Raw genomic sequence first — 57,671 nt, forward strand, 5'->3', positions numbered from 1 at the left:
TTGCAGTACTTGCCTGCGCCCGTATCGGAGCAATCCACTCGGTAGTATTTGGCGGTTTTTCTGCTCAATCTATTGCCGACAGAATTAATGACGCGCAGTGTAATCTGGTTATTACTGCTGATGGTGGTTTCAGAGGGAATAAGGATATTCCATTGAAGAATATCATAGATGATGCACTTGTACAGTGCCAGTCTGTTAAAAAGATCATCGTTTTAACCCGTACCCGTACTCCTGTTTCAATGATTAAGGGACGTGATGTATGGTGGGAAGATGAAATTAAGAAAGTAGAAACTCAGGGAAACCCGGCATGTCCTGCCGAACCGATGGATGCGGAAGATCCCTTGTTTATATTATATACATCCGGTTCAACCGGTAAGCCTAAAGGTGTGGTTCATACCTGCGGTGGTTATATGGTTTATACTGGCTATACTTTCAGAACTGTATTCCAGTACCAGCCGGGCGAAGTACATTTCTGTACTGCAGATATTGGCTGGATTACAGGTCACTCTTACATAGTTTATGGTCCCCTATCTCAGGGTGCAACAACTTTGATGTTTGAAGGCGTTCCAACCTGGCCGGATGCAGGCCGTTTCTGGGAAATTGTAGATAAGTATAAAGTAAATATTCTCTATACTGCTCCAACTGCTATCCGTTCGTTAATGAGCTTTGGTGATGAACCCCTGAAAGGTAAAGATCTTAGTTCACTGAAAAAGCTGGGTTCTGTTGGCGAGCCGATCAATGAAGAAGCATGGCACTGGTACAATGAGAAAATAGGTAAAGGGAAATGCCCGATTGTGGATACCTGGTGGCAAACCGAGAACAGTGGCATTCTGATCTCTCCAATTGCAGGTGTTACACCTACCAAACCCGGGTACGCTACCTTACCTCTTCCCGGTGTTCAGCCTTGCCTTGTAGATGAAGCAGGAAATGAATTAACCGGCAATGATGTGAGCGGAAACCTGTGTATTAAATTTCCATGGCCGGGGATCATTCGGACTACTTACGGGGATCATGAGCGTTGCCGCCTGACTTATTTCTCTACCTATAAAAATATGTACTTCACCGGCGACGGTTGTTTGAGAGATGAGGATGGATACTATAGAATCACCGGCAGGGTTGATGATGTGATCAATGTTTCTGGTCACCGTATCGGTACTGCAGAGGTTGAAAATGCAATCAATATGCATGCTGACGTAGTTGAAAGTGCTGTTGTGGGTTATCCTCATGATATTAAGGGACAGGGAATCTACGCTTATGTGATTCTTGGCTCATCTACACATGATCATGACCTGACCAGAAAAGATATCCTTCAGACTGTAGCTCGTATTATTGGTGCTATTGCTAAACCTGATAAGATCCAGTTTGTTAGCGGACTTCCAAAAACAAGATCAGGTAAGATTATGAGAAGGATTCTGAGGAAAATAGCTGAAGGTGAAACTTCAAGCCTTGGAGATACTTCTACACTTCTTGATCCTGCAGTTGTTGAAGAGATCAAAAATGGTGCATTATAATTTGTACTGAATTAAATATAGAGGAAGCCCTGCAGATTTCTGCAGGGTTTTTTTATGTAATTCTGCAGGGCTTTTCTTGCCAAAAAATTAGTGAGTTTTAGTTCTGGCCATTAAAGGATATACACAAGTTCTGCGCAGAACTCAAAGATTTCGTAATTTCGTTGCAATGAAAAATGCAAAACCAACCATACTGGTCGTTAATGACGACGGAATTACCGCTCCGGGGATAAAAGTTCTGATCGAAGTGATGCAAAGTATTGGAAATGTTGTTGTTGTAGCACCTGATGGTCCGCAATCGGGTACAGGGCATGCCATAACAATTGCAAAACCTTTACGTCTCGACAGAGTGCAGCTTTATGAAGGTGTAGAAATGTATAAATGTTCGGGTACTCCGGTAGATTGTGTAAAGCTGGCAGTCAACAAAGTCTTTAAAGGCAAAAAACCTGATCTCTGTGTTTCCGGAATCAATCATGGACTGAATAATTCAATTAATGTTCTTTATTCCGGAACCATGTCGGCAGCTGTTGAGGGAGCAATTGAAAGTATTCCATCTATAGGATTTTCGCTCGATGATTTTTCTCAGGAGGCCGATTTTAGCTATTGCAGGGAATTGATTCTGAAGATCACTAACCAGGTTTTAAAAAATGGCCTGCCTCAGGGTACTCTGTTAAACGTGAACTTCCCGAGAGGGGCAGGTATTAAGGGAATCAAGATCTGCCGGCAGGCCAATGCGAAATGGGCGGAAGAGTTTGACGAGCGTACTGATCCGAACCGCCGCAGCTATTACTGGCTTACAGGAGTGTTCCAGAATAATGATCATGGCGAAGATACAGACGTTTGGGCGTTGGATAATGGTTATGCATCAGTGGTGCCGGTACAATTTGACCTGACTGCACATCATGCTATTCCTTTACTGAATACCTGGGATTTTTAATCATTTATCAGACTGAAATCAATGAAGTACTATTTAATTGCCGGGGAAGCATCGGGTGATCTGCATGGGTCTAATCTGATGAAGGCGCTCAGACAAAGAGATGCAGAAGCGGAATTCAGGTATTTCGGAGGTGATCTGATGAAGGCTGAAGGAGGACATCTTGAAAAGCATTATGCAGAAATGGCCTTTATGGGATTTATTGAAGTGATTGCTAATCTCAGCACCGTACTCAGAAATATTAAAGCAGCAAAGCAGGACGTTTTGAAGTTTAATCCTGACGTGCTGATCCTGATCGATTTTCCCGGTTTTAATATGAAGATTGCTGAGTATGCCAAAGAGCAGGGGATCCGGGTATTTTATTATATCTCTCCCAAGGTCTGGGCATGGAATCAGAAACGTGTATTGAAGATCAAAAAGTTTGTCGACCGGATGTTTTGTATTCTCCCTTTTGAGGTCGATTTTTATAAATCATGGGGTATGGAGGTCGATTATGTCGGTAATCCTATCCTGGATGCGATAGCCCAGAATACGCCTGATGATCAGTTCAGGCAAAGGCATGGTTTGGATCAAAGACCGATCATTGCATTACTTCCCGGCAGCAGAAGGCAGGAGCTGGATCGTGTACTTCCGGAAATGATAGATTCAACTTCCCGTTTTAAGGATTGCCAGTTTGTAATTGCGGGTGCCCCTTCATTTTCTCCTGCCGATTACAGGAAATATATCGGAGAAATCGGGATCCCTGTTGTTTTTGATGAAACCTATAATTTATTGCTTCATGCCGCCGCCGCAGTAGTAACATCCGGAACAGCCACTCTGGAAACAGCACTATTAAAAACACCGCAGGTAGTAGTATACAAAGGAAATGCTATTTCCATAGGAATTGCCCGATTATTGGTCAGTATTAAATTTATTTCTCTGGTTAATCTGGTTATGGATTCAGGTATAGTAAAAGAACTTATTCAGGAAGATTGTTCAGGCAGAAAGATTGGGGATGAACTTGATCTGATCCTGAATGATCCGCCTTACCGCAGTCAGATGCTTCATAATTATGAATTGCTTGCACAGCGAATGGGAGAGGCAGGAGCCTCAGGACGGGCGGCTGAATTGATGTTTTCCTATCTGAAGAATAAGAACCAGGCTTGATACTCTTCATATTAGTAATTACCAAACCCCCATTTGTTCTGATTTGCGTTCTTGCCGGATTGTGCTAAAAAGCTGTGCTGCAGTTTTGTGTTTTTCTTCCTGAATAAATTCATAGAATAAAATCGTAAATTAAATTGTTCTTTCAGGTGTTGATTTATAGCGCTTTACGATTTTTCGAGACTGTTTTCTCATTCTATGATACGAAGGCTTCTCATATGGTTAATATTGATCAGCCCTTTGACCGGACTGGCTCAGGTTGTAACCGAGTGTCCGCAGAATATTGGCTTTGAGCTGGCCTCATTAAACAATTGGGAATGTTATATAGGCGAAATATCGGGTACTGGTGAGCGTTTTCCTAACGGCAACCGACCTGCTGCAATCTCATTAATACAATCGGGTACAGTTCCGGGGCAGCATACCCTGATTCGTCGTTCTACCGGAGAAGAGTACTCAAATGCCGGCAGGAGTTTATTACTGGGTATTTGAGGGGGTAAAAAATTTGAAACAATATACCCGGTCGGGATATATTACATTAATCAGGTAAAAAAAGCCCTGATCCATTTCCTGATTTGATACAGGCCGGGATCAGGGCTTTTTATGATTATACTAAATTTATTTCACGTTGAAATTAACCTGATGATCACCCCAGATTAATGATACCACGCCGGTTTTAGCGATTTTGAATGTCATACGCTCAGTGAAACTTGCAGATTTGACAGGCTTAACAACTGCACGAAGTGCATCTTTTTCCTGATCATAAACAGTACCCGACTGATCCCATGATTTATTGATGATAATTGTCCATTCTTTTTCTCCGGGAATAGTATAAAGACTGTATTTGCCCGCAGGAAGTGGTTTTCCTTCCACTTTTACTGCTTTACTGATCTCGAAAACGGTTGCTTCATTAGCACCTGTACGCCATACTTTTCCGTAAGTAGCAATTTCTTTTCCGATAGTACGTCCTTTTACTGCCGGCTGACTGTAATCAATACTGATTTTTACTCCCGTAGCAGTGGTTTCAGAAACTTTTGCAGGTGGGCTGGGTCTTTGTGCGCATGCTGTAAATCCGCTGAAAAGGCCTGTAATCATTAATAAAGTAAATAATTTTTTCATGTTTAGTTTTTGGTTTTCACAAATATATATAAGGCAAATAATATTAATGAAATTCATCGAGATTATTACAAGGAAGAAAATTTTTAATTCATAATTCCCCCAAATTTTTAAATGTAAAACTTCCCGGGTTAAATTTTTGGTACCTGCCAGCCATTATAATAACGTGCTTTTGTCAATTGATTGGCTTCAGCATCGGTAAATTCATTTTTTTCGGCATTCCAGTATATTTTTTTACCCGTTTTATAAGCAATATTTCCCATTTGCGCATTGATTGCTGCGATACTTCCTGTTTGAATCCCGCATTTTAAGCGTGAAGGGTCATTATTCGTAATGGCATCTATAAAATTAATGGCATGAGCTTCATGGGCATTTCTTTCAGGTTTTCGATGGGTAACTTCTTCTATCTTATTGATGCGCTGGCCATCCTTGTTTTCGGTTTCCGGAATTACTTTCCATCCGCCCCTGTTAACTACCAGACTTGCATTGTTCCCAATGAATGCAATGCCTTCGGTTGAGCCGTAGTTGCCGCCATCTATGCCTGTAGCATGCTCCCAAAGCATATTAAAACCATCATATTCGTATACGGTTTGAAGAGTGTCGGGGGTTTCTGAAGCATCGTCAGGGTATGCAAATTTTCCGCCTGAGGCCATTACCGATTTCGGTGCTTGCACACCCATGGCAAATAATGCAATATCAATTTCATGTACGCCCCAGTCGGTCATTAAACCGCCGGCATAGTCCCAGAACCATCTGAAGTTAAAGTGAAAGCGATTCTGATTAAAGTCGCGTTTGGGCGCCGGACCTAACCACATCGCATAATCTACCCCTGCCGGAACCGGACTGTTTGCCAATTTGGGTACCGGCTTCATCCAGCCCTGATAGGCCCAGCATTTTACCAGTCTGATTTGACCTAATTTTCCTGATTTCACATAGTCAATGGCTTCGGCATACTGAGATCCTGAACGCTGCCATTGTCCCACCTGTACAATTTTCCCGTATCGCTGTTGTGCTTTCACCATAATCTGACATTCTTCAATGGTATTGGCTATAGGTTTCTCAACATAAACATGCTTGCCGGCTGAAACTGCATCAACCATATTGAGGCAGTGCCAGTGATCCGGAGTACCAATGATTACTACGTCAATGTCAGGGTCTTCCAGTAATTTGCGGTAATCCCCGTATTGTTTTGGCCGCTTTCCGCGAAGCTTAAATACGTCTTCCGTACGCTGGTTAAGTACGTTTTGATCAACATCTGCCAGAGCAACACAATTTACCTGGGGAAGTTTCAGGTGTGCATTCATGTTAGACCAGCCCATGCCTTTGCAACCAATAAGTCCGAAATTGATCTGGTCAGATGCCTTTACACTGCGGGTAAAAGCACTGAAATCTGAAGCGCTCAAAATTTGCGGCATACTCATCCCTGCGCCCAGTACCATGGTGTTTTGAATAAATTTTCTTCTGGAATTGTGCATAATTGCTGTTTTTAATCAATTAAGGAGCTTGTTTTGAACGATTGTTCAAAATGTCCGATAATTAAATCTAAAAAAAAGCGATAAGAAATATACTGATTGTGAATAAATTATGAACTCAGGAAATTTTAATTTTGTATTTCAGGCGCGTCTTGCACGCTTCTAATGATCAAATGGATACACATTGCCCAGCTGCCTGCTGCGGTCGGCAGTGATAAATGCCAGGTAACCTGATAGGGACTATCCGGCGGATTTACCTGTACAAATGTTTCGCCGGAGCTTTTTTCATTGCCGTAGACCCCTCCCTTTAAATTGCAAGCCAATACCATTCCCTTCCTCACTGTTTCTTATTTATTTAACCAGAGTCATAAGATTTCTGATCATTTGATAATCCTTAGTCACGCTTCGCTTAAGACTAAGGACAGCAGGTTAACTGATTGGAAAAGTATAATTAACAAAAAAGGCTATCGTTTTCGATAGCCTTCGTGGAGAATACCGGAGTCGAACCGGTGACCTCTTGCATGCCATGCAAGCGCTCTAGCCAGCTGAGCTAATCCCCCAAAGAGTTGCCAAAATTAGCAAAAAGGGGAGAAGTTGCAAATAAATACAAAGAATTGCTTTGCTGCATTTTAAAGGTGGTGCTTAGTTGAAGGGATAGTAAAGACGACCTTAATAAACTTCGACAGTTCTCATTGGCGCTTTTCTCTCTTAATTCTTAACAAGTACATGCAAGGTTATCTCAATAAATACAATTAACTAATAATTAAATAAAGTTTTCTGTAAATTTTAATATTTAATCCTTCAAGGCGAAGATTTGATATGCAGATACTCCCCTGAATTTGGGTAAATATTCTGAATTGTGGAATTTTTTACTCAGATAGAATCCAAAATGGGGAATTTTTTACTCGTTTTTTGTAATTTTCGGATTCCGTCAGACTTGAAGGTGTAATTGGCGCATTGGCATAAGAATTGACTAAAGGTTAATACTTAAATTAAACCTGAAAAAAAATGAACTTCAAATTTACCTCGATTCTGGCAATTACTGCCATCATTACCTTCTCTGCTGGATGCCAGAAGGACGAAACTATTTCTTCTGTGAATGAGCTTTCAGCTGTTGCAGAAGTTTCTGCTACTGGCGGAGCTTATACCAATATCTTTGAAGGTAAAACAGATAACGGGAATGGAACATATACCTATACATGGTCTATGCAAAATAATACAGGTTCTCAAAATCTTAGCCACTGGGTAATGGATCTTGGAACATGTGTTACCATTGATGATGTAGTAAGTGCAGCTCAGGGTGCTGATTTAAATAACATGTCGGCAGTTGAGGTACTTTGGCAAGCAGATCCTTCTTTGTCAAATGCAAATCTTACAGGATGCAACATCACTGTACCTGTGTTTAAATTCGGACAGGGAACACCTAATGCTACTACCAAGGTTTATTATTCAATTACTATTTCTAAGAATGTAGGTACTGCTGATGTAACCGGTTATTACAAATCCGGAAAGATCACCGGTTGCGGATCATTCATTTTTACCGGTCTTGGTTGCGAGATTGTTGAAGAAGTAAGTTATTCTTATTCTCAGGGATTCTGGTTTGCAAAACCACAAACCGTATGGCCTGGAGACGGAACAATCACTTTAGGAAATAAGGTTTATACTCAGGCTGAAGGAAAAGCAATCTGGGATTCTTCAAACAAAAAAGGATTGGCTGATTCAAAAGCTGCATTTACTCAGGCTGCTGCAATTAAGTTAAGTGCAGGATTAGGTCTTGTAAAACCTTCTGCAAGTGTTTGGGCTGATGTTGCAATTGTTGATGCATATCTTGCAACACTAAATAAATTAACTCCAACTTATTTACCTACAGGAAATGCAGCTGCTAAAGCTGCTGCCGGAAGAATCTCAACATGGATTCAGGCTAACCATGTAGATACTACTTTTGGTAATTAATTAATAATTAATCGTTCTCGAGAGGCTGCCCCATGGGCGGCCTTTTTTGGTTTTTAGTCTCTGCAAAGCTGGATCTGAAGATGCTTCTGAAAGCCGGGCTATAACCTGCAACAAGAATTTTTCCTGCATATCAACAGCAATTTCTTCAATTCCTTTACATTTCCTTATTTTGCTGCATGATTGTATATAATCCCAAAGACTGGTTTCATTCTACTTTTTATTTTCATCGTTCTGATACCGCCAGAAAACTTTTCCCGTTACTGCTGGCATTAGCAATTTATTCAGGAGGTATTGCTTATCTGGAACTTGAGTATGTAAAGCTGTCGGATACCAGTTGGGTGAAAAATATTACCATCGTACATAATCTTTTGGGTTTTGTGATGTCAATTCTCCTGGTGTTTCGTACAAACACTGCCTACGATCGCTGGTGGGAAGCCCGAAAGCAGTGGGGCACACTGACCAACATTAGCCGCATGCTTGCTATTAAGCTCAACGCTTTTCTGGGCAACGATGATCAGGTAAACCGTAGCTTTTATAAAAAATCAATCCCTCTTTTTGCAGATACTTTATTTACACATTTACGCTCCAATCAAACCCTGTTTATGCTGGATGAAGCTGAACATCCTGAGTTTGGATCGCTGGATGCCCGGAAGCATGGCCCCAATCAGGTTGCATCGATGATTTTTACCCGTACCAATCATCTTTACAAAGACGGGACAATCAGTGGCGATCAGTTTATCCTGATTAATAATGAACTGAATTCCTTTACAGATGTTTGCGGTGCCTGTGAACGAATTAAGAATACACCAATTCCGATGTCTTACAGCTCATTTATCAAGAAGTTCATATTTATTTATGTACTTACCCTGCCGATTGGCTTTGTGTTTTCTATGGGTTATTTCGTGATTGCAGCAGTACCATTTATATTTTATGTTATGGCTTCACTGGAGCTGATTGCAGAATCAATTGAGGATCCTTTTGGTATTGATGCTGATGATCTTCCGATTGATAAGATCGGCGAAAATATCAGAAAGCATGTTTCAGAAATTATTAGCTGATTGTTTGGTTTGATGGTTTGAATTGGCTCTTTATCTCAATGGTAAAGTCCTTTTTTACCTACAGAGATATTGATCTGAGCTCATCTTGCATCATCTTCATTGATTAAGAAAAAACTATTTAATCATTCTGATTTTCTTCCTCACCAAGCTTTTACATAAATATTCTTTCAATTTTACTATTTTAACAGCCTGATGAGAAGGCTCTCATCTGTCTAATCATTCGCAGTTTTGAGATATTTTTTACTTCTGATTTTCCTGATTCCCGGTTCACCGATTTTTGCCCAAAAAATAAATAGTGCTTATCAGCTTCGTATTGCCAAATCGAAAAGTGCAATACGAATAGATGGTAATACAGACGATGCCGCCTGGGCAGATGCCGAGCCCGCAAAGGATTTTTATATGGTCAGTCCGATGGATACCAGTTATGCTAAAGTCCTGACTGAAGTGCGAATGACTTATGATGATCAAAATCTTTATATCTCTGCAATCTGCTATCAGCCAAAAGCAAAATCATATGCAGTCGAATCATTGAGGCGCGACTTTGCCTATACCAAAAACGATAATTTTCTGCTTATTGTTGACCCTTTCGACGACCAGACCAATGGCTTTACATTCGGTGTGAATGCTGCCGGGGCACAATGGGACGGACTTATATTTAACAGTAATGGCTATGATCTGAGCTGGGATAATAAATGGTATTCTGAGGTTAAGCATTATGAAGACAGATGGGTGTTTGAGGCGGCTATACCGTTTAAATCCATCAGGTATAAAAAAGGAATCAAAACATGGGGTATAAATTTCAGCCGACTGGACATTAAAGTCCCTGAGAAATCAGCCTGGGCAAAGATCCCAAGACAATTTAATGTGGCTTCGCTGGCTTATACCGGAAATCTTTTATGGGATCAGGCTCCGCCCGATGCAGGCACAAATGTTTCTGTAATTCCTTATGTACTTGGCGGATTCACCAAAGATTATGACAATAATGTAAGCACTAAGTTTAAAAAGGAGATAGGCGCTGATGCCAAGATCGGAATTACCTCTTCATTAAATCTGGATCTCACCGTAAATCCTGATTTTTCGCAGATTGAAGTGGATAAGCAGGTAACCAATCTTGACCGCTTCGAATTGTTTTTCCCCGAGCGCAGGCAATTCTTTCTTGAGAATGCGGATCTCTTCGCAAATTTTGGATATTCTACCATCAGACCCTTCTTTTCACGCCGTATCGGTCTGGGTGTTCCGATTGAATTTGGTGCCCGTCTGAGCGGAAGTCTGGATAAACACTGGCGCATCGGTGCAATGGATATGCAGACAAAAAGTATTGGAAAGACCGGGCTGCCTGCACAAAATTTTGCTGTTCTTGCCTTGCAGAGAAGGGTTTTTTCCCGTTCCAATATCCGTTTTATGTTTGTGAACAAGCAATCTGTTAACTATACCCCTGCCGATCATCCCGGCAAACCGGTTTTTAGTTTGTTTAACCGGAATGTTGGTGTGGAATATAACCTGGTCTCTAAAAATAATCTGTGGGTAGGAAAAACCATGATGCTGAAATCATTCAGTCCGCAGAAAAACAGCGATGATCTGGTTCATGCAGCCAACCTGCAGTACACCAGTAAGAAATGGGTTTTAAGCTGGCAGCATGAAGTAGTGGGCCAGAATTATAATGCAGAGGTTGGATATGTTCCCCGAACAGATTTTGTCCGGTTAAATCCGAAGGCAGGTTATTTGTTTTTCCCGAAGGGGGGTAAAATACTGAATCATGGTCCGGTTCTAAATTCATCTTACTATTTTACCAAATCATTCAACAATACGGATCATGAAACTACCCTCAGCTATAAACTCACTCACCGCAATCAGAGTACATTTGAAGCATGGGCATCTGATAACTATATCAGGTTACTGAAATCATTTGATCCGGTTAATACAGGTAAGGGTAGCTTAGGTGTTGGTTCAGAACATTTCTGGACAACATGGGGACTAACTTATGCATCGAAACCACAGAAGGAATACACCTATAATTTTTCCGGACAGTATGGTGGCTATTTTGCTGACGGAACCCGTTTGAATATGGCTGCTGATCTTGGTTATCGCTTTCAGCCTTATGTTAATATTGCTCTTAGTACCAGTTATAATCATATTGTACTGCCTCAACCCTGGGGGACAACTAATTTCTGGCTTGTTGGGCCAAGAACCGATTTTACATTCAGTAATAAACTGTTCTTTACCACTTTTGTGCAATATAATAATCAGCAAAAGAACATTAATTTAAATACCCGTTTCCAATGGAGGTATAAGCCCGCCAGTGATCTTTTCCTCGTCTTTACGGATAATTATTATCCTTCGCCATTTGCAGTACGTAACCGTGCGCTGGTATTGAAATTTACGTACTGGTGGAATTAAATTATACAGGGAGTTTAGAGTTTCTGATTGGTACCTGTTCGTTATTGCAAGACCTGCGATTGAAGAAATGATCAGATGTCATGATCATATATTTTGTTTTCCGGGCGAAAGTATGACTGTTATTTGGATGAATGTACTATAGATCCAAAGGAATCCGGCGTGAGTATTCGGGTCTTTTTTAATTTATGCCCGCTCATGTTAAATTTTTTATGGGGTTTAAATATTATAGGTATATTTAATTATAACCTGTAAAAGCCATGAATCTGTCAAAACTCCTGATGATCTTACTGATCAGCTCATTCACACTTAGTGTAAGTGCTCAAAAAGCTCCCAAAGCGCAAAAGGCTCCTAAACCCGAAAAACCATTTCGAATCAATGAGAGGGGGATGCTTATGACTAAAGTAGATGTGCGTCAGGAGGAGAGGGGAGCCGAAAATATTATTCAGATTGAAGCATTAAATGTTAGTGGCGGAACGCCATTGGTTACAGGGCCGATATTGCCCGGAGCCGAGATCAATGATGTGTTGGCCACACAGGGTTCATACAATACGATCAGGCAAATTTCCAAAACAGGAAGGGGTGAAACCATTCAGATTCTGAATGTAGTTTACCCGATCAGATTAAGGGTTACTATTTCCCAGCAAATTCTCGATGTAGAGATCAAAGAAGAAGGATTCTGGAAGATAATGGTCGGGATTAGCAAATAGCGTATTCCTTCTTTCAATGCTGTGAATTTTAAATAGTATGCCGGGGAAATTGTATTTATCCTGCGTAAAATTTATTATTGCAGGATATGGAAATGGAGCAACAATCAGCAAATATATTTCAGGGAATAAGCGAAGATTTACAAAAACAGGGCTTTCGTGTTGTTAGTCAGGATTTTAGCAGGCCCTGGGGTGGGTTTTTTGTGATTGATGAAGATCAGGCACAGAAATTTGCTGATGCCTACTTTCAGGGATTATCTGCTGAACAGTTAAAAATATCCGGTAAGCTTAGTCCCAAGATTCTTGTAGTAGCACCTCATAAAAGACTTTCATGGCAATATCATTTTCGCAGGGCTGAAATATGGCAGGTTGTACGCGGCGAAGTGGGAGTGATTACCAGTCAGACAGATCAGGAAGGTGAAATTAAAACTTATTTACCCGGTAACAGGATTGTTTTGCAACAGGGAGAACGTCATAGACTGATTGGACTGAACAACTGGGGTGTACTTGCAGAAATATGGCAGCATACCGATGCAAATGCCCCTTCTGATGAATCAGATATCGTTCGTCTGCAGGATGATTTCGGACGTTAAGCCCTGATTCTGAGATTCATGATTTTTAACGGTTTAATTTATGTAACTTTGCAGGCTCTCAAATCGGAGTCTTAATATTTTATGATTATTTTAATTTTCTTTCTCTGCCACTGGTTTTTATCTCTGTTTTTTCAAACATTTTTTCTTCACCGGTACTCTTCTCACAAAATGTTCAAAATGAACCCTTTCTGGGAAAAGTTTTTCTATTTGTCAACATTTCTTGCTCAGGGTGCTTCCTTTCTGAACCCGCGTGCATATGCTATTATGCACCGTATGCACCATGCTTACAGCGATACCGAGAAGGATCCTCATTCGCCTCATTTCTTTAAAGATGTAATCGGGATGATGATCCAGACAAAAAATATTTACCTGAATTATGTACGATTCAAGGTTGAGCCTGAACCCGCTTTCCGCGATAACTATCCAACATGGCCCCTGATTGATAAAATCGGAGATCTTTGGATTACCCGTTTATCATTTGCGGCACTTTATGTGGCCTTCTATGTTTACTTTGCTGAATACTGGTGGATGTTCCTTCTGCTTCCGATTCATTTTCTGATGGGACCAATTCATGGAGCAGTGGTTAACTGGTGCGGCCATAAATATGGGTATTCAAATTATGATAATAACGATCACAGTAAGAATTCACTTCCGCTTGATTTTCTTATGCTGGGCGAATTATTCCAGAATAATCATCATAAAAAACCAAATAATGTGAATTTTGCATTAAAATGGTATGAGTTTGATCCATCCTATCCGATCATTAAGCTGATGCATCATTTGCATATAATCAGGCTAAGAAAGGGTTAAACAGAAGAAATTGATATTTAAAGGGTCTCCATTCAGAGACCCTTTTTTATTGTTCTGTATTTTGGTCGGGCGGGTGTTTAAATGTGGAAATCTAAGCAGGCAGGATGCGGATCTAAATTTTAAATTTGTATCTGCATTAAATACACCCTTTACTTTTTTGAACGATGGCTGAAATAGATTACAGTGATGATAGTATACGATCGCTCGACTGGAAAGAGCATATCCGTTTGCGTCCGGGGATGTATATCGGTAAGCTCGGAGATGGTTCTGCATACGACGACGGGATTTATGTCCTCCTGAAAGAGATCCTTGATAACTCGATCGATGAGTTCGTGATGGGCTCGGGCAAAACGATAGAAGTTACGGTTAGTGAGAAAAAGGTTTCTGTAAGGGATTACGGCCGCGGTATTCCATTGGGAAAGGTGATTGATTGCGTTTCGAAGATCAATACCGGGGGTAAATATGATTCCAAAGCTTTCCAGAAATCAGTAGGTTTGAATGGAGTGGGAACAAAGGCTGTGAATGCACTTTCGGCAAGTTTTGTTGTACAATCGTACCGCGACGGACGTACAAAAAAGGCTGAATTTGAAAAAGGTGTTCTGATCAATGATCTTCCAGAGATCGAAACTACACAGAGAAATGGTACAGCTGTAACATTCTACGCTGATGATACCATTTTCAGGAATTATCGTTTTATCCCTGAATTTGTAGAGAGTATGATATGGAACTATGTGTTCCTGAACTCCGGACTGACAATAAATTTTAACGGCACCAAATTTTTCTCAGAAAGAGGACTTTATGATTTGCTGACCAGGAATACGGATGCAGAGACCCTTCGTTATCCGGTAATTCATCTGAAGGGTGAAGATATTGAGGTTGCGATGACCCATGGTCAGCAATATGGCGAGGAGTATTATTCATTTGTTAACGGACAGCATACCACCCAGGGAGGAACGCATCAGGCCGCATTCCGTGAAGCGGTGGTAAAGACTATCCGTGAGTTCTATAAAAAGGAGTTTGATGCTTCGGATATTCGTGCTTCCATTGTTGCTGCTATCTCCATCAGGGTGCAGGAGCCGGTATTCGAATCACAAACCAAAACCAAGTTAGGTTCACAAAATATTGCAGAAGACGGGCCTTCGGTTCGTACGTTCATCAATGATTTCGTTAAGAAAGAACTCGATGATTATCTGCATAAACATCCGGCTGATGCAGATGCCATGTTGAAAAGAATTCTTCAGTCGGAGCGTGAGCGTAAGGATATTGCAGGGATCAAGAAGCTGGCCAATGAACGGGCTAAAAAGGCATCCCTGCACAATAAAAAATTAAGAGATTGCAAGATTCATTTTGATGATACCCATGAACGTAAGCAGGATACTACTCTTTTTATTACTGAGGGAGATTCTGCAAGTGGATCAATTACCAAGTCGCGCGATGTGATGACTCAGGCGGTATTCAGTCTGAAAGGAAAGCCTTTAAACTGTTATGGCCTGACCAAGAAGGTGGTTTATGAAAATGAAGAGTTTAACCTTCTGCAACATGCACTGAATATTGAAGACGGACTGGATAACCTTCGTTATAATAATATTGTGATTGCTACTGATGCGGATGTGGACGGTATGCACATCAGATTGCTCCTGATGACCTTTTTCCTTCAGTTTTTCCCTGATCTGGTTAAAGCCGGACATGTTTCCATTCTGCAGACTCCGCTTTTCAGGGTTCGTAATAAAAAGGAAACCATTTACTGTTACAGCGATGAGGAACGTCAGCGTGCCATACATAAATTAGGTAATAAGCCTGAAATTACCCGCTTCAAGGGTCTGGGAGAGATCTCGCCTGACGAATTTGGCTTATTTATTGGTGAAGATATCAGACTGGATCCGGTAATCCTTTCCAAAGAGCACGGTATTAAAAGTGTATTGGAGTACTACATGGGTAAGAATACCCCCGACAGGCAGCAACATATTATCCGGAATCTGCGTGTGGAAGTAGATTTTATAGGAGAGGAGCAGGCCGCTCCTGTTACTGAAGATCATATTGAAGCAGAGGTAGCTTAAAAGATATGCAGAAAAAGAACCTTGCGATAAGTTATGAGCTATATTCTTCTCTTGATGAATTGGACAGCATTGCACAGAACTTATGCAGGGAATCAGTGAAGGCCATGAAAACCTCGCATTCTCCTTATTCAGAGTTCAGGGTGGGAGTTGCTGTTTTACTGGAAAGTGGAAGGATTATTTATGGCAGCAATCAGGAGAATGTGGCTTACCCCTCAGGATTATGCGCTGAACGGGTAGCTCTTTTTGCTATCGGATCAACTTATCCTGATGATAGAATAATGAGTATGGCTATTACTGCCCAGACTGATCGCTTTGAGATCAGAGAGCCGGTAACATCATGCGGAGCTTGTTTGCAGGTAATGGCAGAATATGAAAAGAAACAGGTTCATCCTATTGATGTGATATTTTATTGTCTGAATGGTTCCATCATTCGTATTTCAGGGATTAAAAGTTTACTTCCATTTGCATTTACAGAAACGCGACTTAAGAAATAATCGTAAATTGTATATATGTTATTGGTCAGAGGGAATGCCTGAAGATTAACTAATTCAATTTGCGATGAAGAAACTTTTATTCCTCGTATTTTTAATGCTGTTTCTTGTGCAAAGCAGCTTCGCACAGATCAGATTGTCGGCAATTAAAGTAGATGACTGGGTCAGGAAAAATTTTAGCGGACAAGGTGTTGTAATAGGAAATATTAAGTTTAAAGGCTATCCACTCTCAACCCTATCGTATACCGGTAGCGGCAATGTTCTTCAGGTTCAGAAAGGGCTGATTCTTTCTACCGGAAATTCATTTAATGTTGCCGGATACAACAATTCACATAATCAGAGTTCCACTTTTGCCGATGTTATGAAGCCTGAATCGGATGCCGATCTGACGAAAATCATCAGGGATAAGTTATATGATATCTGCTATATAGAATTCGACTTCGTGCCGATGGATAATAGTATTCAGTTCAATTATCAGTTTGGCTCTGATGAATATCCTGAATATGTTGATTCTCCCTATAATGATGTCTTTGCTTTTATCGTTTCGGATGAAAGCACTTCAAAAAACATCGCTCTGATTCCCGGTAGCGAAGTGCCGGTGAGTATTAATACTGTAAACCATAAACTGAACCAGGATCATTTTAGGGACAATAATATTTACAAACAGGTTGTCATCAAAAGGGATGAGCCTTTGAAATTGAAGAAGTACGGTACATTTACCGGAAAAGTCCTGAGAGGGATTGCATCAGTATTTACGACAACAGCACCTCTTCCCGGAGATCGTACCGTTATTCAGCCTGATGCGGAGCTGATGAAGAAGCTTGATGCAAATTTATACCGTAACCTGAGATATGACGGGATCACAAAGAAACTTACTGCTCAGACTTATGTTACACCATATAAAAAGTATCATCTGAAAATTGTGATTGCCGATGTTTCGGATAATATTTATGATTCAGGAGTATTTATAGAAGACAGAAGTCTTACCGCAAAGAAAGATGTTCAGCAGCCCGGATTTACAGATTATCCTGATCTGAGCAAGGTGATTGATCCGAATCTGATACTTCAGGGCAAAAAACTGGAAGATATATTGCCTGCAGAGTATCAAAAGCAAATTCCTGAACCGGTGGTTCAGGCACAGGTAACAGCACCTGTAAATATCCGTGAAACACCTCAGGCAGTCAGGGAGGTTCCCCAGACTCTGAATGTCACTGCTTCCTCTGTATCTGTAGAATCCCCATCTGTAGCAGCTATTCCTAATCTGGTTATACTCTTCGGTTTCGATAAATCAGAGATTGATGAAAATGAGATGGATAAGTTGAAAGCTGCGATGGAGCAGTTTAAAAAGATGAGACAATATTATTCACTTAAGATCTCGGGTCATACCGACAGTAAGGGAGGTCTGCAGTATAATTATGCATTATCCGACCGAAGAAATAAAGCAGTTATCGATGCAGTAAGTCAAATTCTGGGCGAAAAGATCAGGATTCCTGCGGTAGGTAAATCTTATACACAGCCTGTAGCTGATAATGGTACGGATGATGGCCGTCAGGCAAACAGGAGAGTTGAGCTGGTCTTTGAGAAAAAGTGATTATTCAGATTTTCTATTGAAGAATTTCTCTTTTTTCTTCATTGAATAATTGAGCTGAAAACCAAGTCCGAAAGATTTCAATTCGGTTTGACCTTGTCCGATTCCTTCCAAAGGTAATTTCGCATAAGGCTGAATTACAATACTATTTTGTTTACCAAGCGGTTTTTCTATTCCGATAGCCAGGTTAACAACACTCATAATATGTTCATTTTGATTTTTAATTGTGTATTGTCTTCCTGAAGAGGGATAGGCCGGACTTGACTTATAGATGAAATTATATTTTTCAGAAAGCATGATATAAGACGAAAGTCCTGCGCTGGCAATGATGCCTGTTTTCTCAGTTTTCTTCAATTGCAAGTTCAGATTTAAGGGAATATCAATCACCTTGCAGTCTGCATCAATCTGTTTCGAATAGCTGGCCCAGGTAGCGAACGGCTTTTCTGTTGTCTTATAGGAATACCTGTCGGAGGTATATTTCTTTTGTGAATAGTAAATACCTGTACCTACAGAAAGCTTTTTCAAAATTGTATAGTTCAGCCCCATGCCATAGCTTAGTCCGGCTTTACTGTTCCCAATTCCATTAACAGAATTCATATCACCGGTTAATGCCAGGCTTAAGACTAATTTTCCATCCTTTTTTTCCGCCGGGCTTTTCTGAGTATGATGCGCATTTTCTGCGGTTGCTTGTTTTTCGGATATTAATAATGTTTCTGTTGTTATTACCGGTGTCTGGCCCGGATTTAATTCATGGATTGTTCTGGGATCCAGATTGATTGCATAATCAATTAAAGGGAGCTGTTCACGTTTTTTCGGGAATATCATTTCAGAATTTTCATTCTCTGCATTTTCAGATGGAATAATGCTGCTGCCGGATCCTGTAAAAGCTTTATTTATTTCAGAAGGCTTTACCCGGGCCGAATTATTTGAGACTATTGATTCTGTATTGGAATTAACAGACCCATTTTTGTTTTCTATTTTAACATGATCAGTTTTTATGCTTTCCTTTTTCTGTACTAATTGTTTTGCGGGCTCTTTTAAAAACCAGATTGAAAAGAATACCAACAGGCCTGCAGCAATTCCGGCCGGCCAGTAAAACCAGACGATTGCAGGCCTGCGCCTCTTTCCTGTTTCAAGAAGACGCTCCATCTTTTCCCAATCAGCCTCAGAAGGAGAAAGGTCGGGGACTGTATTAAGTGCCTGCCTGAAAAAATTGTCTGTCTTGTTTTGGTTCAAATTGTTCATTGATAACGATTACACTATTGTGTTCTGTACTTGTGTTTGATCTCTCATAGCTTGTTTCAAGCAGGGATCTTAATTTTTGTCTGGCTTTAAATAAGTTCGATTTGGATGTGCCAACTGATATTCCAAGTTCTTCGGCTATTTCTTCATGCGAATAGCCATCGATGGCAAACAGGTTAAAAACAGTTCGGTAGCCTGGTGGCAGAGTTTGAATGATTTTAATCAGATCATCGTAATTTAATTTGCTTTGTATATCAGTATCTTCATTTTCAATTTCAATCTCAGTAATATCAGTACTAACCTTATGTTTCAGCTCTGTACGGAAATGATCGATAGAGGTATTCGTCATAATTCGTGCAAGCCATGGTAAAAATGGCTTGGCAGGATCGTATTGCCCGAGTCTTGTCAGAACCTTGTAGAAGCCATCATTCAGTATTTCTACAGCTTCATCCCTGTCTTTGGCATACCGTAAACAGATACCCATAGCAAAGCCATAAAAATTGTAATACAATTTTTTCTGACTACCTGCTTCACCGCGAATACAATCCAGGCGAAGCTGTTCAGGTAACTGCTGAGTTGAATGATTCAAACTAATAGCTATTTAAGATATACACGTTGAGATTTTTCAAATGGTTGCCTCTGATTTTGAAATTATTTTAAGTTACTGAATATCAGTGAAATAATTTCAATATTCTTTCGGTAATTATTTTATCTGATTCTTTTCTGATTTTAAGATATATGGCTGAATTACCTGTTGAACTGCGTTTAATTAAGATCTGTGTAAAACTTCCTCACCACAATTTCATGCGATAACTTATATTTACGAATCGATAGAATTTCAGAAAAAGGATGAGTGAAGAAATAGAAAACACAGAGAACGAAGATATTAAGGAAGAAGCTTTACATAATGTAACCTCACTTTCCGGTTTATACGAGAACTGGTTTTTGGATTACGCATCTTATGTTATTCTTGATCGTGCAGTACCACATATTCACGATGGATTAAAACCGGTTCAGCGACGCATTTTGCACTCTCTGAAGGAAATGGACGATGGCCGTTTTAATAAGGCGGCAAATGTTATCGGGAATACCATGAAGTATCACCCTCATGGTGATGCATCTATCGGCGATGCCATGGTGCAGATTGGTCAGAAGAATTTGCTGATCGATACACAGGGAAACTGGGGTGATCCGATTACCGGAGACTCTGCGGCTGCACCCAGATATATTGAAGCAAGACTTTCCAAATTCGCTAATGAAGTTGTTTTCAATCCGGATACAACCGAGTGGCAGAGCAGCTATGACGGCAGAAATAAAGAGCCTGTTACTCTGCCTGTAAAATTTCCGTTATTACTTGCTCAGGGTGCTGATGGTATTGCTGTTGGTTTGGCTACCAAGATTATGCCTCATAATTTCGTGGAGCTTATTGATGCCTCAATAGAGGTATTAAGGGGGAATCGCCCCGATCTTCTTCCCGATTTCCAGATGGGAGGTATGGCCGACTTCAGTAATTACAATGAAGGCATGCGCGGCGGAAAGATCAGAGTCAGGGCCAAGATTGTAGAACGTGATAAGAAGACCCTTGCAATTACTGAAATTCCTTATACAACAACTACCGGCGGACTGATAGATAGTGTGATATCAGCCAATGATAAGGGTAAGATCAAAATCAAGAAGATCGAAGATAATACAGCTAAAAATGTAGAGATCATCATTCATCTTGCGCCGGGAATATCTCCTGATGTTACCATTGATGCATTGTATGCATTCACTGATTGTGAGGTTTCCATATCTCCGAATACCTGTATAATTAAAGGAGATAAGCCTTATTTTATGAGTGTGAACGATATTTTGATCGAAAGCACACATCATACCAAAGGTTTATTAAAGCAGGAGCTTGAAATTAAGCTTGCCGAGCTGAAAGAGAAGATCTTCTTCAGTTCCCTGCTTAAAATATTTATTCAGGAGGGCATGTATAAGCATCCTGATTATGAGAGCTCTGGTAATTTTGAAACAGTTATTGAGGTATTGAATAAATTGTTCGAGCCGTTCTTCCCTCAGTTTTACCGTGAAATTCTTCCCGAGGATTATAAAAAATTGATTGATAAGCCAATGAGCAGCATTACCCGTTTCGATTTGAAAAAATCAGACGAGCAGCTGAAAACATTGGAAAGCGATATCAGGGAGGTAAATAAACATCTTAAACATCTTACTGATTATGCCATTGCCTGGTTTGAAAAGTTGAAAAGCAAGTACGGTCAGGGAAGAGAGCGTAAGACAGAGATCAGAGCATTTGACAGAGTAGAAGCCTCAAAAGTAGCTCTGGCGAATGTAAAACTATATATGAACCGTGAAGATGGCTTTATCGGAACAGGTTTACGTAAAGATGAATTTGTTTGCGACTGCTCAGACCTAGATGAGGTTATTGTTTTCAGGGAAGATGGTAAGTTCAATGTGTCGAAAGTTGCCGAGAAAACTTTCGTAGGGAAAGGGATTCTGCATGCTCAGATATTTAAAAAGAATGATGAGCGCACAGTTTACAATATGATTTATCGTGACGGAGAGAGCGGAACTTCATACATTAAACGATTCTCTGTACTTGGAGTAACCAGAGATAAAGAATATGATCTTACCAAAGGAAGTAAAGGCTCAAAAGTTTTATACTTTACAGCAAACCCGAATGGTGAAGCTGAAATTGTTAATGTTCAGTTAAAACCGCATTCCAAACTGAAAAAATTACAGTTCGACCTTGATTTTGCCGATCTGGTGATTAAAGGCCGAAGCTCTATGGGTAATATTGTAACCAAATACCCGGTTAAGAAAGTTTTGCTGAAGAGTAAAGGTGTTTCAACGCTTTCCGGGCGTAAAATATGGTTTGATGATATTCTGAAGCGTTTGAATGTAGATGGCAGAGGTAAGTATCTGGGTGAGTTTGATGGCGACGACAGAATACTTATTGTTAATCCTCAGGGTATTTATGAACTCAGCAGCTTTGATCTGACCAACCATTTTGATGATAAACTTCTGCTCATAGAGAAGTATAATCCTGAAAAAGTATTTACCGTGGTTTACATAGAAGGTAAATCAGGTTCACATTATCTTAAACGTTTCCTGTTTGAGAATGTATCTATTGGTAAAAAAAACAGTGTTATCAGTGAGGAATCAGGTTCTAAACTGATTCTGCTTTCCGGTCATTCAAAGCCAAAGGTCAAACTGCAGGTTTTGAAAGGTAAGACTAAAACTGAAGAGGAAACAGAGATTGATCTGAGTGAAGCTATTGAAGTGAAAGGGATGAAGGCGATGGGCAACAGGTTGAGTCCGCATGAAGTAAAAGGACTTGAACTGATTCATTCAGCAATAGAAGAAGAGGATGATGAGATTTTTGCCGGGGATACTGAAATTGAGGAAACGAATGAAAATATCCGGGAACTTCATAAAGTTACACCACTTTCCGGCTTAGCTTCTGAAGCTGATGAAGAAAAAGCAGAAGTGCAGGAAACTGAAAATGCAGATATTGAATCTGATGAAGAACCTGAAGCTATTGATACTTCTGAACCTGATTCAGAAGATGCTGAGGAGGAATCATCTCCTGAAATTATTCCGGAGGTTCAGCTTGAGAGTTCCAAAGAGCCGGAAACAGGACCGGCAAAAAAAATAGATTTTGAGATCACCAATCCGGATGATCTGGATATTGATGATAAAGGGCAACTTGGTTTGTTCTGATCTGAAAACCTCCCTCCTAAAAGCAGGGAGGTTTTTTATTCGCTTCTGAATCCCCGTTCACTTAATTCGTCATGTTTTCCCCCGGATCAGTTGATCTATCCGCTTGTTCCTTAGATACTTTCGCTTGTTACATGTGATTTGAAACACAATTGTGACAATTGTGATATTTGTTACCATCTTCAGATTTTCGCCCCGGTACCTTTGTATAAAGTTTTAAACAATTTTATATGAAGAGATTAGCGATTGTCATGTTTGCCGGGATTATTTCCCTTCCGGCAGTAGTCCTGAGTCAGGATACAATTACTCTTTCCAGAAATGAAATCTGGTCGAAGGTGTCTGAAAAGAACCTTCAGTTAAAGATTCAGGATCAGGAGTTTAAATCAGCTCAGGCAGATTTTAAGCAGTCAAATGCTTTGTTTTTGCCGGATGTTTCTGTATCACATACAGGAATTTCAACGACCAACCCATTGATGGCATTCGGATCAAAATTGAATCAGGAGATTTTAACACCTTCCGATTTTAATCCGGCATTGTTGAATAACCCTGAAGTGACAACCAATTTTGCCACCAAAGTACAGGTATTACAACCATTGGTAAATCTTGATGGTGTTTTTGGAAGGCAGGCTGCCAAATCTAAAATGGAAGCGATGCAGTTACAGTCGGAAAGGACAAAAGAGTATCTGGAACTTGAGACCGGGAAAGCTTTTATGCAGCTTCAATTGGCTTATAAAGCAGTAAATGTATTAGAAAAGGCTGAGCTTACAGCAGATGCTAATCTTAAACTCATAGATAATTATTTTAAACAGGGATTGCTTCAGAAAACAGATGTGCTTTCGGTACAGGTCCGTGTCAATGAGATTAAGAATCAGGTTCAGTTAGCAAAGAGTAATGTTCGTAATGCTTCTGATTATTTAGCATTTCTGATGCAGGAAGATATGAACGGTAAAATTTACCGCCCTGTAGAAGATCTTGAAAACAGCATTTCAATTGCAGAACCCAATACAGGTTTAACCGATGGGCGTAAGGATATACAGGCAATGATGAAATCTGCTGATGCTTATGAAGCTGTTCTGAAATCGGCAAAAATGAATTTTCTGCCAAGGTTAAATGCCTTTGGAACTTATGAACTATATGATAATAAACTGTTCGGAGCCGAAGCTAAAGGTTATCTGGTAGGAGTTCAGCTTTCATGGAATGTTTTTGACGGATATAAGTCTATCGGTAAAAGACAGAAAGCTTTGGCTGATTATACTAGGGCAGAAGCAGCTTCGAGTCAATACAAGGCGCAAAGTCAGATGGAACTTAATAAAACCAACCGTCAGCTGAATGATGCAGGTCATAAAGTAAGCCTGGCTAAACTGGCCCTTGAACAATCTCAGGAAGCTTATCGCATACGTAATAACCGATTTAAACAGGGACTTGAAAAGACCAGTGATCTGCTTGGGTCAGAGACCCAGATGTTTCAAAAAGAACTTGAATATCTGCAGGCAGTATTCGAGTACAATTTTACTCAACAATATTTAACCTTTTTAACTAAGTAATAAGATGAAAAAGATATTAATACCAATATTAATTCTGGGCGCCCTCTCATTTTTGGCTTCCTGTGGTGAAAGTAAGAAAGAAACAATTAAGGATGAACCGGCGGTAGCTGTAAAGCTTGGAGGTTCTTCTTCAGTACAAAGTGCTGATTTTATTAGTGCAAGCGGTAAGATTGAAGCAGAGAACAGCGCCAATATCAGCACCAGAATGATGGGATATATTACCAGAATTCATGTAAAGGTTGGTCAGCAGGTTAAGCAGGGGCAGTTGCTTTTAAGTGTCAACAGCTCTGACCTGACAGCAAAAAAAGCACAGGTAGATGCAGGTATTCTGCAGGCTACAACTGCCTATAACAGTGCCAGAAAGGATTATGACAGATTTGTGAATCTGTTTAAAGAGCAGAGTGCTTCACAAAAAGAGCTGGATGACATTACTGCCCGGTATGAGATGACAAAGGCAGCGCTGGAAGGTGCAAAACAAATGAAGAAGGAGGTAATGGCGCAGTTTTCCTATTCAAATATTACGGCTCCATTCTCTGGTGTGATCACCAATACTTTTGCCAAGGAAGGTGATATGGCTAATCCCGGAATGCCATTGTTAGGTATGGAGGGCTCATCCCGCTTACAGGTAAGTGCTATGGTTTCAGAAAATCAGATCTCAGGTATTAGCAAAGGAATGCCGGCCAGGGTCCTGATTAAATCGTTAAACAGGGAAGTTGACGGAAAGGTTTCGGAGGTAAGTATATCAGCGAAAAATACAGGAGGCCAGTATCTGGTTAAGATTGATCTTGATAAAATTGATAAGTCTATTCTCTCTGGGATGTTTGTTAATGTTCAGTTTCCTGTAAAAAGGGAAGCTGCGGCAACAGAATCTTCTGATAAAGTATTGATTCCGGTTACTGCACTGGTAAAGCAGGGTCAGCTTAAAGGAGTTTATACTATAGGAAATGCAAATACTGCGATTCTCAGATGGGTTAAAACAGGTAAAATGTTTGGTGATCAGGTTGAAGTTTTATCCGGATTATCTTCTTCTGAACAATATGTGGTTTCTGCCGAAGGCAAGTTGTATAACGGAGCCAGGGTTAGCATCCAACAGTAAAATATAGTTTTCACTCATTTTTTATCCATTCAGGTAGAGAATAAAACTAAAATATCATGCAAGAAGGTATATCAGGAAAAATAGCACATTTTTTCATAAACTCTAAACTTACAATTTTATTGATGTCGGTGCTGATGATCATCGGGGTTTACAGCTCATTCCTTATTCCAAGGGAGGAGGAGCCTCAGATCAATGTTCCGATGGCCGATGTGATGGTTGGGTATCCGGGGGCAAGTCCTTCTGAGATCGAAAGCCGCGTGGTTAAACCACTGGAAAAGATCATTTCCAACATTAAGGGTGTTGAACATGTTCACAGTATGGCCATGAATGGTCAGGCAATGATGATTGTTCAATTTTATGTAGGTGAAGATGTTGAGCGTTCATATGTTAAACTTTACGATGAATTGAACAAACACGAGGATTCATTTCCTGCAGGTGTTTATAAACCAATTGTAAAGACCCGTTCTATAGATGATGTTCCAATGCTTGGACTGACATTATGGAGTGAAAAATATGATGAATTTCAGCTCAGACAAATTGCTGAAGAAGTAACTTCAGAGATTGAAAAAATAAAGGATGTAGCTGCAACAAAGGAAATTGGTGGCCGCAACCGTGAAATAAAAGTTGTTTTAGATAAGGATAAAATGGCTGAGAGCGGCGTTGATCCGCTTGGAATCATGCAAATGATTCAGGCGAATAACGGCAGTTCTCAATCAGGAAGCTTCTCGAGCAAGGATCAGGAATATTTAGTGTCTACCGGACAGTTTTTAACTAATTCTGAAGACGTTGAGAACCTGGTTGTTGGGGTAAGTAACAATATGCCAGTTTATTTGAAGCAGGTTGCAAGTGTGCAGGATGGCCCTTCAAGTCCGAGAAGTTATGTTTCTTTCGGATATGGGAAGTCAAATGAAAGTTATTCTAAAGCTAAATCGGAATATCCTGCAGTAACAATTTCTATCGGTAAGGTTAAGGGTGCCGATGCAATGAAAATATCTGAAAAGATATTGGAGAAAGTAGAGCATTTAAAGCAAAATATTATTCCGGATGAAGTTCATTTAGAAGTGACAAGAAACTACGGTGAAACTGCATCTGATAAGGTAGGAGAACTTTTGCTTCACCTGGGTATTGCAATTGTTGCAGTAACCTTTCTGGTGATGCTTGCTATGGGATGGAGAGGTGGATTGGTTGTGTTTTTCTCAGTACCTCTGACTTTTGCATTGACCTTATTCAGCTATTATGTTCTTGATTATACGCTGAATCGCATTACATTATTTGCTTTGGTATTCGTAGTTGGTATTGTTGTGGATGATAGTATCATCATTGCCGAGAATATGCACAGGCACTTTAAGATGAAACGCCTTCCGTTTAAACAGGCTGCCATCTTTGCGATAAACGAAGTTGGAAACCCAACTATTCTGGCAACATTTACGGTTATTGCGGCGATTCTGCCAATGGCCTTTGTTTCGGGTATGATGGGTCCGTATATGAGCCCGATGCCGATCGGAGCATCCATAGCTATGCTTTTATCTTTGTTTGTAGCACTTACAATTACTCCATACCTGGGTTATCATTTATTGAAAGAGAAGGATGAGCAAAAGCATAAGGAAGAGCAGGGACTGGAAACAAGCTTAATTTACAGAGTTTACAACAAGCTTGAACGTCCTTTATTAGAAAGCTCTCCAAAGCGCCGCTGGATGCTGGGTATCACTTTCTTATTACTGATTGGATCGGTGATGATGTTTTTTACCAAATCGGTAGTGGTAAAAATGCTTCCATTTGATAATAAGAATGAGTTTCAGGTGGTGATTGATATGCCTGAGGGTACCACGCTGGAAAGAACAGCTGCAGTAACAAAGGAAATTGCTCAGTACCTTTCTCAAAAACCACAGGTTGTTAATTATCAGAATTATATTGGTACATCCGCCCCGATAACCTTCAACGGATTGGTTCGCCATTATGATCTGAGAGGTGGTAGTAATATGGCTGATATTCAGGTAAACCTGCTTCACAAAGAGGACAGGGATCAGCAAAGTCATGATATAGCCAAAGAGGTCCGTCCTGAGATTCAAAAGATTGCCAAAAAATATGGTGCTAATGTAAAGATCATTGAAGTTCCTCCTGGTCCGCCGGTATTATCAACTCTGGTTGCAGAGATCTATGGCCCCGATTATGATGAGCAGATTAAGGTTGCAAAGCAGGTAAAAACTATTCTTGAGCAAACCTCGGATATCGTTGATATCGACTGGATGGTTGAAGATGCTCAAACGGAGTATCGCCTCGAGGTAGATAAGGAAAAGGCCATGCTGAATGGGGTTGCATCCCAGCAGGTAGTGGGTAATCTGACCTATTTGCTTAAAGAGTACCCGGTTTCTCATTTATATGATGAAAGCTCAAATGATCAGGTTGGTATCGTACTATCTCTTGATGATGCGGATAAGTCGAGCTTACAGGATATTACAAGCCTTAAAGTAAAAGGTGTTCATGGAAACCTGGTTCCTGTGAGTGACCTGGTAAAGGTGGTACGTGATACATTGAACAAGACTATTTATCGCAAGGATCAAAAGCGTGTGGTTTATGTAACGGCTGATATGGCAGGTGCATTGGAAAGTCCGGTCTACGCTATTCTTGGGATGAATGAAAAGCTACAGGAAATCAAATTGCCAAAGGGATATAAGGTGAACGAGTTATATATGGAACAACCTGCTGATGAGAGCGATTTTACAGTAAAGTGGGATGGTGAATGGCAGGTAACCCTCGAGGTATTCCGTGATCTTGGTGCTGCATTCCTGGTGGTTATCATCATTATTTACATGCTGATTGTGGGCTGGTTTCAGAATTTCAAAACCCCAATGGTTATGATGATGGCCATTCCATTATCGCTGATCGGTATCGTGCTTGGGCACTGGGTGCTGGGAGCCTTTTTTACTGCTACCTCATTCATCGGAATGATTGCATTGGCGGGGGTAATGGTTCGTAACTCGGTATTGCTGATCGACTTCATTGAAATACGTCTGAATGACGGGGTGCCATTAAAACAGGCAATCATTGAGGCAGGAGCTGTGAGAACTACTCCAATCCTGCTAACAACCGGGGCAGTAGTAATTGGAGCTTCAATCATTTTGTTCGACCCAATTTTTCAGGGTCTGGCAATTTCACTTGTTGCAGGTGCTATTGTATCTACTTTATTAACTCTGATCGTAGTGCCTCTGATCTATTATATCACTGAGAGGAAAAAGTGGGAGAGTAAATAATTGCCGGGGGATATTGTTTAAAATCATTAATTGAAGAGATATGAAACTGCTTGTAATTACAGCAATAAAAGAATTTAAAAAAGACATCCTGCGGATGTTTAAAGAGGCCGGAGTTCAAAATTTCTCTTACAGGGAAGTAACCGGATTTCAGGATAATTCAGAGGATAGGGTTGAACTAAACTGGTTTGCATCAGACATGAATGAAAATGAATCGATCTTATTCTATGCTTTTGTTAAAAAGGAAAGTGTTGATTCATTTTTTAATCTGGTGGAGGTGTATAACTCTAAACAGGGGAATGAATCACACGTTCACCTTGCGGTGTTAAATATTGAAAAGTCAAATAATTAAGAGCAAATGAAAAATCGTATAATAAGAGCAATTGCAGGCAGCTTTGTATTGCTCAGTATCATTTTAGCTGTATACGTTAATGTAAACTTTCTTTGGTTTACTGCCTTTGTAGGGGCCAATTTATTACAGTCATCCATTACAAAATGGTGTCTGATGGAAGATATACTGGCTAAATTAGGGGTTAAAGACTAAAAGACTAATGCCTGCAGAATCTGAGATTCTGCAGGCATTTATTCGTTACTTTAATTTATCCCTGAACTCCCTGACGAACTTGTGAAGTTTAGGCTGAATGACATGTAAACAATAGGGCTTGTGGGCATTGTCGTTATAATAGTTCTGATGATATCCTTCTGCTTCATAAAACTCTGAAACCGGTGTAATCTCTGTAACAATCGGATTGTCAAAAACCAGGTCTTTTTCCAGCTGATCAATTATTTTTGCTGCGGCAGCTTTCTGCTCCTGGTTAACATAAAAAACTACCGAGCGATACTGATTCCCCATATCATTTCCCTGTCTGTTCAGGGTAGTCGGATCATGTGTTTTAAAAAATACGAGCAGAAGTTCTTCAAATGAGATTTGCTCTGGATCGTAATCTATTTTGATAATCTCGGCATGTCCGGTCTGGCCGGTGCAAATATCTTCATAGCTTGGGTTGGCCTTATGTCCGCCCATATAGCCCGAAACAACATTCAGTACCCCCTTCAGATTTTGGAATACGGCTTCTGTACACCAGAAACATCCACCGCCAAATATTGCCTGCTCCATATTGTTGATATTATAAGGTGAAATTAATAAACGCTTTAAACAAAAAGAGGATGTTCCTGTACAGAAATCCTCTTTTTACAATTGCTTTACATGATTACTGATATTGAATATAGCTTGGTCTTGGCTTTAATTTCATGAGCTCAGCCGGAGTCATCAGGCGGTTAGGAGCTTTCTTTAAATCATTTTTATAGAATAATTTAAATCCGGTGAATTGAACGGGTTCAGAATAAATAAAGTGCCGGTGGGTCCCCATTTTAAGTTCAGGCTCACCCCATCCATCCATGTGCATCACAACCTGAACTTCAGGCCTTAGTTTTATGTTTTGATAATTGGTCACCATTTTCTTGGTAAAGCGGTGAACGACTAAAATTTTAGGCGGTAAATTATTGGTTTTCACCAATTTTGCCAGATAGTCTGATACATAATTGATCTCTGATGCATCATAGGTCCCGATCTTTCTGCCAGGTAGTACTCCGCCTTTCATTGAGAATTCAGGATCGATACCTAAATGCACATTTGGCATTTTCAGGTATTTTTCAAGTCTGGGTAATTCGTCTCTGATCGTACTTAAAGCAACCTGAATATCGAGGAATACAATCATTCCCTTTTTCATTCTTGAAATGGTAAGCACAGAATCAATTTGCTTATCCGGCATTCTGTTCCGGTATTTACCGTCTTTGCCCGGATCGCCGGCAGCAACTACTGCAATGTAATGAAGGGCAGGCTGTACCGGTGTTGAAGGATCTATTTTTTCCCACTTGGCAACCTCTGCATAAAGCATTCTGAGCATTTCTTTCGGAGCATATTCTCCAAGAGCTCCCATTTTCTTTGAATAGAGATTTCCATAATAGGTAACTACTCTTTTATATGGAAGTATTGCTCCTGGAAGTGGATAAGGCTGCTTTTTTACAGGCCATTTTCCGGTAGTATCTCCATTGGCAAGCTCTTTAAGTTTTTTATTGTAGAGTGCAGTATCGGTTGGAGCATATTCTGTCTGAGCTACTTCAGTTTCTATTTCTTCAGAAGAAGCGAGGCTTTTTACAGATGGATTTTTGCTTCCGGTTTTACTGTTGGATTCGCTGCATGCACCCATAAAAACGGCTGAAGCCAGAACTGCAATGCTTGTTAAGAGTAGTTTTCCTTTGATCATTATGGATTATCGGCTGTTTATTTTTTTTATTTAAGCGCAATAAATTTAGGTTAAAATTTACAGAATTTCCCAAAAACTCCCAGTGGTAATTTGTAGCCTGCTGTGGCCTGAAGATACAGCTCTCCTGTTTCAAGATTTTGTACTCCGGGGAATGAGGATCGGATCAGGTTTTCTACGATTACTGAAGAAAATCCGAGTGAATAGGTATTCAGAATAAGAAAATGCTCATCTTCATCCAATAGCTGAACAACATCCTGCATCATTTCCTGAATATTATCTTCAAGTTTCCATTTTTCACCGTTAGGCCCGTGTCCGTATGCAGGCGGATCGAGAATAATTCCGTTATATTTCCGGCCTCTCTTCAGTTCTCGTTTTACGAATTTCAAAGCATCTTCAACTGTCCAGCGGATATTGTCCAGTCCGGAAAGTGTTTGGTTCTCATTGGCCCAGCTTACCACCTGTTTGATCGAATCAACATGGGTGGTTTCTGCTCCTGCTGCACGTGCTGCAAGTGAGGCTCCGCCGGTATAGGCAAACAGATTCAGAACTTTGGGCTGCGGGGTCTTAAATCTCTTTACATTTTTTGTGATATAATCCCAGTTTACTGCCTGTTCAGGGAAAATTCCGAGGTGCTTAAACGAGGTTAAAGCAAGTCTGAACTGAATATTGATATCTCCGTTTGTATAATTGATATGCCATCTGTCGGGAGTCTTCTGATCTTTTTTGATCCATTCTCCGGAGGTTGCTGAACGACCTTTGAAGCGAATATGATGACGTTTGGTCCATTCGCTTTCTGCTAATGCCTTGGTCCATACAGCCTGAGGCTCCGGCCTGATCAGGATCACATTTCCGAAACGCTCCAGCTTTTCAAAATCGCCGCAGTCGATCAGTTCATAATCTTTCCAGTGTTCGGGAGTTAGCAGTTGAATCATTTGTAATGGGTTGTATTCATCAAACGGGTTATTCGCCTGATAAGCTTGGTTATTTCTTCAGTGCCTGCATAAATTTGCTGGCGAAGACAAAATCATTTAGTTCTTTATTATCGGTCTCTGTAATTTGTTCTTTTGATCCTTCCCACCATTTTTTACCCTCATAAAGGAAAATAATGTTCTCGCCAATACCCATAACAGAGTTCATATCGTGAGTTACCACTACAGTTGTGGAGCCATACTCAAGAGTCAGTTCCTGAATAAGTTCATCAATAACAAGTGCAGTTTTTGGGTCAAGACCTGAGTTTGGCTCATCCACAAAGAGATATTTTGGATTCATAGCTATCGCCCTTGCGATTCCCACTCTTTTCTTCATTCCCCCTGATAATTCGGCAGGAAATAATTTATTTTTTCCGGCAAGGTTTACCCTTTCCAGACAGAAATTTACCCTTTCCAGTTTTTCTTTATGGCTTTGATGGGTGAACATATTTAAAGGGAACATGATATTATCTTCCACGCTCATAGAATCAAAAAGTGCTGAACCCTGAAATAACATGCCTATTTCTGTTCTGATCTCAATTCTTGACTCAAAGTTCATTCTGGTAAAATCTCTGCCATCGTAAATAACAGATCCTTCTTCAGGCTGATGTAAACCGATCATGCATTTCAGAAGTGTAGTTTTTCCTGAGCCTGAACCACCAATGATCAGATTGCACTTGCCTTCATAAAATTCTGCCGAAATACCCTGTAATACATGATTTTCACCAAATGTCTTATGGATGTTCTTAACTTCGATCATAGCATTAACTGGGCAATTACATAGTCAGAAAACAGAATGGCTATACAGCTGATTACCACAGCCTTAGTACTCGATTGTCCCACTTCCAGTGCACCTCCGCTGGTATAAAATCCCTGATATGCAGAGATTGTGGTTATCAGAAATGCGAATACCACAGCTTTAACCATGGATACTGTTAAAGTAAAGGAATTAAAATCTGAAGTTATTCCTGTTGTAAATTCCTGTGCAGTAAGGGCTCCGGATGCTGTTCCGGCAATATAACCACCAAAAATGGTCAGGCCGATTGAAATGATCACCAGTAAGGGAATCATAGTTACGGCCGCAATAATTTTGGGAAGAATCAGATATCCCGGTGAATTGATTCCCATAATTTCCAGTGCATCAATTTGCTCTGTTACCCTCATTGTCCCGATCTGTGAAGAGATGCTAGAACCAACTTTACCTGCCAATACAATCGAAGAGATTGTAGGACTAAGCTCCAGAACTGAGGAGTCGCGCAGAATCATTCCGATAACTGATTTCGGGATAAAATCGCTGACCAGCTGAAAAGCGGTTTGTACAGTGGTTACTGCTCCAAGAAAGAGGGAGATTATCGCAATGATACCGAGGGAACCAACCCCGATTGATACCATTTCGTGCATGATTTCTTTTCGGTAAATATTCCATTTTTCCGGTCTGCGGAAAGCAGCCTTGAGTAATAAAATATATTTACCAAGCGGGTGAAAAATCATTTGTTAAAGTTTTCCTAAATATTATGCAATAATACTATAAAATTATCAGCTGAATTGCAGCATGATAATTTAACAAAGGTAATGAATTGCGTTCAGGGCATAAATTTAAATAGAGCAGCTTCATACATTTTGCTAATTTTAAGTTATGAATGCAATAGTAAGTGGTGGAACTAAAGGAATCGGCAGGGCTGCAGTGATGCACCTTGCTGCAATCGGATACAATGTTTCTTTCTGTTCACGAAAGGTAGGAGAAATACAGGAACTTCTTCTGGAGCTGGAAGAGAAATACCCTCATCTCCGTTTTCATGGAATGAAAGCAGATATGGAGAATATGGCAGAAGTCAGAGACTTCGCTGAATTTGCCTTCAAATCACAGGGTACAATTGACGTGCTCGTTAATAATGCCGGGCTATATCTTCCTTCAGAACTTTTAAATGAAGGTGATGATAGCCTCGAAAGGCAGATGAAAGTAAATGTTTATGCTCCTCATTTCCTGAGTAAGTTTTTTGCTTCCCTGATGAAGAAGCAGGGTAAAGGGTACATTTTTAATATATGCTCTGTTGCAAGTTTGAATCCGGTGCTGAGTGCCGGTTCTTATAGCATCAGTAAAGCGGCATTACTTAGTTTAACAAAGACCCTAAGACAGGAATTAATGTCCTCGGGAATAAAGGTAACGGCGATAATCCCCGGGTCAACATTAACAGATTCCTGGACAGGTACAGATATTCCATCCGACAGATTTATTCTGGCAGAAGATATCGCCATGAGTATTGTTTCATGCCTTCAGATGAGTGCTGGAGCTAATATTGAAGAGATCATCATAAGGCCCTTAAAGGGCGATATTTAAGATATTGTTTATCATTTTGGATTTCACCGACATTTTAAGGTGCTTTACCGAGAACTTGCGACAACCTACCTATTTGGTATTTAACAGCTGATATTTCCGGTGTAGTTTTGATCAATCAATAAAACGAAACTGAAGAATATTAAAAGAATAAGAAATGGAAAAGAAACTTCAACGCAACGAACAGGATAAAATGATTGCCGGGGTATGTTCCGGACTTGCAGAGTATTTTGATGTGGACGTAACCTGGGTCCGTATCGCATTTGTTCTTGCTGTAATGGCGGGTGCTTCAGGCATACTGGCTTATATAGTATTATGGATTGCGGTTCCTAAAAAACCTTATATACCTGATTATGGTCAGTTCAATGCAGATTATAAAGTGTATGATCAACCTAATCCGGGGTTTACCGGTCAGTATTCAAGACCTAAAAAATATGATCACGGCACCGGCCGTTTAATCGCGGGATCAATTTTTATCCTTTTTGGGGCATTTTTTCTACTGAATGAGTTTAATTTAATTCCCGACTGGGTTGAATTTCATACACTTTGGCCATTGATATTAATTGCAATGGGGGTATATACTCTTTCTAAATCCTTTCGTGGAGAAGCCGTAAATCAGTCTCAGGTAAATGATGAACCAAAGGCCTCTGCAACTGATGAAAACAGAGCAGAAGAACAGGCAGATAATGATCAATCTTCAAAATAAACGACTATGAGAACTGAAAAAATTGTTTGGGGACTGATCCTCATATTTGCAGGAACGATCTTCCTGCTGGATAACATGAATGTAATAGATTTTTACTGGAGATCAGTATGGCGGTTCTGGCCGATAATATTTATCCTGATTGGAGCCAACATGCTTCTGAGCAGGATGTCTGACTCCAAACTCGCCACTATACTGGTTGCTTCAATTACAATTCTATCGCTTGGGTTTATTGGGTTTCAGGGAACAAAAGAGCCTCATCATAAAAGATGGTTGAGCTTTGAACATGAGGACATGGGAGATGAAAACTCTTCTTCAACTGATACCAGTATTTTTACAGCGCCCTATGAGGGCGCCGCAAAAGCCAGACTGAGTATTCAGGGAGGCGCAACGAGCTACAAACTTTCAGATACCACCGGCAGTCTTTTTGATGCTGAAGTCAAGCGTCGTTTCGGGAAATATATCCTGAATAAAAGCATTGAAGATTCTGTGGAAGTAATCAATTTCAGAATGCGCGATAATAAGAAAAGCTGGAATCTGGATGAGATGGAGGGGAATGAAACTAAACTGAAACTAAACAGGAATCCTGAATGGGATATCAAAGTAGAAATGGGTGCAGGTGAGGCTATTTTTGATCTTCAGGAATATAAAGTCAGAAATCTTAAGTTTGAAGGAGGCGCTGCATCTTTTGAAGCTAAGATCGGATCAAAACTGCCGCTTACCGATGTGTCGGTAGAAACCGGTGTGGCAAATGTGGAAATTGAAGTACCTGAAGCCTCTGCCTGCCGGATTGTTGTTGACAGCGGACTTTCATCCAAAGATTTTGTCGGATTTGTGAAACAGGCTGATGGAACTTACGAAACTCCAAACTATAATAGCGCAGCAAATAAGATACATATTAATCTGAAAGGCGGACTGTCTTCTTTTGAAGTCAGAAAGTATTAAATTTATAGATTGAATAAATTCAAGGAGCAGCTCTGATGTTAATCAGGGCTGCTCCTGCTTTTTATAATATGAAAGAATATTTTGTAGTTATCGGCGGAAAACCGAAAGGGCCATTTGCTCCTGAACAAATGAAAGAACTTGATATTAATTCAGGCACTTTCGTGAAAAGCACCGGGATGGATGACTATAAGGAAGCGCATGAAATTCCCGAATTGCGTGAATTATTCGGTTTGAAAGCCCGGGTAAGAGAACCGCAATATTTTGCAGCACCCGATGTCCGGCTTCTGGCAGTAATCATCGATTACTTTTTAATATTTGCTGTTTATTGTGTGATAGCTACCATTGTGGTATTTTTTATAGATGAAAAACAATTGAGGATTGTTGCATCAGTCGGCGGACTTGCCATCATTCCTGTGGCAAAAACAATTTATAGTATTTATATGGAATCATCAGCAAGACAGGGTACCTGGGGAAAGATTCTGATGGGTCAGAAAGTATGTGATGAAAAAGGGAATCCGATTAGTTTTGGACGTTCGATGATCAGGAATTTAAGCAAGCTTACCGGCATATTAACTTTTGGTATTGGTTTTCTGATGGGTTTTTTTGGAAAACGCCAGCAGTGTCTTCACGACAGGATTGCGGGGACAGTGGTGATAAAGGACAGGTTGATCTGAGTGACCAGTTGATAGTTATCAACTATCAGAATCTTCTTCATGAAAATATTTTGGATATTTTTCTCTTTACTTATTTATTAAGGGTTATGAGTTGTGGTCATGGTATTCTCCATAACCACTAATTCATAACCCTTAACTCATTTTAGTTTGGTTTCTGCTCATTTGCTTCCCCTGCAAGCTGGAAAAATATAGGCATGGTGTAAGCAACATTTACCGGTTCTCCCTTCATTAAACCTGGTTTCCATGCCGGACTTTCTTTAACTATCCTGACCGCTTCTTCATCGGCACCGTAACCTATGCCCCTTAAAACTTTGATATCTGTTATACTACCATTTTTTAGTACAATAAAACTTAGTATTACTCTACCTGTTATTTTGTTTTTTCTTAATTCATCAGGATATTTAAGAGATGACTGAAGGTAATCTCCCCAGCCTTTCACGCCACCTGGAAACTCAGGCAGAATGTCTACAGAAGCGAAATCCTTAATTACCTCTTGCGAAAATGCAAATCCCTTTGTTTCTTTTATTTGTGATATTCCCAATGCCGTAACAGAAATGGAACCTATGAAATAGTTTTTACCAGTTGACGGCAATGTCAGAGAATTATTTTCAATGCCTGTTAAATGGAAAGCGATAGCCAATGCATAGTCATTGTCCTCTGCCTCAACAGTTTCCTTGAATAAATCGAAAGTTCTAAGCACTTCATTATTTATGTCATTCTGTAAGCCTTTTGCTATTTTTATATTAGAGATCCTCCCATTTTGAATTTTAAAATATACGACCTCGTAGCCGACAATCTTTTCCTTTTTGGCAGATTCAGGATATCGCATGTTTCTAGATAGATGCTTAAATAATTTGCTAAAATCTTCCTGTGTACTTTTTGTGGATGACTTGATTTCTTTTGCTTTATTTTCCGGAGAGGATTTTTTATCTAAGGTTTTATCTGCGGGTATAGTTACAATAGGTATATATTTATTAGCTATTGATGGGCTAATCAGTTTCTCAGCTCCTGCAATCAGGTCAGTGTTTTCATTAGCAACACTGGCTGCTGAGAAGATCAGCATTAAGGCAAAAAGAGGGGCAGAAAAACCATATTTCCAAAGTCCGGTTCTGCGTGATTTATTTTTATTTAGCATGATTATTCGTCTTTTTAAAAGTGAATTATTAAAAAAATTGTTACTTAACTGATCAGGCTGAACTCCAAGGGTATTACTGAACAGCAGGAGGGCATAATCAGATTTGCTCTGCATACCTGATGCGGCTTCCTCGTCAGCAATGAATTCATGAATGTACCTGATCTCCTTTTTATACAGGTAAACCAGAGGGTTGAACCAGTTGATGATCGCGGCCAATTCAATGAACAGAATATCGGCTGAGTGCCATTCTCTCATGTGTACTTTTTCATGATCTATGATGATTCCTGATTCGGGCAGCTCCCTGTCTACAACCATCGTATTGAAGAATGAATAGGCAATCCCTTTTTTGGGTTTGAGTTTGGAATTCAACAGTATCAGTCTGAATAGGAATCTGAACAATAGTATTGCCATTACACCTGTATAAACCCATAAAATTATATCTCCGATTGCCCAGTTACTTTTTTCTTCATCTGTCCCTGCTACGACAATTTCGTAGACCATCTGAGTCGGAACGATAGTTTCCCTTAGTTTTTGAGTAATAAAAAGCTCCTGAAACCAGTCGGAATTGATGAATGGAATGATAAATGAAAGGAGTATACTCGTATTCAGGTAGAAACGGTTCTGTCTGAAGAAAGTCTCATTCTTCAGAACCAATGTATAGAATCCCATGAACAGGATCAGATACAGGTTTGTCTGTAAAAGATAATTCAGAATGTTCATTTTACTTGTTTTTTAGTTTTTCAATCAGTTTTAATATCTCATCTGCTTCCTTCAGATCAAGCTTTTTCTCTTTGACAAAGAAGGAGAACATATTCTCGACCGAATTGTCGAAATATCCGCTCAGTAGTTTTTCGGTTGCAAAGCTTTTATATTCTTCAATTCCAATGACGGGGAAGTACCTGTGACTTTTCCCGAAGGCTTCATGATCTATAAAGCCCTTGGTCTCCAGAATGCGGATAATCGTTGAAATGGTATTATAGGCCGGCTTCGGTTCCGGAAGCTGATCTACCACATCTTTTACAAATCCTTTTTTCAGATCCCACAGAACCTGCATGATCTGCTCTTCTGCTTTTGTTAATTCCTTTATCTCCATGTTTTTTCTTTTGAATGTCTTATAGAATTACTAATACCTGATTCGAACCGGTATCATAAAACTATAACTAAATATTTAGTTATACAACTAATTTATTAGTTTTTAATTTGAATTGAACTTAATTAATTGTAAATCAGTTTGATAAGTTTCTGTTTATTGAGCTGATAGTCAAGAAAAATCGGCTGATTTCTGTTTGTGTTACAAGTGCCGGATTGTTACACAGTCACGTTTGGAATTTTCTGAAAATTACAAGAACTTGCTTTCAGGGAAACCTGCATTAATTATTATCTATGAAAAGAAGAGAATTGATCAAAGGTCTTACATTTCTGCCGCTGGCTGGAGCTGTGGCCGGATCATCTGAATCAGCTTTCAGGACCGTAAATGAACTTATGGCACCGGTATTGCCGGATGGTCCGCTTACTCCGGGGCCACAAATATTCCAGTCGATTGGTGTTGAGCCGGTAATTAACTGCCGCGGAACATTTACCATTATCGGTGGCTCAATCGAACTGCCTGAAGTCAGAGCGGCAATGGATTCAGCATCGAGACATTTTGTTCAGATGGATGAACTGGCTGATGCGGTAGGGAAGAGGCTTGCTGAGTTAACCGGTGCACAATGGGGAATGGTGACGGCTGGTTGCGCCGCTGCTCTCAAGATGGCCACCACAGCTTGTGTTGCTGGTGGTAATCCTGAGAAGCTGCATCGTATTCCTGATCTGAGCGGATTGGATAAAACAGAGGTAATTATACCTGCGGGGTCATTCAGTGCCTATGATTTTGCTATTCAGAATATCGGGGTAAAAATTATACGGGTTGAAACTATTGAAGAACTAAAAGATGCTTTGGGACCTAAGACTGCCATGATCAAACTTAGTGGTGGGAATCTGGTTCCGGGACCAATGAGCCTGGAAGTAATTGCTGCAATCGCTAAACCTTTAAATATTCCGATTCTTGCAGATGCAGCAGCCGAAATTCTGACTATTCCAAATGTTCATCTGAAGAACGGGGCAACAATGGTTGCTTACAGTGGTGGAAAAGCAATTTGCGGTCCGCAGTGTGCAGGCCTGCTGCTTGGTCCAAAAAATATTTTGATGTCGGCCTGGCAGGCAAGTTCACCACATCATGGTCCGGGTCGCGACAACAAGGTAGGCCGTGAAGAGACTCTGGGTATGCTGGCGGCGGTAGAAACCTGGGTGAAAATGGATCATGCAGCACGCGAGAAGAACTGGATGAGCTGGATGAATGCTATCGCTAAACGGGTTTCAGGCATCGGGAGTGTAAAAACCAGCATTCGTGAACCGGAAGGTATCAATAACCGGAGTGCCTCTTTAACTATTTCATGGGATCCTGAGAAACTTCATTTGAGCAGTGCAGAATTGATTCAGGAGCTAATCAGTTCAAAACCCAGAATTACTGTGGGAGGAGGAAGAAACACAGAAACCGGGATGGCCTCCATATCCATTACTGCATCTCAAATGCAGCCCGGTCAGGATAAAATTGTGGGAGATAAACTATTTGAATTGCTTTCAAAGAAAAGAAGTCCGAAAGCAGAAGCTGCGATGAAAGCTCCAAATTCAAAGATAAATGGCCGATGGGATTTACAGATAGATTACTTCAGTAGTAAAAGTGATCATATCATTTATCTTGAACAGGATGGAAACTGGCTGAAGGGAATACATAAAACTGACTTTTCAGTGCGTGAAATATCCGGAAGTATCGAAGGGAATGAAGTTAAATTTCTTAGTCCGGGGCGCAGACCTGCAGTGAGCTATACTTTTGCAGGCACAATCAGTGGGGATACTATTTCAGGTAAGATTGATATGGGAGAGTTTCTCACGGCAAATTTTACAGGAAAGAAAAATACTAAAGATCCGGATAGGATGCCGATTGTTTTTCCTGAAGGAAGACCGATGGGTAACTGATAAGGGTTATTGCAATATTTCACTCAGTACTTTTTCCAGTTTTGCAGGATCCTCCATGTATTTTGCCAGATTGAATAATTTTACATTTCTGAATTCAACAGGATGACTTTCGCTTTGAAGGGAGATGTATCCTTCTTTTAAAGCTTTGCCATCGATTTTACGCTTTTGTTTGTGTAGTCTCTTATAACAACAACTTAGAATCTTTGCTAGTATTATTGTCTGCTGGATAGAATTAAGAAATCCTCAACTTTTAATCGGGATTGCAAATACCGACGAGTTGGTTATTTAGTTGAATTTCTGCTTGAATATTTCTCTTACCACTATGTCCTGTAATGATTCACCGTAGGGATTAATCATCCGGTTCCAATAATTTTTTATTTTTTGGTTGTTAATAAATGTGACTTACGGTATTAATATATAACACTAAGCAAAAAAATACCTTATGGAAAATTAACTCTTTTGGCATCTAAAGAAGAAGATTATGATAAAAGTTTAGGAGGCAAATTTTGAAAATGCGTTGTGTTACCTTATTAATAATCATACTGTCAAATGTAAATGCATTTACGCAGGAATTATCTACATTAAAGATTCGAATAAGACTGCATAACAATGAACCTGCCAGTTTTGCAAAGTTAGTTTTGCATAATTTAAGAGATAGTTCTCAAGTCAGTTTTATAAGTACTTCCGAGGGAATTAGTGTTATCACCGGTTTATTTAAATCAAGCCAATACCAGCTTAATGTTTATTATTTAGGATATGAAAAGTTTTCGTATAACTTCGTTTTTAACCCAGCAGACAATATTGATCTTGATATTGAATTAAAGCCTTTGAGTATTTCATTGCAGGAAGTAATTATTAATGCAAAAAAACCTGTAGTTGAAAGAATTGGTGATAAATTAATTTTAAATATTGAGACCCTAAAGGAATATTCGAATGAAATTCCTATAATAGAACTTTTGAATTATGCACCTGGAATAATAGTTGATAATGGTAACATTATCTTAAATGGAAAGCCTGGGGTAAAAATAACAATCAATGGCAGAGATCAGCCTAACTCAACAAATCAAATACTTAGGGGACTGCTAGCTTCCAATATTAAAAGCGTTGAAATTATTCAGAATCCATCATCTTTGTATGATGCGGGGGGAGCTGCGGGTATAATTAATTTAGTAACAAAGAGAGATTTTGGAAAGTTGTTTAATAATATATCTACAACATCTGTAAGTCAGGCAAAACGGACTTCTTATAGTTTGAGTAATTCAATGACAATAGCAACTGACAAAGTTTTAATTAATAACATCCTATCGCTTTCAAAAAACCATTCCCAGAATAATAAATCATATTTTCAATTAAATCCTTTAGAAAATGATTTAATTAAACTCTCGGAAGAGTCTAAAGAACTAATAGATGTAAATTATCCCACAGCAAATATTGACCTAGATTATATTCTTAAACCTGGTCAAACATTTACCGGAGGCTTCTCGGTTTTTGGTTCCGGAAGATCCAATTCTCTGTTTAGCTCACAGAATTTGGATTTTTTAAATGCCGTCGATGAACAAATAAACTTTTCAGGGAATACCTCCACTGAAATTTTAAATACTTCAGCTTATATAGGATTAACATCAAGCCTGGATACTCTTGGCAGTAACCGTAAGCTGTTTTTCAATTACACGACCTTCGACAACACTTCAGATGTTGCTAATTCATCAATCAGTGCTAAGACATCGGGGCGTACTAATGGAATTACTGAAAATAAGATAGCATTATTGACAGGGAATCTGGACTATTTTAAAGGCTTTAATAAACAGTCTTCATTAAAATATGGAATTAAATACGCCTATTCAAAAGTTGATAATTTTTCAGATTATCATTTTATCAATAATAATCAGGGTCAAAATAATATACAAGACTTTAATTTCAATGAACAGATCGGTGCTGCCTATTTTGATTATAGTCATGCAAAAAAGCAATTTGATTATAATATCGGATTGCGTACCGAGTTGACTTATTTTAATAATAATTATAATCAGAACAGAATTGGTGTCAGAAACATTGAAAAGACCTATTTATCACTTTTCCCTTCTTTCAATTTAAATTATTCAAAAGATCAAAATAACATTCTGTCTTTTTTTGGAGGTAGGAGAATAAATCGGCCGCTTTATGATTTTCTGAGCCCTTTTATACAACTAAAAAACAATTACAGTTATTCACAAGGAAACCCTGATCTTAAGCCCATGTTCGCTTATAATTTAGGGATCTCCTATTTGCTCAAACAACAGTATTCATTTTCTCTTTCCTACTCTTTTATTGATCAGGTTTTTGCCTCCATTCAAAGAATTGATAAAATTTCGAACGATGTAATTTATAGTATCGGGAACCTTAGAAACCAGAAAGATATATCGTTTTCTGCATCTGCGCCATTTAATGCTGGTGAAAAATTTACCATTAATACATCTATTAATGTTTTTTACAATAAATTCAGATCTCCGGATAATTTGACTCAGTTTCAAAAACGGGGGAATCTGGCATTTAACAGTTTTTTATCATCTCGTTATCAACTTTCAGAAAAGATTAGTCTTTCTTCTACATATTACTATTTCACTGGTAGTTTGCAGAGTCAATTAAAATCATTTCCCCGTTCTTATTTAAATTTCAATACCAGATATACTCTTTCACCTAACAAATCAAGTATTAGTCTCAGGATTAGTGATGTCTTCTATAAGAATAATTACAGAGAGGAATTCAAATTTGATAATTCGTTTATTGAGAGCTATTCAAGATTAGATACACGCTCAGTACAATTAAGTTTTAATTATCGATTTGGGAAATTGAAATCCGAGAAGAGTACAATTAGACAGCCCCTTAACGAAGAAAAAAACAGGATTAAATTTCAATAAAAATTAGCGCTTAGCTATATAAGCTGCAGTATATGCTATTGTTTTTGCAATACCTTACTCAGGATCTTGTCTAGCTTTGCAGGATCCTCCATGTATTTTGCCAGATTGAATAATTTTACATTTCTGAATTCAACAGGATGACTTTCGCTTTGAAGGGAGATGTATCCTTCTTTTAAAGCTTTGCCATCGATTTTTACTGCAGGGTCGAAATTGGAAACATTGCCACCACCAATTTGTGGGTTGGTATATTTGAAAACCTCTTTGCCTTCCAGGCGATGACTTACTAATGAGTCGCCCAAAACTACAATCTCTGCCCTTACCCACTGGTCGCCATGATAGGTCTTTGATGTTGAGCTAACACAATGCGGAGTAAACAGCTTTCCGTTCAGAAATACATTGGTTCCGGGAGTACATAAATTCAGTGTACTTCTTTCATCTTTCCCGTTCCCCCCTAAAAACTGGGTTTCGAGAGAAATTGGGAAATCCTGGTTCAGTCCCATACTTTCGGGCGATTGTCCGTGCAGCATCACACCGCTATTTCGGATCGCCCATCCCGGTCCGCCAGGAATCTGATCACCTGTGAAGCGGTATTCAACCACCAGAACATAAGCTGAAAAAGGTTTTTTATAAAATATATGCCCGTAACGGTCTTTCCATTCTGAATAGCCATCGTATGAAACCTTCATAACCCCGTTTTCAACCCGAAAGGTATTCGCATAGTTGTCATTTAACGGGTGCCCATTAATTTTGACCTTCCAGTCTTTGAGATCTTTGCCATTAAAGAGGGTAGTCCAGCCTTTTTGAGCAAAACCTGAATTAGTAATAATTGCGAGGAAGAGGAATAAAACTATTTTTTTCATAAAATTTAGATACCTGTGGTTCACCTGGACCCTGTGGTTGCCCTTTGGTTGGTGTTATCACTAATCAATCTTTTACCAACCACCTGAAAGCTAAGATAGTGAAATTAGGGTAGTCGTGGTAAGGATTTAAGTGGTCGGTGTGAACACCGACCACAGGAAAATTGGACTACCTTGTATCTATAACGTTTTCAACATAAACTCCGCGACAGTCCATTTCAAACTCTAAATCCTGGACTGGAGGCCGATTGTAATGCCAGTCAATACCACTTAATGCTGCGCCACGTTTTACAATTTCGTTCACCATTACGTGGTGAATGTTATGGATAGTGTACAACTGGGTTGCCGTAGAATCTGCCCAGGTAAAGCCAAGACCAGCCATTCGACGTTCCATCTCATTAAGCACCCAGCGTCCCTTTTTCATTAGACCCTCCTGGGATATGTCACCAAGACTAATACTGTGAGTACGATAATCACTCATACCCTCTGGAGCTTCAGCACTACCAGCGATTACAAAAGAGGGTTTTGCCTTAGCATCAGGCATTGTGTAAGAAAAAGCATGAATACTCGGACTTAATGGTTTATTCAACTCTGGAATGACATTTGAGCGAGCTACAGGATTGTCACCACCTTCTTCGTAAATACCCCACGCTTTTAAGGTTTCTATATAAATGTTATTAAATTCAACAAAGCCTTGTTCAGTAAATGGCTCTGGCGAACGTAACTCGCAGGCTCCAAATGCAGCGAGCGGACGACCTAAAGTTTCGAGATGTTGTTGGATGCGTGAGAAGCCCTCTGTTAATGGCAGCGGCCGACTGAATCGTACACGTTCTAATCTATAACCATCCAGTGCTGTTATACCCGCAGAATACTGCCTTACACCCCGAAGATAACGATATGATCCAGGTTCAAAAATTTTTGTATCAGACATATTTATTTACGTATTTTTTTTACTAAAATACTGCAAAAATACTTGGAAATTCAATGCGGGAAAATGCTTATTGCTATTTAATTTGCCCTTTGGTTGGTGTGATCACCAACCAATATAACACTAGCCACCTGAGAGCTGATATAGCGAAATTAAGGTCCTGTGCTCGGTGAGAACACCAACCACAGGACCAGGAACATAGAATCTTATTGCAGGTATTAGTTATACTGCATCAGAGAGAGAAGAGAACGTAAAGTCCCTGATCTTCATCGGCGGTATCAATGCATTGGTATTCGATTCACCACTTACTGTACGTTCAGGTTTACCCAAAGCTTCCAGGTTGTTGAGCATAATGATCGGACTTTCATTGAACCTGAAGTTCTTCACCGGGAATTTGATCTCGCCATTCTCGATGTAAAAAGTACCATCGCGGGTTAGTCCGGTAAGCAGAACTGTTTGAGGATCCACACTGCGGATATACCATAAACGCGTAACCAAAATACCCTTTTCTGTGCCTTTAATCAGGTCTTCCAACGATTGATCTGTTCCGGCCATGATCACTGCATCAGGAGCTGGAGTAGCCTTTATGCCCTTCTTTTGTGCCCAATAGCGCGAATAGAAAAGGTTTTTCATCACACCGTTCTCAATCCAGTTTATTTTTTCCTGCGGTCTTCCATCACCGCTCCAGGTGCTGGTCGGTAGTTCAGGATGAAATGGATCTGAGTAAATATTTACACGTTCGTCGACGAGTTTTTCTCCCAGTTTGGTCAGTCCACCGGGTTTGCTCATAAAACTTCTTCCTTCATCCGCCTGACGGCCATCCATACCAAAGAACAGGTTTTCCAGCAAAACCAGCGCGGCAGCAGGTTCCAGAATTACGGTGTATTTACCCGGTTCAAGGGCCCTGGCAGAGGCAGAACTGGCAGCTTTAGTAGCCGCTGAGGCAGTTGCCCCCTTTACATCCAGCTTGCTGAAATCATTGTAAGATTTGGTGGCATAGCCTGAACCTTTTCCATCTTCTGTGCGCAAGGTCACATTGAAACTGACCCCGGTGGAGGTATTATAGGCAAACAAACCTTTTGAATTCATCATCGCCGCATAGGAGGTATTGTTCTCCAGGAATCCTGCAGCATTAAGTTTATTATCCTTTGAGATCTGCAAACTTGCTGCGACAGCATCTGCGCGTTCTTTCGGACCCATGTTTGCGGTAGACTGTACAAATGTTGGGGATGCGGGATAGGTTTGCGGACCCAGAAATGATACAAATTCCGGATTTTCAGGCGCAAGCATTGCTGTTTCTTCAGCCCTTTGAACTACTTTTTTCAGGGATTCATCATCAAACTCATTGATGGTGGCTACCCCCAGTTTTTTTCCGAAAGCCGAGGATACGACCAGGGTATTCTGGCTGATTCCTCCGCTTGTAGAAACCGAATTGCGGGCATAACGTATATTTCCGGCATCAGAACCATTGAGGTTTACCTCACATTCATCTGCTTTGGAATAGCTGAGCACTTTCTTTAATAAAGCCTGTGCCTCTTCTTTACTTAGTATTGACATGATCTTATCCTCAGATTTTTCTAGCTGTATTAATTACATTAACTCCGTTAAAACGTGTGGTGGCACAACCATGCGATACCGCACTGGTTTGCATGGGTTGTCCCTTTCCATCAAAGAATGAACCGCCAAGTCGATAATCGCTTTCATCGCACATATCACTGCAGGCGTTCCAGAACTCCTGGGTGTTGGCCTGATAAGCAACATCCTTAAGCATTCCGGCAATTTTACCTTCCTTAATTTCGTAATAAAGCTGTCCGCCAAACTGGAAATTATAACGCTGCTGGTCGATGGAGAATGAGCCATCACCAATGATGTAAATCCCTTTTTCGACGTTTTTAATCAGATCATCAATACTTTTCTTCTGTTTACCTGGCATCAGGGATACATTAGGCATACGCTGGAACTGAACACTGCTCCAGTTATCGGCATAGCAACATCCCTGCGATTCATTTAAGCCAACAATATGTGCCTGATCGCGGATCGCCTGGTAATTCACCAGTACACCATCTTTAATGATATCCCATTTTTTGGTGCCTACACCCTCATCGTCATAACCTACAGCGCCCAGAGATCCCGGCTGTGTTTTATCACCCTGGATATTGACCAGTTCACTGCCGTATTTGAAGTTCTTTGATTGCCACTTATCCAAGGTAAGGAAGCTGGTTCCTGCGAAATTTGCTTCGTAACCCAGTACACGATCCAGCTCTGTTGGGTGCCCTGAAGATTCATGGATTGTTAACCAAAGGTGTGAAGGATCCAGAACCAGGTCGTATTTACCGGCTTCAACCGATTTGGCTGTGATTTTTTGTCCCACCTGCTCTGCTGCCGATTTAGCATCTTCCAGCATATCGTAGCGGCCTTTGTACAGGGTGGTAATTCCCTTTATTTTATGCTCCGGACCAGCCTGAAGATATTCATAACCCATTCCCATTGGTGCACTCAAGGCATTTCGGGTTTCGAATTTGCCTGATTTCGCATCAATTTTTGTCAGGAAGAACGTGGGCCAGATCCGGTGCACATCCTGATCGATATAGGAACCATCAGTAGAGGCAAAATATTTTTGTTCGTTTACTAAAAAGAGGATTGAATTAGCATAATTCGCTCCGCCTTTCAATGCGGCATCGTTCACTGAAAGCAAAAGATCTACCTTTTCCTTCATCGGAACTTCAAAGGCATTCTTTTCTATCGGTGCTTTCCAGCTTACTTCTCCATAACCCTTTTGTGGGGCTAGTTGAACAGGTTCTGTCAGTAATCGGGAGTTCTCTTTGGCGATGGCAACAGCAAGTTCTGCTGCTTTGGCAATACTGTCGGTATCCATTTTATCAGTTGCGGCAAAACCCCAGCTGCCATTGGCAATTACCCTGACACCCATACCATAGCTTTCGGTGTTGACAATGTTTTGTACCTTGTCTTCGCGGGTTACTACGAACTGGTTTAAATATCGCCCAATGCGGACATCGGTATAGGTTGCACCGCGTGATTTGGCGGCATTCAGTGCGATATCGGCCATCCGTTTCTTCAATGCCGGATCGATCCGGTCCAATGCAGTATCCAGAGGCACATCCTTGCCCCATACCGGAATTGAGGGCATCATGGCTGCAGAAGCGCCCATGCCCGTCAGGTAAATAAAATCTCTTCTTTTCATCTAATTGGTTAGTTCAGGAATACCGCTTTGAGGGTAAAGACACCGTCAGAGCAATTATCAATTTTCAATTATCAACTCTCAATTAAGTTTAAATTTTCCTCCCCGTATTAATCACATTTACCCCTTTAAACAAAGTTGTAGAACAACCATGCGATACTGCACTCACCTGACTTGGCTGGCCTTTCCCATCGAAAAAGGATCCGCCGGTGCGATAATCTTTCTCATCGCAAATGGCTGAACATGCATTCCAGAATTCCTGGGTATTGGCCTGGTAGGCTACGTCCTTTAATAATCCGCCGATCTTGCCGTCTTTGATCTCAAAGCAAAGTTGTCCGCTGAACTGGAAGTTATATCGCTGTTGATCAATTGAGTAAGAGTTACGTCCGAAAATATAAATTCCTTTCTCCACGTTTTTGATCATATCCGCCGGACTGAGAGCTGCTTTTCCAGGTTTCAGAGAGACATTTGGCATGCGCTGGAATTGTACGCTGCTCCAGCTGTCGGCATAGCAGCAGCCCTGTGATTCGGGCAGGCCTAAAATATGTGCCTGATCGCGGATGGTCTGGTAATTAACAAGTATACCATCCTTAATAATATCCCAGTTCTTGCATTTTACACCCTCATCATCGTAGCCAACAGCCGCTAGTGAACCTTTCTGAGTTTTATCGGCTTCAAAATTGACAATATCGCTTCCAAACTTGAATTTCTTGCTTTCCCATTTATCCAGGGTCAAGAAACTTGTTCCTGCATAATTGGCTTCGTAACCCAAAACACGGTCGAGTTCTGAAGGATGACCTACTGATTCGTGTATGGTCAGGAACAAATTAGTGGGATCGATCACCAGATCATATTTTCCGGCTTCTACAGGTTTGGATCTCAGTTTTTCATCAACATGCCGGGTTGCGGTGGTCACATCCTCCAGCATATTGTAGCGATTTTTGTAGATCGTAAATAATCCGTCAATCTCTTCTTCCTTCTTCGGGATCAGGTATTCATAACCCATACCCATTGGAGAACTAAGTGAATTCCTGGTCTCAAATTTCCCCGATTTCGGATCTATTTTAGTCACTGTGAAGGTTGGCCAGAGCCGGTGCACATCCTGATCGATATAGGAACCTTCAGTGGAAGCAAAGTACTTTTGCTCATTTACAAGGAATAAAGATGAATTGATGTAATTGGCACCACCTTTCATGGCTGCATCATTCACTGCCAACAGAAGTTCAGTTTTCTCTTTGATCGGGATCTCAAATGCATTCTTCTCAATCGGAGTTTTCCAGCTGACTTCGCCATAGCCTCTTTGGGAGGCAAGTTTTACAGGCTCGGTCAGCAGCTTTGAATTCACTTTGGCGATCTGAACTGCCGTTGCTGCAGCACGGGCAATATTATCTTCGGTTAACTGATCAATCGAGGCAAAACCCCAGCTTCCATTTGCAATGACACGGATACCCATACCATAGGATTCGGTATTGCTGATGTTTTCAACCCGGTTTTCGCGGGTGGTCAGAAACTGGTTCAGGTATCTTCCGATCCTGACATCTGCATAAGTTGCTCCTTTTGAACGCGCAGCATTCAATGCCACATCAGCAAGCCGCTTTTTCAGGGCTGTATCAACAGGGATCAATGCTTCTTCCATGGCAATATCCCGGCCAATGACCGGTACCGATTGCAGCATGGATGCACCAAGTCCAATCCCTGATACATATAGAAAATCTCTTCTTCTCATAACGATAATTTTTTAATCATGGGTTAATGCCGTTATAATTTTAGACAGCGTCAGAAAGAGATGAGAAAGTAAAGTCCCTGATTTTCATCGGCGGAACAATCATACTACCATTTCGTTCAGCCTTACCCAGAGCCTCTACATTATTCAGCATAATGATCGGACTCTCATTAAACCTGAAGTTTTTGATCGGGAACATAATTTTTCCATTTTCAATATAGAAAGTACCGTCACGTGTAAGTCCTGTTAAAAGTAATGTTTGAGGATCTACGCTTCGGATATACCAAAAACGGGTTACAAGAATTCCTTTTTCAGTGCTTTTGATCAGCTCTTCCAACGATGCAGAACCACCTTCCATAATGATTCTACCTGCACCCGGAAGTGGCTTTACGCCTTTTTTTTGTGCCCAGAAACGTGAATAGCTCAGGTTTTTGACGACACCTTTTTCTACCCAGCTGGTTCTCTCAACGGGAAGCCCGTCATCATTCCATGTTGCAGAAGGAAGATCCGGGTTAAACGGATCTGAATAAATATTTACCTGCTCATTGAACAGCTGCTCACCCAAACGTGTTCCTCCGCCCTTCTTGCTCATAAAGCTTCTGCCTTCTTCGGCGCCACGGGCGTCAAAACCCCTCACCAGGTTGGAAAGCATGTCACTGGCCGCAAGCGGTTCCAGAATGACAGTATATTTCCCGGGTTCTATTGCCCTTGCACCGGCAGAGCCATTGGCTTTGCCTGCAGCAATTTTAGTCAGTGCCAGTGTATCCAGTTTCCTGACATCATTAAAACTGTTACTGACATAACCCGAACCTGTGCCTGCCTGATTTCTGGTGGTTACAGAAAATGAAACATCTGTATCCTTATTATAGGCAAAGAGCCCTTTGGAATTCATGATCGCACGGAAGCTCGTGGTATTCTCAAGGAAGCCCGCTGCTTCAAGATTTGCTGCTTTTGCTACCTCCAGACTTTTTCTGACAGCCTCAGCCCTGATATCAGGATTGACTGCCGCTGTTGCTGAATTGTAGGTGATCGATTCAGCAAATGTTTTTGGTCCTTCGAGGGAAACGTATTCGGGGTTAGGTGGTGCCAGCTGGGCCAGTTCTTCCGACCTTCTGACTACCTTTTCAAGGGAGGCATCATCAAATTCATTGATGGTTGCTGACCCTGTTTTTTTGCCGAATGTGGAACTGATCGCCAGGTCCATTGAGCTCATATCACCTGCAGTTGAAACCGCATTACGTGCATAGCGGATGTTACCCCCCTCGCTGCCGTCCAGGCTAACTTCACACTCATCTGCTTTCGAAAAGCTTAATGCTTTTTTTAGAATTGCCTGAGCTTCTTCTTTACTTAATATGCCCATATCTTATATTTTTCTTGCTGTGTTTATAACATTTACTCCGTTAAATCGTGTTGTTGAACTGCCGTGAGAAACGGCATTCGACTGGCTTGGCTGTCCCTTGCCATCATTAAATGCACCACCAAGGCGATAATCGCTTTCATCACATACTGCACCGCAGGCATTCCAGAATTCCTGGGTATTCGACTGATAAGCAACATCCTTAAGCATTCCAACGATCTTACCTTCTTTGATCTCGTAGAACATTTGTCCGCCGAACTGAAAATTATAACGCTGCTGATCGATTGAAAAAGATCCGTCGCCGATGATATAAATGCCTTTTTCTACATTTTTGATCATGTCGTCAACACTTAATTTTTCTTTACCGGGCTGCAGGGAAATGTTTGGCATCCGCTGGAACTGAACATCCTGCCAGCTTTGGGCATAGGAGCAGCCTTGTGATTCATTTAATCCGATCATATGTGCCTGATCACGGGTAGCCTGGAAGTTGACCAGGATGCCATCCTTCACAATATCCCATTTTTTGCATGCTACACCCTCGTCATCATAACCTACAGCACCCAAAGAACCTTTCTGAGTCTTATCTGCAACAACATTCACCAGCTTATTTCCGAAGTTGAATTTTTTAGAATTCAGTCTTTCCAGGCTCAGGAAACTGGTCCCGGCATAATTGGCTTCATATCCCAGTACCCTGTCCAGTTCAGTAGGATGACCTACAGATTCATGAATAGTTAACCAGAGGTGGGATGGATCGAGAACCATGTCGTACTTGCCGGGTTCAACCGATTTGGCCTTCATTTTCTCATCCACATTTGCTGTGGCCGCTTTCACATCTTCAAGTATGTCGTAACGGTCTTTGTAACGTGTTACGATTCCTTTGACCTTACTACTTTCTTTAGGTTCAAGATACTCATAACCCATGCCCATCGGGGTACTTAATGAGCGGATAGTATCGAACTTACCGCTGCTGCGGTCGATTTTAGTCACTGTAAAGTTCGGGTAGATCCTGTGGATATCCTGATCGATATAGGAACCGTCTGTAGAGGCAAAATATTTCTGCTCATTTACTGCAAAAATCACCGAATTGACAAAACTGGCACCGCCCTGCATGGCAATGGCATTGGTGTTAAGAAGAAGGTCTACTTTTTCCTTTACCGGAACTTCAAAAGCATTCCGTTCTATCGGAGATTTCCAGCTTACCTCACCATAACCCTTTTGCGGGGCAAGCTTTACCGGTTCTCCCTGAATTTTGGCATTAGCTTTTGCAACTGCCACAGCCCTTTCGGCGAGTTTGGCAATATTTTCCTTTTCGACATTGTTTGATGAGGCAAAGCCCCAGCAGCCATCAGCAATAACGCGGATTCCTACTCCGAACGACTCGGTATTAGCCACGCCCTGCACCCGGTTTTCACGTGTAGCAACGAACTGGTTTAAATATCGGCCAATGCGGATGTCAGCATAACTTGCACCCTTTGAGCGTGCAGCGTTCAGCGCCACATCGGCCAATGCTTTTTTAAGCCCGACATCCATTCCATCCAGTGCCTGCAATGGATCAATGGAATTACCCAAGACAGATAGTCCCGGAAGCATGAATGCACCGGCCCCCATTCCACTCAGGTAGAGAAATTCACTTCTTTTCAATACGTTATCCTCCTGTTAATTGGTTAGTAGAGTTGCCCCGGACCAGATCCGGGATGGTTTTATAAATTGAAGTTAAAACATTTTTGCTTCAAGCCATAAATATGTGCAACAAAGTATAAATAATATGAAAAAATAAATGGACGGGACTGTTTTCTGGTAATATCTTTCTGGAATATTTTGCTCATAGCTTTCCGAAAAAGCCTTTCCTGCCACTTTTGTGGTATTTTTTATTTTTTCTCCTGCCTGCACTAATGCCCAGTCATTTTTATTAAAGACATAAAACCAGCTTTGACTTAAATCTGGAGGATTCCCGATCTCAAGTAAATTCCAGCCACTTTTTTGTGGCCAGAAGGGGGCTGTCCATTGGAATCCCAGAACCGGATCCTGAGCGAATTTTAACAAGTCACCCTCTGAGCTGGCGACAGGAATGGAATCAGAACCGGTTTCAATAATGATTGATGTTTCCTCATTAAGCACCGGTAAAGGATCTTTTAATGCCCAAACTGAATTTAATTCTTTCATCCTCGCAACTTCCCCGATAAGCTTTGACCAGTAGGAAGAGTAGGACTTGAGATCATTCCCAAGTATCCAGGTATAGGTATCATTAATACTGCTGAGCAGGATTTTGCCTCTGCCGTATAATTTGCTGCTTACCATAATGTTAGCTTTATCGTCCCTTACCAGGGCCTGATTCCCTTCTTTTGGAAGTATTCTGAATGAGCCTGAAGAGACTAAGGCCATTTTTTTTGTACTGTAATCATCCCAGTGCAGACTGATGGTTTTTTTATCTGCCCGAGCTAAGGCACTGGTTTCGAAAAATCCTTTGAAAAATTCCTGGCCCTTACTGATGCTGTCAGCGATCATGATGAGTCCCATGCCATTGTTCAGCTGATTCTGTATGGCCTGGTTCTCCGCCCGGCTCAGGGCCGATAATTCATCCGGATCACTGATCAGTACATCGAAATTTTCAAGAACAGAGGGCGTAATGCGATCCAGATTGATCCTTGTACTATTCAAAAATTCGGTACTGAATTTATTTTTGCTGATTGCTGAACGAACAGCAATAGAATATCGATTTTGAAACAGCCAGTTCTTCAGGAATTTATTTTCGAAATCAGGAGATGAGGATAGAATGAGAATATTCAACGGATCCTGAGCTTGTACAAACACAGGTACTTTTTCATTCAGGATACTGTCTTCTGCAGCAATGCCAATCAGAGCATAAACCGCCTTATCCAGGTGCTTTGGAATGGTTTTTAGCTGAAAATTCTCAGACTTGCCGGCGGAAATGCTCACTGAATCCAGATTCGTTCCCAAACCTTTCAGTATGAGTTTTACCGGTTTATCAGCGGTGTTCAGATAACTCCCACTCACCATAAGCTGCTCTCCTGAATGTATAGTCATGTTCCAATGAACAGACTGCACTCCTGAAGGCAGGGGAGAAGGATGGAAAATCAGACTCTTATCCTTTATTACTTCCAATTCCTGATCCTCAAGGCCGTAACCCAGAACGTGAAATTTAGAAAATTGCTGATTTGTAGTCAGAAAACCGGCCAAATCCGGTATCAGTTTCAAAGATTTGACCTTATTAGCTATTTTGGGATCAGTAGTAAATGCAGGTAAGCCCTTGAATCTGTCAAGACTGTCTTTTTGAAATCCGTCTGTGATTAAAATGGCGGTATTTTCTTCTTTTAGCTCTCCTTTTTTTTGATAAGTGATGGGTATTGCGATGAAAATCAGTGCAATAGCTGCAAGACAACTGGCAGTAATCCTGAGGATCAGGTTGGCCTTATTCTTTCGCTGTATTTCTTTCAGGATAAGAAATCCAAGCAGAACAAGTGCTGATATGATGATATAGCTGTTCTCCATATTATGGCCTGCTCCGGTTTAAATTATTGAAATACTCTTTAGAAAGTGCCGATCCCGGTCCGATATTCTTTGCCTGCGGCACTTTCATCTCATCCCTTATCATTTTCTGATAGGCAGCTTCAACACTAAGAATATCTGTTAATTTAGCTTTGCTGCCGGTATTCATGATTCTCCTTAAGGCAGTCAGCGCACTCAGAAATTCTGCCGGTTTTGCAGAGGCCTTTTCGGCCAGTAAAGTGCCTGAATCCTGCAGGACTGTACTTTCCTCAGAGCTCAGTCTGTCGCCATTTTTCAAACGTGCAAGCACTGCTGTAGCTTTTTTCAGAGATCTTTCCCGGTTTTCGCTTTTATCTGATTTTCGCTCATTTAAAGGCCGGATAATTTTGTCGAGTTCGCCGCTTAGTCGTTTTTCTGCCTTAATTTGAGGGGCTTTGAATGCTGTTTTGGCGACATAAACCCTCGATTTTTGCTGCAGATCTTTCAGCAGGCGAAGGGCTTTATATTCAAAGGTCAGCGCCTCTTCAGGCTTATAGGTTCGCAATCGTAATTCAGCCTTCCACATCTCAGCAAGAGTAGCTTTGAGCTGAGCTTTCAGTTCAGGTTCGAAGAAGGTGGCATCCTCAGCGATATCATGTTTATGGGCATAACCGTCCAGCATTTTTTCGGCATTGCCAAAGTCTATGGCCTCATTTTCTGTATGATCATCATGTTCCTCACCAATCTCTTCATCTGTTTCTTCGCCAAGAAATTTGCCATAACGCAGGCGCAAAAGTTTTTGGTCAATGCCCAGGTTATTACTTCGGTTCTTAAACTCTGTTTCATTGGTCTGGTGCTTTTCTTTGATCAGTTTTTCGGTATCTATAATGATCTGTCGCTGGCTTCTGAAATACTCCGGAACCAGATTTACGCCCGAAAGCATACCATCCATGCTCATCAGCTGAACCGTATCCTGAATGGTGATGATGTACACATCTGAACGGCTTTCCTGCTTCCGGTTGTCTTTTACATTGATGAAAAAATACAATTCATCGCCCGGAGCCATTCCCATAGCCTCAAGATTCAGCGTTTTTTTAAACTGATATTGCCGTTCGCTGTCAAATGATGCGGAGAGACTGATTTTTTGATCTTTAAACTGTACACCCTCGCCTTTGCCACGGCTTATGGTTGCCGAAATAAATGCATCTTCAATCCCGTAATCATCATTAATCTGAACATTTAATGCGGTCTTTTTTGGTTCACCGATGTCGATGCTGCTGTATTGTGCCGGACTAATGATCCTGATCACTGCCGGCTGATCCTTTATCGTTTCGAGTTTATAGAAATCTGAAAGTTTCCCCTCCAGTTTCATCTGGTAAAATCCGGAGCTGTCTATTCTTTTATTGAATGCCCATCTTGTCCTTTGCTTGTTCAGGGCACGGAGACTGATGCTTTGCTTATCATTGAAAATGAATTCGGGGGTATTAACCGGCTGGTTAGTCTCAATTTCCCAGCTAATAACAGAACCTTCTTCTACTCTTGCCGAAAATTGTTTTTGTGTTCTTGATGATTTTTTGGTGTATGCCGGCGGACTTATCTTCAGGCTGACCGATTCGATGCCGGGGAGCAGGGTTTCTTTTAGCTCAGGCAGATCTGAGCTTTTCCCTGCTATCTGAGTGATGTCGATTCTGTTAAGCAGGTCAAACTTGTTTAATATCAATGAAATGATCAGGGAAGCGAAAAAGATCAGGGCAGAGATCTTCAGGCGGCGATAGATTGAAGCGGGAGTTTCAACAGTACTTAATTCGGCTTCAATTTTCCTGATTTGAAGTTTTTCAAGTGTGTTGAGGGTATTTTCTGCTTTTAGAAACAGATCCGAACTTTCTTCAAGCTGAGGATAGCTTTGGTTCAGCAGCCGGGTAACTTCATTCAGGCTAAGATTCAAAATTCCTGATCTCAGGATTAATCCGATAGCAAGGGGAATCAAAATTCCCGGAATCCACCAGAAAGAAACCTGCGCAAATTCAGACCAGACAAAGAAGTTCAGGACAGCGATAGATGCGGCAATTAAAATCGAAGAAAGCAGCCATGAGCTGATCCAGAGCGTCCTGACTTTATTGATATATCGTTTTCCCGCCATATTTCCCATCTCAGTTTACGTTTTTTCTGAATGATAGCCAGCGTTCGGCAAGAAACAAAAGCATCAGACTTATCCAGAAGACATGTTTAAGGTCTGATTCAGCATTTTTTAGTACTGATCCTGATTTAATTTGTGCCTTTGCAGGGAGAATCCATGATTCAGTTATAGATCTGCTGTCATAAGAATCAGAAACCGAATTGTGGAGTTCTGGAATTATTAGTGGTACCAGGATTTTTGCAAAATCCTCATTCCAGACCAGTCCGTTCCATTCTGGGTTAAAGCGGGTATAAAAATGGTAAAGCTTTAGCTTATTTACGGTTTCCAGATCCAGTAATGGCTGCCCGAATCCGTCCTCCCAGACAGTGTAATTA

General features: G+C 40.7%; 46 protein-coding genes and 1 tRNA gene (2 of these 47 cut by a window edge). 25 read left to right on the plus strand and 22 right to left on the minus strand.

All coding sequences use genetic code 11. The annotated features are described in order from the left end of the window. From acs to P2W72_RS12400, 4 genes are all read left to right on the plus strand, one after another. On the plus strand, positions 1-1,511 hold the 3' portion of the coding sequence (acs, locus tag P2W72_RS12385; protein ID WP_276362967.1) for an acetate--CoA ligase. Its footprint begins 397 nt before the window's first position; the window shows 1,511 of its 1,908 coding nt (coding positions 398-1,908); its start codon lies beyond the left edge, outside the window; its stop codon occupies positions 1,509-1,511. Positions 1,512-1,677: 166 nt separating this feature from the next. After that, complete coding sequence (gene surE, locus P2W72_RS12390) at positions 1,678-2,445, plus strand: 5'/3'-nucleotidase SurE (protein ID WP_276362970.1); 768 nt, start codon at positions 1,678-1,680, stop codon at positions 2,443-2,445. A 21-nt stretch (positions 2,446-2,466) separates the two neighbouring features. Beyond that, entirely contained in the window at positions 2,467-3,588 is a 1,122-nt protein-coding gene (lpxB, locus tag P2W72_RS12395) for a lipid-A-disaccharide synthase (protein ID WP_276362972.1), read from the plus strand. Positions 3,589-3,783: 195 nt separating this feature from the next. After that, entirely contained in the window at positions 3,784-4,074 is a 291-nt protein-coding gene (locus P2W72_RS12400; protein WP_276362975.1) for a hypothetical protein, read from the plus strand. Between the two features lie 126 nt (positions 4,075-4,200). Here P2W72_RS12400 and P2W72_RS12405 read toward each other — a convergent pair whose 3' ends face one another. The 3 genes from P2W72_RS12405 to P2W72_RS12415 all read right to left on the minus strand — a co-directional run bounded on the left by P2W72_RS12405 (position 4,201) and on the right by P2W72_RS12415 (position 6,730). Beyond that, entirely contained in the window at positions 4,201-4,701 is a 501-nt protein-coding gene (locus tag P2W72_RS12405; protein ID WP_276362977.1) for a DUF2911 domain-containing protein, read from the minus strand. A 128-nt stretch (positions 4,702-4,829) separates the two neighbouring features. Then, positions 4,830-6,173, minus strand: coding sequence for a Gfo/Idh/MocA family oxidoreductase (locus P2W72_RS12410; protein ID WP_276362980.1), 1,344 nt, complete (start codon positions 6,171-6,173; stop codon positions 4,830-4,832). 483 nt (positions 6,174-6,656) lie between these two features. Further along, positions 6,657-6,730 (minus strand) — tRNA-Ala (locus P2W72_RS12415). Between the two features lie 448 nt (positions 6,731-7,178). Between P2W72_RS12415 and P2W72_RS12420 the strand changes: the two genes are divergently transcribed. From P2W72_RS12420 to P2W72_RS12460, 9 genes are all read left to right on the plus strand, one after another. After that, on the plus strand, positions 7,179-8,123 hold the full coding sequence (locus P2W72_RS12420; RefSeq protein WP_276362983.1) for a hypothetical protein: 945 nt from the start codon (positions 7,179-7,181) through the stop codon (positions 8,121-8,123). A 176-nt stretch (positions 8,124-8,299) separates the two neighbouring features. Next, a complete protein-coding gene (locus P2W72_RS12425) occupies positions 8,300-9,181 on the plus strand; it encodes a bestrophin family protein (RefSeq protein WP_276362986.1) in 882 nt (293 codons plus the stop codon). A gap of 228 nt (positions 9,182-9,409) precedes the next feature. Next, positions 9,410-11,578: a DUF5916 domain-containing protein gene (locus tag P2W72_RS12430; protein ID WP_276362989.1), complete on the plus strand. Its 2,169-nt coding sequence runs from the start codon at positions 9,410-9,412 to the stop codon at positions 11,576-11,578. Positions 11,579-11,835: 257 nt separating this feature from the next. Continuing rightward, positions 11,836-12,285 (plus strand): hypothetical protein, encoded by a 450-nt coding sequence (locus P2W72_RS12435; protein WP_276362992.1) that lies wholly within the window; start codon positions 11,836-11,838, stop codon positions 12,283-12,285. Between the two features lie 92 nt (positions 12,286-12,377). Continuing rightward, complete coding sequence (locus P2W72_RS12440; protein ID WP_276362995.1) at positions 12,378-12,875, plus strand: phosphoheptose isomerase; 498 nt, start codon at positions 12,378-12,380, stop codon at positions 12,873-12,875. An 81-nt stretch (positions 12,876-12,956) separates the two neighbouring features. Further along, the gene (locus tag P2W72_RS12445) at positions 12,957-13,685 is read left to right on the plus strand and encodes an acyl-CoA desaturase (RefSeq protein WP_276362998.1); all 729 of its coding nucleotides are present in this window, start codon (positions 12,957-12,959) and stop codon (positions 13,683-13,685) included. Positions 13,686-13,849: 164 nt separating this feature from the next. Then, entirely contained in the window at positions 13,850-15,742 is a 1,893-nt protein-coding gene (locus P2W72_RS12450; RefSeq protein ID WP_276363001.1) for a DNA topoisomerase IV subunit B, read from the plus strand. A 5-nt stretch (positions 15,743-15,747) separates the two neighbouring features. After that, positions 15,748-16,236, plus strand: coding sequence for a cytidine deaminase (locus P2W72_RS12455; RefSeq protein WP_276363004.1), 489 nt, complete (start codon positions 15,748-15,750; stop codon positions 16,234-16,236). Between the two features lie 64 nt (positions 16,237-16,300). Next, a complete protein-coding gene (locus P2W72_RS12460; protein ID WP_276363007.1) occupies positions 16,301-17,824 on the plus strand; it encodes an OmpA family protein in 1,524 nt (507 codons plus the stop codon). Here P2W72_RS12460 and P2W72_RS12465 read toward each other — a convergent pair whose 3' ends face one another. Next, a complete protein-coding gene (locus P2W72_RS12465) occupies positions 17,825-19,066 on the minus strand; it encodes an outer membrane beta-barrel protein (protein WP_276363010.1) in 1,242 nt (413 codons plus the stop codon). It lies immediately after the preceding gene. Beyond that, the gene (locus P2W72_RS12470; protein ID WP_276363012.1) at positions 19,014-19,652 is read right to left on the minus strand and encodes a sigma-70 family RNA polymerase sigma factor; all 639 of its coding nucleotides are present in this window, start codon (positions 19,650-19,652) and stop codon (positions 19,014-19,016) included. The genes P2W72_RS12465 and P2W72_RS12470 overlap by 53 nt, the downstream gene beginning before the upstream one ends. A 260-nt stretch (positions 19,653-19,912) precedes the next feature. Here P2W72_RS12470 and P2W72_RS12475 point away from each other — a divergent pair, with 260 nt between their 5' ends. The 6 genes from P2W72_RS12475 to P2W72_RS12500 all read left to right on the plus strand — a co-directional run bounded on the left by P2W72_RS12475 (position 19,913) and on the right by P2W72_RS12500 (position 29,215). Then, entirely contained in the window at positions 19,913-22,786 is a 2,874-nt protein-coding gene (locus P2W72_RS12475; RefSeq protein ID WP_276363015.1) for a DNA gyrase/topoisomerase IV subunit A, read from the plus strand. Positions 22,787-23,013: 227 nt separating this feature from the next. Then, a complete protein-coding gene (locus P2W72_RS12480; RefSeq protein ID WP_276363036.1) occupies positions 23,014-24,327 on the plus strand; it encodes a TolC family protein in 1,314 nt (437 codons plus the stop codon). A 4-nt stretch (positions 24,328-24,331) separates the two neighbouring features. After that, the gene (locus tag P2W72_RS12485; RefSeq protein WP_276363039.1) at positions 24,332-25,423 is read left to right on the plus strand and encodes an efflux RND transporter periplasmic adaptor subunit; all 1,092 of its coding nucleotides are present in this window, start codon (positions 24,332-24,334) and stop codon (positions 25,421-25,423) included. A 56-nt stretch (positions 25,424-25,479) separates the two neighbouring features. Beyond that, complete coding sequence (locus P2W72_RS12490; RefSeq protein WP_276363043.1) at positions 25,480-28,674, plus strand: efflux RND transporter permease subunit; 3,195 nt, start codon at positions 25,480-25,482, stop codon at positions 28,672-28,674. 40 nt (positions 28,675-28,714) lie between these two features. Then, positions 28,715-29,023 (plus strand): hypothetical protein, encoded by a 309-nt coding sequence (locus tag P2W72_RS12495; RefSeq protein WP_276363045.1) that lies wholly within the window; start codon positions 28,715-28,717, stop codon positions 29,021-29,023. A 6-nt stretch (positions 29,024-29,029) separates the two neighbouring features. Continuing rightward, positions 29,030-29,215, plus strand: a complete 186-nt coding sequence (locus P2W72_RS12500) for a DUF2892 domain-containing protein (RefSeq protein WP_276363048.1) — start codon at positions 29,030-29,032, stop codon at positions 29,213-29,215. A 45-nt stretch (positions 29,216-29,260) separates the two neighbouring features. Here the strand turns inward: P2W72_RS12500 and msrA are convergent, their stop codons facing one another. The 5 genes from msrA to P2W72_RS12525 all read right to left on the minus strand — a co-directional run bounded on the left by msrA (position 29,261) and on the right by P2W72_RS12525 (position 33,397). After that, positions 29,261-29,788, minus strand: coding sequence for a peptide-methionine (S)-S-oxide reductase MsrA (gene msrA / locus P2W72_RS12505; protein ID WP_276363051.1), 528 nt, complete (start codon positions 29,786-29,788; stop codon positions 29,261-29,263). 94 nt (positions 29,789-29,882) lie between these two features. Beyond that, positions 29,883-30,938 (minus strand): hypothetical protein, encoded by a 1,056-nt coding sequence (locus tag P2W72_RS12510; protein ID WP_276363053.1) that lies wholly within the window; start codon positions 30,936-30,938, stop codon positions 29,883-29,885. Positions 30,939-30,988: 50 nt separating this feature from the next. Next, entirely contained in the window at positions 30,989-31,870 is an 882-nt protein-coding gene (locus tag P2W72_RS12515; RefSeq protein WP_276363054.1) for a class I SAM-dependent methyltransferase, read from the minus strand. 49 nt (positions 31,871-31,919) lie between these two features. Further along, positions 31,920-32,666: an ABC transporter ATP-binding protein gene (locus P2W72_RS12520; RefSeq protein WP_276363055.1), complete on the minus strand. Its 747-nt coding sequence runs from the start codon at positions 32,664-32,666 to the stop codon at positions 31,920-31,922. Beyond that, entirely contained in the window at positions 32,663-33,397 is a 735-nt protein-coding gene (locus tag P2W72_RS12525) for an ABC transporter permease (RefSeq protein ID WP_276363056.1), read from the minus strand. The genes P2W72_RS12520 and P2W72_RS12525 overlap by 4 nt, the downstream gene beginning before the upstream one ends. 145 nt (positions 33,398-33,542) lie before the next feature. Here P2W72_RS12525 and P2W72_RS12530 point away from each other — a divergent pair, with 145 nt between their 5' ends. From P2W72_RS12530 to P2W72_RS12545, 4 genes are all read left to right on the plus strand, one after another. After that, positions 33,543-34,244, plus strand: coding sequence for an SDR family oxidoreductase (locus P2W72_RS12530; RefSeq protein ID WP_276363057.1), 702 nt, complete (start codon positions 33,543-33,545; stop codon positions 34,242-34,244). A 154-nt stretch (positions 34,245-34,398) separates the two neighbouring features. Further along, positions 34,399-34,947: a PspC domain-containing protein gene (locus tag P2W72_RS12535; RefSeq protein ID WP_276363058.1), complete on the plus strand. Its 549-nt coding sequence runs from the start codon at positions 34,399-34,401 to the stop codon at positions 34,945-34,947. 6 nt (positions 34,948-34,953) lie between these two features. After that, positions 34,954-35,889, plus strand: a complete 936-nt coding sequence (locus tag P2W72_RS12540) for a DUF5668 domain-containing protein (RefSeq protein WP_276363059.1) — start codon at positions 34,954-34,956, stop codon at positions 35,887-35,889. Positions 35,890-35,957: 68 nt separating this feature from the next. Further along, positions 35,958-36,563, plus strand: a complete 606-nt coding sequence (locus P2W72_RS12545) for an RDD family protein (protein ID WP_276363060.1) — start codon at positions 35,958-35,960, stop codon at positions 36,561-36,563. Between the two features lie 142 nt (positions 36,564-36,705). On the opposite strand, the gene P2W72_RS12550 is transcribed toward P2W72_RS12545, so the two are convergent. Beyond that, positions 36,706-38,418 carry a TonB family protein gene (locus tag P2W72_RS12550; RefSeq protein WP_276363061.1) on the minus strand — a complete coding sequence of 571 codons (1,713 nt, stop codon included), beginning with the start codon at positions 38,416-38,418 and terminating at the stop codon, positions 36,706-36,708. Between the two features lies 1 nt (position 38,419). Continuing rightward, positions 38,420-38,791: a BlaI/MecI/CopY family transcriptional regulator gene (locus tag P2W72_RS12555; protein WP_276363062.1), complete on the minus strand. Its 372-nt coding sequence runs from the start codon at positions 38,789-38,791 to the stop codon at positions 38,420-38,422. A 290-nt stretch (positions 38,792-39,081) separates the two neighbouring features. On the opposite strand from P2W72_RS12555, the gene P2W72_RS12560 reads away from it, so the two are divergent. Together P2W72_RS12560 and P2W72_RS12565 are read left to right on the plus strand one after the other, a co-directional pair. Continuing rightward, entirely contained in the window at positions 39,082-40,713 is a 1,632-nt protein-coding gene (locus P2W72_RS12560) for a hypothetical protein (RefSeq protein WP_276363063.1), read from the plus strand. A gap of 827 nt (positions 40,714-41,540) precedes the next feature. Further along, a complete protein-coding gene (locus tag P2W72_RS12565; RefSeq protein ID WP_276363065.1) occupies positions 41,541-43,610 on the plus strand; it encodes an outer membrane beta-barrel protein in 2,070 nt (689 codons plus the stop codon). Between the two features lie 35 nt (positions 43,611-43,645). On the opposite strand, the gene P2W72_RS12570 is transcribed toward P2W72_RS12565, so the two are convergent. The 10 genes from P2W72_RS12570 to P2W72_RS12615 form a co-directional block, all read right to left on the minus strand. After that, the gene (locus tag P2W72_RS12570) at positions 43,646-44,470 is read right to left on the minus strand and encodes a DUF1080 domain-containing protein (protein WP_276363068.1); all 825 of its coding nucleotides are present in this window, start codon (positions 44,468-44,470) and stop codon (positions 43,646-43,648) included. A 166-nt stretch (positions 44,471-44,636) separates the two neighbouring features. Continuing rightward, positions 44,637-45,398: a hypothetical protein gene (locus tag P2W72_RS12575; protein WP_276363071.1), complete on the minus strand. Its 762-nt coding sequence runs from the start codon at positions 45,396-45,398 to the stop codon at positions 44,637-44,639. Positions 45,399-45,617: 219 nt separating this feature from the next. Then, a complete protein-coding gene (locus P2W72_RS12580) occupies positions 45,618-46,952 on the minus strand; it encodes a TldD/PmbA family protein (RefSeq protein WP_276363074.1) in 1,335 nt (444 codons plus the stop codon). Between the two features lie 10 nt (positions 46,953-46,962). Beyond that, on the minus strand, positions 46,963-48,597 hold the full coding sequence (locus P2W72_RS12585; RefSeq protein ID WP_276363077.1) for a TldD/PmbA family protein: 1,635 nt from the start codon (positions 48,595-48,597) through the stop codon (positions 46,963-46,965). An 88-nt stretch (positions 48,598-48,685) separates the two neighbouring features. Continuing rightward, entirely contained in the window at positions 48,686-50,320 is a 1,635-nt protein-coding gene (locus tag P2W72_RS12590) for a TldD/PmbA family protein (protein ID WP_276363079.1), read from the minus strand. A gap of 40 nt (positions 50,321-50,360) precedes the next feature. Next, positions 50,361-51,677 carry a TldD/PmbA family protein gene (locus P2W72_RS12595; RefSeq protein ID WP_276363081.1) on the minus strand — a complete coding sequence of 439 codons (1,317 nt, stop codon included), beginning with the start codon at positions 51,675-51,677 and terminating at the stop codon, positions 50,361-50,363. Positions 51,678-51,680: 3 nt separating this feature from the next. Continuing rightward, positions 51,681-53,315 carry a TldD/PmbA family protein gene (locus tag P2W72_RS12600; protein ID WP_276363084.1) on the minus strand — a complete coding sequence of 545 codons (1,635 nt, stop codon included), beginning with the start codon at positions 53,313-53,315 and terminating at the stop codon, positions 51,681-51,683. 72 nt (positions 53,316-53,387) lie between these two features. Beyond that, positions 53,388-55,184 (minus strand): hypothetical protein, encoded by a 1,797-nt coding sequence (locus P2W72_RS12605; RefSeq protein WP_276363087.1) that lies wholly within the window; start codon positions 55,182-55,184, stop codon positions 53,388-53,390. Position 55,185: 1 nt separating this feature from the next. Beyond that, positions 55,186-57,300 (minus strand): hypothetical protein, encoded by a 2,115-nt coding sequence (locus P2W72_RS12610; RefSeq protein ID WP_276363090.1) that lies wholly within the window; start codon positions 57,298-57,300, stop codon positions 55,186-55,188. Between the two features lie 10 nt (positions 57,301-57,310). After that, positions 57,311-57,671 carry the final stretch of a BatA domain-containing protein gene (locus P2W72_RS12615; protein ID WP_276363093.1) on the minus strand. It continues 1,154 nt past the right edge of the window, so only the last 361 of its 1,515 coding nucleotides appear in the window; its start codon lies beyond the right edge, outside the window; the stop codon is at positions 57,311-57,313.

Source organism: Daejeonella sp. H1SJ63 (assembly GCF_029360775.1).
GTDB lineage: Bacteria > Bacteroidota > Bacteroidia > Sphingobacteriales > Sphingobacteriaceae > Daejeonella.

What these genes read in the sequence shown, in the direction of transcription:
- surE (WP_276362970.1), top strand. Translation starts at nt 1,678, where the DNA reads ATGAAAAATGCAAAACCAACCATACTGGTCGTTAATGACGACGGAATT.
- lpxB (WP_276362972.1), top strand. Translation starts at nt 2,467, where the DNA reads ATGAAGTACTATTTAATTGCCGGGGAAGCATCGGGTGATCTGCATGGG.
- P2W72_RS12400 (WP_276362975.1), top strand. Translation starts at nt 3,784, where the DNA reads ATGATACGAAGGCTTCTCATATGGTTAATATTGATCAGCCCTTTGACC.
- P2W72_RS12405 (WP_276362977.1), bottom strand. Translation starts at nt 4,701, where the DNA reads ATGAAAAAATTATTTACTTTATTAATGATTACAGGCCTTTTCAGCGGA.
- P2W72_RS12410 (WP_276362980.1), bottom strand. Translation starts at nt 6,173, where the DNA reads ATGCACAATTCCAGAAGAAAATTTATTCAAAACACCATGGTACTGGGC.
- P2W72_RS12420 (WP_276362983.1), top strand. Translation starts at nt 7,179, where the DNA reads ATGAACTTCAAATTTACCTCGATTCTGGCAATTACTGCCATCATTACC.
- P2W72_RS12425 (WP_276362986.1), top strand. Translation starts at nt 8,300, where the DNA reads ATGATTGTATATAATCCCAAAGACTGGTTTCATTCTACTTTTTATTTT.
- P2W72_RS12435 (WP_276362992.1), top strand. Translation starts at nt 11,836, where the DNA reads ATGAATCTGTCAAAACTCCTGATGATCTTACTGATCAGCTCATTCACA.
- P2W72_RS12440 (WP_276362995.1), top strand. Translation starts at nt 12,378, where the DNA reads ATGGAGCAACAATCAGCAAATATATTTCAGGGAATAAGCGAAGATTTA.
- P2W72_RS12445 (WP_276362998.1), top strand. Translation starts at nt 12,957, where the DNA reads ATGATTATTTTAATTTTCTTTCTCTGCCACTGGTTTTTATCTCTGTTT.
- P2W72_RS12450 (WP_276363001.1), top strand. Translation starts at nt 13,850, where the DNA reads ATGGCTGAAATAGATTACAGTGATGATAGTATACGATCGCTCGACTGG.
- P2W72_RS12455 (WP_276363004.1), top strand. Translation starts at nt 15,748, where the DNA reads ATGCAGAAAAAGAACCTTGCGATAAGTTATGAGCTATATTCTTCTCTT.
- P2W72_RS12460 (WP_276363007.1), top strand. Translation starts at nt 16,301, where the DNA reads ATGAAGAAACTTTTATTCCTCGTATTTTTAATGCTGTTTCTTGTGCAA.
- P2W72_RS12465 (WP_276363010.1), bottom strand. Translation starts at nt 19,066, where the DNA reads ATGAACAATTTGAACCAAAACAAGACAGACAATTTTTTCAGGCAGGCA.
- P2W72_RS12475 (WP_276363015.1), top strand. Translation starts at nt 19,913, where the DNA reads ATGAGTGAAGAAATAGAAAACACAGAGAACGAAGATATTAAGGAAGAA.
- P2W72_RS12480 (WP_276363036.1), top strand. Translation starts at nt 23,014, where the DNA reads ATGAAGAGATTAGCGATTGTCATGTTTGCCGGGATTATTTCCCTTCCG.
- P2W72_RS12485 (WP_276363039.1), top strand. Translation starts at nt 24,332, where the DNA reads ATGAAAAAGATATTAATACCAATATTAATTCTGGGCGCCCTCTCATTT.
- P2W72_RS12490 (WP_276363043.1), top strand. Translation starts at nt 25,480, where the DNA reads ATGCAAGAAGGTATATCAGGAAAAATAGCACATTTTTTCATAAACTCT.
- P2W72_RS12495 (WP_276363045.1), top strand. Translation starts at nt 28,715, where the DNA reads ATGAAACTGCTTGTAATTACAGCAATAAAAGAATTTAAAAAAGACATC.
- P2W72_RS12500 (WP_276363048.1), top strand. Translation starts at nt 29,030, where the DNA reads ATGAAAAATCGTATAATAAGAGCAATTGCAGGCAGCTTTGTATTGCTC.
- msrA (WP_276363051.1), bottom strand. Translation starts at nt 29,788, where the DNA reads ATGGAGCAGGCAATATTTGGCGGTGGATGTTTCTGGTGTACAGAAGCC.
- P2W72_RS12510 (WP_276363053.1), bottom strand. Translation starts at nt 30,938, where the DNA reads ATGATCAAAGGAAAACTACTCTTAACAAGCATTGCAGTTCTGGCTTCA.
- P2W72_RS12515 (WP_276363054.1), bottom strand. Translation starts at nt 31,870, where the DNA reads ATGATTCAACTGCTAACTCCCGAACACTGGAAAGATTATGAACTGATC.
- P2W72_RS12520 (WP_276363055.1), bottom strand. Translation starts at nt 32,666, where the DNA reads ATGATCGAAGTTAAGAACATCCATAAGACATTTGGTGAAAATCATGTA.
- P2W72_RS12525 (WP_276363056.1), bottom strand. Translation starts at nt 33,397, where the DNA reads ATGATTTTTCACCCGCTTGGTAAATATATTTTATTACTCAAGGCTGCT.
- P2W72_RS12530 (WP_276363057.1), top strand. Translation starts at nt 33,543, where the DNA reads ATGAATGCAATAGTAAGTGGTGGAACTAAAGGAATCGGCAGGGCTGCA.
- P2W72_RS12535 (WP_276363058.1), top strand. Translation starts at nt 34,399, where the DNA reads ATGGAAAAGAAACTTCAACGCAACGAACAGGATAAAATGATTGCCGGG.
- P2W72_RS12540 (WP_276363059.1), top strand. Translation starts at nt 34,954, where the DNA reads ATGAGAACTGAAAAAATTGTTTGGGGACTGATCCTCATATTTGCAGGA.
- P2W72_RS12545 (WP_276363060.1), top strand. Translation starts at nt 35,958, where the DNA reads ATGAAAGAATATTTTGTAGTTATCGGCGGAAAACCGAAAGGGCCATTT.
- P2W72_RS12550 (WP_276363061.1), bottom strand. Translation starts at nt 38,418, where the DNA reads ATGAACATTCTGAATTATCTTTTACAGACAAACCTGTATCTGATCCTG.
- P2W72_RS12555 (WP_276363062.1), bottom strand. Translation starts at nt 38,791, where the DNA reads ATGGAGATAAAGGAATTAACAAAAGCAGAAGAGCAGATCATGCAGGTT.
- P2W72_RS12560 (WP_276363063.1), top strand. Translation starts at nt 39,082, where the DNA reads ATGAAAAGAAGAGAATTGATCAAAGGTCTTACATTTCTGCCGCTGGCT.
- P2W72_RS12570 (WP_276363068.1), bottom strand. Translation starts at nt 44,470, where the DNA reads ATGAAAAAAATAGTTTTATTCCTCTTCCTCGCAATTATTACTAATTCA.
- P2W72_RS12575 (WP_276363071.1), bottom strand. Translation starts at nt 45,398, where the DNA reads ATGTCTGATACAAAAATTTTTGAACCTGGATCATATCGTTATCTTCGG.
- P2W72_RS12580 (WP_276363074.1), bottom strand. Translation starts at nt 46,952, where the DNA reads ATGTCAATACTAAGTAAAGAAGAGGCACAGGCTTTATTAAAGAAAGTG.
- P2W72_RS12585 (WP_276363077.1), bottom strand. Translation starts at nt 48,597, where the DNA reads ATGAAAAGAAGAGATTTTATTTACCTGACGGGCATGGGCGCTTCTGCA.
- P2W72_RS12590 (WP_276363079.1), bottom strand. Translation starts at nt 50,320, where the DNA reads ATGAGAAGAAGAGATTTTCTATATGTATCAGGGATTGGACTTGGTGCA.
- P2W72_RS12595 (WP_276363081.1), bottom strand. Translation starts at nt 51,677, where the DNA reads ATGGGCATATTAAGTAAAGAAGAAGCTCAGGCAATTCTAAAAAAAGCA.
- P2W72_RS12605 (WP_276363087.1), bottom strand. Translation starts at nt 55,184, where the DNA reads ATGGAGAACAGCTATATCATCATATCAGCACTTGTTCTGCTTGGATTT.
- P2W72_RS12610 (WP_276363090.1), bottom strand. Translation starts at nt 57,300, where the DNA reads ATGGCGGGAAAACGATATATCAATAAAGTCAGGACGCTCTGGATCAGC.